The 56288-nt window shown below is 63.8% G+C and carries 56 protein-coding genes and 4 pseudogenes (1 of these 60 running past the window's edge); 24 read left to right on the top strand and 36 right to left on the bottom strand.

Annotated elements, in window-relative coordinates; genetic code table 11:
- Window positions 1-1228, top strand: a pseudogene (locus tag AWC27_RS31380) (hypothetical protein); the annotation flags it as partial.
- Window positions 1229-1333: 105 nt separating this feature from the next.
- The gene (locus tag AWC27_RS26900; RefSeq protein ID WP_085673741.1) at window positions 1334-1945 is read left to right on the top strand and encodes a TetR/AcrR family transcriptional regulator; all 612 of its coding nucleotides are present in this window, start codon (window positions 1334-1336) and stop codon (window positions 1943-1945) included.
- A gap of 6 nt (window positions 1946-1951) precedes the next feature.
- On the opposite strand, the gene AWC27_RS26905 is transcribed toward AWC27_RS26900, so the two are convergent.
- On the bottom strand, window positions 1952-2218 hold the full coding sequence (locus AWC27_RS26905) for a hypothetical protein (protein WP_085673580.1): 267 nt from the start codon (window positions 2216-2218) through the stop codon (window positions 1952-1954).
- Between the two features lie 406 nt (window positions 2219-2624).
- On the opposite strand from AWC27_RS26905, the gene larE reads away from it, so the two are divergent.
- The 3 genes and pseudogenes from larE to larC2 form a co-directional block, all read left to right on the top strand.
- The gene (larE, locus tag AWC27_RS26910) at window positions 2625-3422 is read left to right on the top strand and encodes an ATP-dependent sacrificial sulfur transferase LarE (protein ID WP_085673582.1); all 798 of its coding nucleotides are present in this window, start codon (window positions 2625-2627) and stop codon (window positions 3420-3422) included.
- Window positions 3419-4075: a nickel pincer cofactor biosynthesis protein LarB gene (gene larB, locus AWC27_RS26915; protein ID WP_139837243.1), complete on the top strand. Its 657-nt coding sequence runs from the start codon at window positions 3419-3421 to the stop codon at window positions 4073-4075. The genes larE and larB overlap by 4 nt, the downstream gene beginning before the upstream one ends.
- Before the next feature lie 65 nt (window positions 4076-4140).
- Window positions 4141-5214, top strand: a pseudogene (gene larC2, locus AWC27_RS26920) (nickel pincer cofactor biosynthesis protein LarC2); the annotation flags it as partial.
- Window positions 5215-5223: 9 nt separating this feature from the next.
- Here the strand turns inward: larC2 and AWC27_RS26925 are convergent.
- Window positions 5224-6444, bottom strand: coding sequence for an MFS transporter (locus AWC27_RS26925; protein ID WP_085673585.1), 1221 nt, complete (start codon window positions 6442-6444; stop codon window positions 5224-5226).
- A gap of 180 nt (window positions 6445-6624) precedes the next feature.
- Between AWC27_RS26925 and AWC27_RS26930 the strand changes: the two genes are divergently transcribed.
- From AWC27_RS26930 to AWC27_RS26940, 3 genes are all read left to right on the top strand, one after another.
- On the top strand, window positions 6625-7254 hold the full coding sequence (locus AWC27_RS26930; protein WP_085673587.1) for a TetR family transcriptional regulator: 630 nt from the start codon (window positions 6625-6627) through the stop codon (window positions 7252-7254).
- A 223-nt stretch (window positions 7255-7477) separates the two neighbouring features.
- A complete protein-coding gene (locus AWC27_RS26935; protein WP_169726877.1) occupies window positions 7478-7906 on the top strand; it encodes an MmpS family transport accessory protein in 429 nt (142 codons plus the stop codon).
- On the top strand, window positions 7903-10818 hold the full coding sequence (locus AWC27_RS26940) for an MMPL/RND family transporter (RefSeq protein WP_085673589.1): 2916 nt from the start codon (window positions 7903-7905) through the stop codon (window positions 10816-10818). The genes AWC27_RS26935 and AWC27_RS26940 overlap by 4 nt, the downstream gene beginning before the upstream one ends.
- 36 nt (window positions 10819-10854) lie before the next feature.
- Here AWC27_RS26940 and AWC27_RS26945 read toward each other — a convergent pair whose 3' ends face one another.
- From AWC27_RS26945 to AWC27_RS26960, 4 genes and pseudogenes are all read right to left on the bottom strand, one after another.
- Window positions 10855-12507 (bottom strand): PPE family protein, encoded by a 1653-nt coding sequence (locus AWC27_RS26945; protein WP_085673591.1) that lies wholly within the window; start codon window positions 12505-12507, stop codon window positions 10855-10857.
- Between the two features lie 155 nt (window positions 12508-12662).
- A complete protein-coding gene (locus AWC27_RS26950; RefSeq protein WP_085673592.1) occupies window positions 12663-13529 on the bottom strand; it encodes a hypothetical protein in 867 nt (288 codons plus the stop codon).
- A 454-nt stretch (window positions 13530-13983) separates the two neighbouring features.
- Window positions 13984-14276 (bottom strand): annotated as a pseudogene (locus AWC27_RS26955) (leucine zipper domain-containing protein); the annotation flags it as partial.
- 108 nt (window positions 14277-14384) lie between these two features.
- Window positions 14385-15221: a GNAT family N-acetyltransferase gene (locus tag AWC27_RS26960; RefSeq protein WP_085673594.1), complete on the bottom strand. Its 837-nt coding sequence runs from the start codon at window positions 15219-15221 to the stop codon at window positions 14385-14387.
- A 321-nt stretch (window positions 15222-15542) separates the two neighbouring features.
- On the opposite strand from AWC27_RS26960, the gene AWC27_RS26965 reads away from it, so the two are divergent.
- Window positions 15543-17807 (top strand): molybdopterin-containing oxidoreductase family protein, encoded by a 2265-nt coding sequence (locus AWC27_RS26965; protein WP_085673596.1) that lies wholly within the window; start codon window positions 15543-15545, stop codon window positions 17805-17807.
- A 15-nt stretch (window positions 17808-17822) separates the two neighbouring features.
- On the opposite strand, the gene AWC27_RS26970 is transcribed toward AWC27_RS26965, so the two are convergent.
- From AWC27_RS26970 to AWC27_RS26990, 5 genes are all read right to left on the bottom strand, one after another.
- Window positions 17823-18503: a DUF6629 family protein gene (locus tag AWC27_RS26970; protein WP_085673746.1), complete on the bottom strand. Its 681-nt coding sequence runs from the start codon at window positions 18501-18503 to the stop codon at window positions 17823-17825.
- Window positions 18504-18586: 83 nt separating this feature from the next.
- A complete protein-coding gene (locus AWC27_RS26975; protein WP_085673598.1) occupies window positions 18587-20245 on the bottom strand; it encodes a tetratricopeptide repeat protein in 1659 nt (552 codons plus the stop codon).
- On the bottom strand, window positions 20242-21135 hold the full coding sequence (locus AWC27_RS26980; protein WP_085673600.1) for an alpha/beta hydrolase: 894 nt from the start codon (window positions 21133-21135) through the stop codon (window positions 20242-20244). The genes AWC27_RS26975 and AWC27_RS26980 overlap by 4 nt, the downstream gene beginning before the upstream one ends.
- Before the next feature lie 12 nt (window positions 21136-21147).
- On the bottom strand, window positions 21148-22014 hold the full coding sequence (locus AWC27_RS26985) for an SMP-30/gluconolactonase/LRE family protein (RefSeq protein WP_169726872.1): 867 nt from the start codon (window positions 22012-22014) through the stop codon (window positions 21148-21150).
- Window positions 22015-22033: 19 nt separating this feature from the next.
- The gene (locus AWC27_RS26990; RefSeq protein ID WP_085673748.1) at window positions 22034-22855 is read right to left on the bottom strand and encodes an enoyl-CoA hydratase-related protein; all 822 of its coding nucleotides are present in this window, start codon (window positions 22853-22855) and stop codon (window positions 22034-22036) included.
- Window positions 22856-22963: 108 nt separating this feature from the next.
- Between AWC27_RS26990 and AWC27_RS26995 the strand changes: the two genes are divergently transcribed.
- From AWC27_RS26995 to AWC27_RS31675, 3 genes are all read left to right on the top strand, one after another.
- Entirely contained in the window at window positions 22964-24364 is a 1401-nt protein-coding gene (locus AWC27_RS26995; RefSeq protein ID WP_085673604.1) for an NAD(P)-binding protein, read from the top strand.
- Window positions 24365-24366: 2 nt separating this feature from the next.
- Window positions 24367-25116 (top strand): acyl-[acyl-carrier-protein] thioesterase, encoded by a 750-nt coding sequence (locus tag AWC27_RS27000; protein ID WP_245847537.1) that lies wholly within the window; start codon window positions 24367-24369, stop codon window positions 25114-25116.
- Between the two features lie 176 nt (window positions 25117-25292).
- Window positions 25293-26723 (top strand): GH12 family glycosyl hydrolase domain-containing protein, encoded by a 1431-nt coding sequence (locus AWC27_RS31675; RefSeq protein WP_211281719.1) that lies wholly within the window; start codon window positions 25293-25295, stop codon window positions 26721-26723.
- Here AWC27_RS31675 and AWC27_RS27010 read toward each other — a convergent pair.
- Window positions 26720-27689, bottom strand: a pseudogene (locus AWC27_RS27010) (aldo/keto reductase). The gene AWC27_RS31675 and the pseudogene AWC27_RS27010 sit on opposite strands and share 4 nt — an antisense overlap.
- A 53-nt stretch (window positions 27690-27742) precedes the next feature.
- Between AWC27_RS27010 and AWC27_RS27015 the strand changes: the two are divergent.
- Window positions 27743-29101, top strand: coding sequence for an acyltransferase family protein (locus AWC27_RS27015; RefSeq protein ID WP_085673608.1), 1359 nt, complete (start codon window positions 27743-27745; stop codon window positions 29099-29101).
- An 83-nt stretch (window positions 29102-29184) separates the two neighbouring features.
- The gene (locus tag AWC27_RS27020; RefSeq protein ID WP_085673610.1) at window positions 29185-30063 is read left to right on the top strand and encodes a universal stress protein; all 879 of its coding nucleotides are present in this window, start codon (window positions 29185-29187) and stop codon (window positions 30061-30063) included.
- 9 nt (window positions 30064-30072) lie between these two features.
- On the opposite strand, the gene AWC27_RS27025 is transcribed toward AWC27_RS27020, so the two are convergent.
- Together AWC27_RS27025 and AWC27_RS27030 are read right to left on the bottom strand one after the other, a co-directional pair.
- On the bottom strand, window positions 30073-30897 hold the full coding sequence (locus AWC27_RS27025) for an alpha/beta fold hydrolase (RefSeq protein WP_085673612.1): 825 nt from the start codon (window positions 30895-30897) through the stop codon (window positions 30073-30075).
- A gap of 39 nt (window positions 30898-30936) precedes the next feature.
- On the bottom strand, window positions 30937-31587 hold the full coding sequence (locus AWC27_RS27030) for a TetR/AcrR family transcriptional regulator (RefSeq protein WP_085673614.1): 651 nt from the start codon (window positions 31585-31587) through the stop codon (window positions 30937-30939).
- Window positions 31588-31779: 192 nt separating this feature from the next.
- Here AWC27_RS27030 and AWC27_RS27035 point away from each other — a divergent pair, with 192 nt between their 5' ends.
- The 3 genes from AWC27_RS27035 (at window position 31780) to mbp1 (ending at window position 35104) form a co-directional block, all read left to right on the top strand.
- A complete protein-coding gene (locus tag AWC27_RS27035; protein ID WP_085673616.1) occupies window positions 31780-32718 on the top strand; it encodes a fumarylacetoacetate hydrolase family protein in 939 nt (312 codons plus the stop codon).
- A gap of 172 nt (window positions 32719-32890) precedes the next feature.
- On the top strand, window positions 32891-34693 hold the full coding sequence (locus AWC27_RS27040) for a thiamine pyrophosphate-requiring protein (RefSeq protein ID WP_085673618.1): 1803 nt from the start codon (window positions 32891-32893) through the stop codon (window positions 34691-34693).
- A 177-nt stretch (window positions 34694-34870) separates the two neighbouring features.
- The gene (gene mbp1, locus AWC27_RS27045) at window positions 34871-35104 is read left to right on the top strand and encodes a microaggregate-binding protein 1 (protein ID WP_085673620.1); all 234 of its coding nucleotides are present in this window, start codon (window positions 34871-34873) and stop codon (window positions 35102-35104) included.
- 56 nt (window positions 35105-35160) lie between these two features.
- Here the strand turns inward: mbp1 and AWC27_RS27050 are convergent, their stop codons facing one another.
- Together AWC27_RS27050 and AWC27_RS27055 are read right to left on the bottom strand one after the other, a co-directional pair.
- Window positions 35161-35871 (bottom strand): HAD family hydrolase, encoded by a 711-nt coding sequence (locus tag AWC27_RS27050; RefSeq protein WP_085673622.1) that lies wholly within the window; start codon window positions 35869-35871, stop codon window positions 35161-35163.
- Window positions 35872-35942: 71 nt separating this feature from the next.
- Window positions 35943-36326, bottom strand: coding sequence for a hypothetical protein (locus AWC27_RS27055; protein ID WP_085673624.1), 384 nt, complete (start codon window positions 36324-36326; stop codon window positions 35943-35945).
- Between the two features lie 190 nt (window positions 36327-36516).
- Here AWC27_RS27055 and AWC27_RS27060 point away from each other — a divergent pair, with 190 nt between their 5' ends.
- Window positions 36517-37656: an SDR family oxidoreductase gene (locus AWC27_RS27060; protein WP_085673625.1), complete on the top strand. Its 1140-nt coding sequence runs from the start codon at window positions 36517-36519 to the stop codon at window positions 37654-37656.
- Window positions 37657-37659: 3 nt separating this feature from the next.
- Here AWC27_RS27060 and AWC27_RS27065 read toward each other — a convergent pair whose 3' ends face one another.
- From AWC27_RS27065 to AWC27_RS27075, 3 genes are read right to left on the bottom strand one after another with little or no spacing between them, the layout of a single operon-like run.
- Window positions 37660-38322 carry a UdgX family uracil-DNA binding protein gene (locus AWC27_RS27065; RefSeq protein ID WP_085673627.1) on the bottom strand — a complete coding sequence of 221 codons (663 nt, stop codon included), beginning with the start codon at window positions 38320-38322 and terminating at the stop codon, window positions 37660-37662.
- Window positions 38306-38719, bottom strand: coding sequence for a ChaB family protein (locus AWC27_RS27070; protein WP_085673629.1), 414 nt, complete (start codon window positions 38717-38719; stop codon window positions 38306-38308). Before AWC27_RS27070 ends, AWC27_RS27065 begins: the two co-directional genes overlap by 17 nt.
- A 15-nt stretch (window positions 38720-38734) precedes the next feature.
- Complete coding sequence (locus AWC27_RS27075; RefSeq protein WP_085673631.1) at window positions 38735-39274, bottom strand: DUF1360 domain-containing protein; 540 nt, start codon at window positions 39272-39274, stop codon at window positions 38735-38737.
- Window positions 39275-39487: 213 nt separating this feature from the next.
- On the opposite strand from AWC27_RS27075, the gene AWC27_RS27080 reads away from it, so the two are divergent.
- Window positions 39488-40492, top strand: coding sequence for a YncE family protein (locus tag AWC27_RS27080; RefSeq protein WP_139837253.1), 1005 nt, complete (start codon window positions 39488-39490; stop codon window positions 40490-40492).
- Between the two features lie 41 nt (window positions 40493-40533).
- Complete coding sequence (locus AWC27_RS27085; RefSeq protein WP_085673635.1) at window positions 40534-40881, top strand: hypothetical protein; 348 nt, start codon at window positions 40534-40536, stop codon at window positions 40879-40881.
- Here AWC27_RS27085 and AWC27_RS27090 read toward each other — a convergent pair.
- The 4 genes from AWC27_RS27090 to AWC27_RS27105 form a co-directional block, all read right to left on the bottom strand.
- Window positions 40847-41140 (bottom strand): hypothetical protein, encoded by a 294-nt coding sequence (locus tag AWC27_RS27090; protein WP_085673636.1) that lies wholly within the window; start codon window positions 41138-41140, stop codon window positions 40847-40849. The genes AWC27_RS27085 and AWC27_RS27090 overlap by 35 nt on opposite strands.
- 1 nt (window position 41141) lies before the next feature.
- Window positions 41142-42632, bottom strand: coding sequence for a molybdopterin-dependent oxidoreductase (locus AWC27_RS27095; protein ID WP_085673638.1), 1491 nt, complete (start codon window positions 42630-42632; stop codon window positions 41142-41144).
- A gap of 21 nt (window positions 42633-42653) precedes the next feature.
- The gene (locus AWC27_RS27100) at window positions 42654-43094 is read right to left on the bottom strand and encodes an oxidoreductase (protein WP_085673640.1); all 441 of its coding nucleotides are present in this window, start codon (window positions 43092-43094) and stop codon (window positions 42654-42656) included.
- 123 nt (window positions 43095-43217) lie between these two features.
- Window positions 43218-43847, bottom strand: coding sequence for a flavodoxin family protein (locus AWC27_RS27105; protein WP_245847541.1), 630 nt, complete (start codon window positions 43845-43847; stop codon window positions 43218-43220).
- 75 nt (window positions 43848-43922) lie between these two features.
- Between AWC27_RS27105 and AWC27_RS27110 the strand changes: the two genes are divergently transcribed.
- Entirely contained in the window at window positions 43923-45383 is a 1461-nt protein-coding gene (locus AWC27_RS27110; protein WP_085673644.1) for an aminotransferase class I/II-fold pyridoxal phosphate-dependent enzyme, read from the top strand.
- 26 nt (window positions 45384-45409) lie between these two features.
- On the opposite strand, the gene AWC27_RS27115 is transcribed toward AWC27_RS27110, so the two are convergent.
- Entirely contained in the window at window positions 45410-45760 is a 351-nt protein-coding gene (locus tag AWC27_RS27115) for a MerR family transcriptional regulator (protein WP_085673646.1), read from the bottom strand.
- 142 nt (window positions 45761-45902) lie between these two features.
- Here AWC27_RS27115 and AWC27_RS27120 point away from each other — a divergent pair, with 142 nt between their 5' ends.
- Window positions 45903-46361, top strand: coding sequence for an Hsp20/alpha crystallin family protein (locus AWC27_RS27120; protein WP_085673750.1), 459 nt, complete (start codon window positions 45903-45905; stop codon window positions 46359-46361).
- 107 nt (window positions 46362-46468) lie between these two features.
- The gene (locus tag AWC27_RS27125; RefSeq protein WP_085673648.1) at window positions 46469-47161 is read left to right on the top strand and encodes a PAS and ANTAR domain-containing protein; all 693 of its coding nucleotides are present in this window, start codon (window positions 46469-46471) and stop codon (window positions 47159-47161) included.
- A gap of 6 nt (window positions 47162-47167) precedes the next feature.
- Here the strand turns inward: AWC27_RS27125 and AWC27_RS27130 are convergent, their stop codons facing one another.
- Window positions 47168-47356 carry a hypothetical protein gene (locus tag AWC27_RS27130; protein WP_085673650.1) on the bottom strand — a complete coding sequence of 63 codons (189 nt, stop codon included), beginning with the start codon at window positions 47354-47356 and terminating at the stop codon, window positions 47168-47170.
- A gap of 289 nt (window positions 47357-47645) precedes the next feature.
- Between AWC27_RS27130 and folE the strand changes: the two genes are divergently transcribed.
- Entirely contained in the window at window positions 47646-48323 is a 678-nt protein-coding gene (gene folE / locus AWC27_RS27135; protein WP_245847544.1) for a GTP cyclohydrolase I, read from the top strand.
- Between the two features lie 5 nt (window positions 48324-48328).
- Here the strand turns inward: folE and AWC27_RS27140 are convergent, their stop codons facing one another.
- From AWC27_RS27140 to AWC27_RS27190, 11 genes are all read right to left on the bottom strand, one after another.
- Window positions 48329-49228, bottom strand: coding sequence for a universal stress protein (locus tag AWC27_RS27140; protein WP_085673654.1), 900 nt, complete (start codon window positions 49226-49228; stop codon window positions 48329-48331).
- 4 nt (window positions 49229-49232) lie between these two features.
- On the bottom strand, window positions 49233-49589 hold the full coding sequence (gene fdxA, locus AWC27_RS27145; protein ID WP_085673656.1) for a ferredoxin: 357 nt from the start codon (window positions 49587-49589) through the stop codon (window positions 49233-49235).
- Window positions 49590-49663: 74 nt separating this feature from the next.
- Complete coding sequence (locus AWC27_RS27150; protein ID WP_139837245.1) at window positions 49664-50560, bottom strand: universal stress protein; 897 nt, start codon at window positions 50558-50560, stop codon at window positions 49664-49666.
- A 178-nt stretch (window positions 50561-50738) separates the two neighbouring features.
- The gene (locus AWC27_RS27155) at window positions 50739-51599 is read right to left on the bottom strand and encodes a formate/nitrite transporter family protein (RefSeq protein WP_085673658.1); all 861 of its coding nucleotides are present in this window, start codon (window positions 51597-51599) and stop codon (window positions 50739-50741) included.
- Entirely contained in the window at window positions 51599-52156 is a 558-nt protein-coding gene (locus tag AWC27_RS27160; RefSeq protein ID WP_083113252.1) for a flavin reductase family protein, read from the bottom strand. The genes AWC27_RS27155 and AWC27_RS27160 overlap by 1 nt, the downstream gene beginning before the upstream one ends.
- The gene (locus AWC27_RS27165; protein WP_083113253.1) at window positions 52149-52418 is read right to left on the bottom strand and encodes a hypothetical protein; all 270 of its coding nucleotides are present in this window, start codon (window positions 52416-52418) and stop codon (window positions 52149-52151) included. Before AWC27_RS27165 ends, AWC27_RS27160 begins: the two co-directional genes overlap by 8 nt.
- Window positions 52415-53038: an RNA polymerase sigma factor gene (locus AWC27_RS27170; RefSeq protein ID WP_085673660.1), complete on the bottom strand. Its 624-nt coding sequence runs from the start codon at window positions 53036-53038 to the stop codon at window positions 52415-52417. The genes AWC27_RS27165 and AWC27_RS27170 overlap by 4 nt, the downstream gene beginning before the upstream one ends.
- Window positions 53039-53057: 19 nt before the next feature.
- A complete protein-coding gene (locus AWC27_RS27175; protein ID WP_085673662.1) occupies window positions 53058-54131 on the bottom strand; it encodes an acyl-CoA dehydrogenase family protein in 1074 nt (357 codons plus the stop codon).
- Window positions 54128-54583: a cyanase gene (gene cynS, locus AWC27_RS27180; RefSeq protein ID WP_085673664.1), complete on the bottom strand. Its 456-nt coding sequence runs from the start codon at window positions 54581-54583 to the stop codon at window positions 54128-54130. The genes AWC27_RS27175 and cynS overlap by 4 nt, the downstream gene beginning before the upstream one ends.
- Window positions 54584-54597: 14 nt before the next feature.
- Entirely contained in the window at window positions 54598-55122 is a 525-nt protein-coding gene (locus AWC27_RS27185; protein WP_085673666.1) for an OsmC family protein, read from the bottom strand.
- 579 nt (window positions 55123-55701) lie between these two features.
- On the bottom strand, window positions 55702-56288 hold the 3' portion of the coding sequence (locus AWC27_RS27190; protein WP_085673668.1) for a DUF3097 domain-containing protein. The gene runs 250 nt beyond the window's last position; only the last 587 of its 837 coding nucleotides appear in the window; the start codon falls outside the window, past its right edge; it ends in the stop codon at window positions 55702-55704.

Raw genomic sequence — 56288 nt, forward strand, 5'->3', positions numbered from 1 at the left:
CGGCAGCGTCAACATCGGCTTCGGCAACACCAGCCCGCACTTCACCCCCACCAACCCCATCACCCAATTCGGCAGCCTGGGCTATTTCAACAACGGCATCAACAACGTCGGCATCGCCAACATCGGCGCCAACAACAGCGGCCTACCCCTAGGCCCCTTGGCACTGCTGGGCGCGGGCAACCACGGCACCTTCAACCAGGGTTTCTTCAACACCGGCAACCACAACCTGGGCGCCTTCCTCAACGGCGACAACCTCGTCGGCATCGGCCCACTGCACTTCGACCGCGGTGCACTGTCCGCAATACTCCCCGCCGCCGGCGACTTGCCCAACTACGGCTACGGCAACGTCGGCCAAGGCAACGTCGGGTTCTTCAACGACGGCACCTTGAACTTCGGCATCTCCAATACCAGCCCCAACTTCACCCCCACCAACCCGATCACCTTGTTCGGCGGGGTTGGCATCGCCAACAACGGTCTCGAAAACGTCGGCGGCTGGAACACCGGCAGCGTCAACATCGGCTTCGGCAACACCAGCCCGCACTTCACCCCCACCAACCCCATCACCCAATTCGGCAGCCTGGGCTATTTCAATAACGGCATCAACAACGTCGGCATCGCCAACATCGGCGCCAACAACAGCGGCCTACCCCTAGGCCCCTTGGCACTGCTGGGCGCGGGCAACCACGGCACCTTCAACCAGGGTTTCTTCAACACCGGCAACCACAACCTGGGCGCCTTCCTCAACGGCGACAACCTCGTCGGCATCGGCCCACTGCACTTCGACCGCGGTGCACTGTCCGCAATACTCCCCGCCGCCGGCGACTTGCCCAACTACGGCTACGGCAACGTCGGCCAAGGCAACATCGGGTTCTTCAACAACGGCACCCTCAACGTGGGCGTCAACAACATCAGCCCCAACTTCACCCCCACTAACCCGATCACCCAATTCGGCGGCTTCGGCTTCGCCAACAACGGCATCGAAAACGTCGGCGGCTGGAACACCGGCAACATGAACGTCGGCTGGGGCAACAGCGGCACCCTCAACCTCGGCATTGCCAATGTCGGCACCGCCAACAGCGGGCTACCGCTAAGCCTGCTGCAAACCCTGGGCGTGGGTAACCACGGCACATACAACCAGGGGTTGTTCAACGTCGGCAACCACAACATCGGCATCGCGCTCAACGGCGACAACCTGATCGGCATCGGGCCCTTCCACATCACCAGGTAAGCGCCTCAACCCGGGGGGCGCCGACCCTCACGAAGCCGAAGTGGCTCCGACGTATCCGATGTGGCAATGTATCCGTTACGTCGCGAATTCGGAGGTGAAGTACAGATGCCGGCAACGACCACCACCGACAAGCCCGTGCGGGTCACAAAGCGCCGAGCCGAAACCCGCGCCCGACTCATCGACGCCGCGTTTCGAGTGTTCGCTGACAAGGGATACGGACATGTGACCATCGAGGATGTGTGCGAGGCGGCCGGCTATACCCGCGGCGCGTTCTATTCCCAATTCGACAGCCTCGAGGAACTGTTCTTTCTGCTCTACGACCAGTGGGCCCAGCGCACCGCCGATCAGGTGCGCGCCGCGATGCAAGGCAGTGAACCTGTCGCCGACGTGCCCGAAGCGGTCGAGCGCATCGTGGACACCTTGCTGTTCGAACGCGATTGGCTGCTAATCAAGATCGACTTTCTGCTTCATGCCGCCCGCAACCCCGACCTCGCCCACCGCTGGGAAGTGCACCGCGCTCAATTGCGCAAGGTCATCGAAGAACGGTTGATTGCCAGCGGCCTGGAATTTCACCCGTCCCTCAAGACCGTCACCCTTACCGCCCGCGCCATCGTTGCGGCATACGACGGGGTAAGCATCCAGCTACTGCTCGACAGCGACCAGGCCGCCGCCCGGGCATGGCTTACTCAGCTACTCAATGTGATACTCAGCCGCTGAGCGCGCTCAGTTGCTCAATACCAAGCGCCAGGTACCCGCCGATGTGCGGTCCGGAACGCACCAGTAGTTATTCCAGCCACCAGCTGTCGTGGCCTGAACGCCCGGCCCCGCGGCCATGCACGCGGCGTGACTGGGGTAACTGCCCTCGGTCTGAATCGTGGCGGCATTGGCATTACCCACTCCGGCAGTCATCAGGCCCGCGAAAGCGATGAGACCTGCCGCCGCGACCATTCCTCCCCGAGGCCGGCTTGCCCCAATTTTCTTTGTTCTCATTCCGGTTCTCCTTGTTCTACATTGCGGCTCGCGCAAAACCGAACGAGCAGCTAAAAGCCTGATGTAGTCAGACGACTACATCTGATTGCATCACTGTAGTCAGTTGACTACAGTGATGCAAGAGATTTGCCGCATAAGGGCGACCCTTGGCGACGGGAATGCAGATAGGACTTATAAGAAATGGTTGCGTAATGCAATAGTTTTTATGCATACTTGTTGCGCACCGAGTAGCTCACTCGAACCCGCAGAAATCAAAGGCGCATATCGATACGGCTGCCGCCGACCCTAACGCTAGGGTCAGCCGCCGCCTAGATCCGCTGCGCCACGCCTGGCCACCGAGGGCCGCCGATATGAACGCACCGCGCGATACCTTAAGGGAGACAATGGATTTCGGAGACCCCGGTCAATGACATTAAGTCGGCTGCAGCAAGCCCTGGCAGCCACGCCCACCCGCATCGTGGCGTGCAGCGGCGGCGTAGACAGTCTGCTTTTGGCTACCGTCGCCCACCGGGCGGCGCCGCACACCACAGTAGTGGCCCATGCCGTCACACCGGCCGTTCCCGCGGCGGCCACAGCGCGGGTCATCGCGCAGGCCGAGGCCGAGAACTGGACACTTGAGCTGGTTCGTTCCACGGAGTTCGACGACGAGCGCTATCTTGCCAATCCGCGTAACCGCTGCTACTTCTGCAAGAGCCACCTCTACGCCGCGATCGGCGAATTGCCGAGCCGTGCCGGCGCAACAATGTTGAGCGGCGCCAACGTTGACGATCTCGGCGAGTACCGGCCCGGTCTGATCGCCGCCGAGGAGAACGAAGTCCGCCACCCCTACATCGAAGCGGGTCTGGACAAGGAAGACATCCGGTCCATCGCCCGCGAGCTGGGGCTGGATTTCGCGGAGCTGCCCGCATCGCCATGCCTGGCCAGCCGCCTGTACACGGATACCGCCGTAACCCCGTCGCGGCTTCGGTCGATAGAAATCGGAGAAGACCTGTTAAAGATGCTGACGGGGATCAACGTCGTCCGGTGCCGGCTGCGCGAGGAGGTCGTGTTGATCGAAGTCACAGCCGAAGACCACGCACGAGTCACCGATGAGATCATCGACCGGGTGGCCGCGGCGATGCGAAAGGTGGAACCATCGCTGAATCGAGTCATTTTGGACGACAAACCATATCGTCCCGGTCGCGCACTTAAGTTGCTAGCGTGACCCTTCGCTACGACTATGCCCGGCTCGCGCGCGTCGGGATGCCGGAGGCTACGTTCTGTCTGAACAAGACGACGCGGCAGCTGCGCGCCATCGTGACCGAGTTGGTCGAACGGCCCGACAACCCGGTTCTGTTCACCCGAATGAGCGACGCCCAGTACCAAGACGTTCGTAACCTCGCCGGGCCCTCGATGGAATACGACGCGGAGTCGGCAACCGCGATCATGCATGGTTGCCTGCCGGCGCGGGAGGGCACGGTGGCTGTTGTCACCGCTGGTACGTCGGATCTCACCGTCGCAGCCGAGGCCCATCGGACACTTGGGTTCCTCGGCTTCACGACTAATCTCATCGCCGACGTCGGTGTTGCCGGGCTCTGGCGCCTGCTGGAAAGAGTCGATGAGATCACCGCCTACGACGTCGTGATCGTCGTGGCCGGGATGGACGCCGCGCTCGCCTCGGTGATGGGCGGGCTCACCGGCCAGCCCATTATCGCCGTACCTACATCGACCGGTTACGGCGTGGCAGCCGACGGGGAATCCGCGCTTCGCTCGATGCTGACCAGCTGCGCGCAGGGTATCGCGGTCACCAACATCGACAACGGGTTCGGTGCGGCGTGTGCGGCCAACCGAATTCTGTTGGCGCTGAACCGGAAATGATCGGCTGGATCGACGCCCGAGCCGGGGTGACCGCGGCGATGCTGCTCGGCGCTCTCGTCGACGCGGGGGTGCCGTTGGGCCTGTTGCAGACGGAGATCGACCAACTTGGCCTTGGCGTGACGCTGACGTCGACGACATGCGAACGCGGCTGTGTCGTCGCCACCAAGGTCGAGGTTGGTGGCGACGAGGACGCAACCCTCCTTGAGATTCAACAAGTGCTCGACCGAGTCGAGGAACCCGTTCGCACGACGGCCGGCACCATCCTTCGCCGGCTGGCCGAAGCCGAGTCACACGCAAAGCGAGTTTCTCTGCGAGACTTCAAGTTTCACGACGTGTGCTGCACGCTCGCTTACGCGGTTGGCGCAACGGCCGGGTTTCGCCAATTGGGCCTTGAGGCGCTGCACTGTTCGCCAGTCAGCCTGGGCAGCACAACAGCGATGCCAGACCCGGCGGTCCTGGAACTGCTCAAGGGCGTGCCCGTTGCCGCCGGCCCAGCCGCCGTGGAATGCCCCACAGCTGTGGGCGCGGCGGTGCTGGTGACGCTGGTGACCGAATGGGGCGAGATGCCCCCACTCGTTATACATCACGTGGGATACGGTGCGGGCCAAGACAATCCACCCGAACTCGCCAACGTGCTTCACATAGTCGTCGGCGAGCCGGTGGACCAACCGGCCGGCAGCGTCCAGCTGGAAACCAACGTGGACGACCTCGACCCGCGGGTGTGGCCCTACGTCATTGAGCGCCTGCTCGCCGCCGGCGCCTACGACGCCTGGCTCACCCCGATCATCATGAAGAAGGGACGCCCCGCACACACCCTTTCGGTGCTGGCCCCCAGCCACCGGGCCGCGGATCTGCGCGCCATCATATTTCGGGAGACCAGCTCGATCGGATTGCGCGAAATGCCGGTACCCAAGCACCACAAACTGGCCAGAACGGAGAGCCTGGTTCATGTTGGCGGGCAACCGATCCGGATCAAGATCGCCCGGCTCGACGGTGAAACCGTCAATGTCAACCCAGAGTGGCGAGACGTGGTGGCCGCCGCACAAGCGCTCGGGCAACCGGCAAAGCAGGTGTTAGCCGAAGCCCGACGGCTTGCATCCGATGACAGCATGCAAACCGCTGTCGCGCAATGGGATTGAATGCTGACGTTATGACGCTCTGGCCTCGGCTGCGCCAACCGTTTGTGCGGTGGTGCGCGACGATGCCAGGAATGCGGCGACCGCGAAAACCAGCGCTAGCGCGAGGAACACCCACGGCAGGAGGGCCACGGTGAACAACGAGGAGAACATTCCAGGGCCCACAGCGATGGCTATGCCCCACGACCACGAGTAGACCGCAGAATGGCGACCCGTCCTACCCGGCGGCGCGAAACTCAACATGACTTTCAGCCCGGTGGCGCCGAAAGTGGCGGAGGCCAGGCTGAAGAGCATCACGGACGCGCCCAGCAGCGCCGTCCGACCGGCATCGACCGTCACCATTACGGTGAGCGCCGCGAATGTGATTCCAAGCAGTCCGGCCGCCAGCGCCAACAGCCGCAGCCCGGACCGGCGGCGGCCCCACTTGGTCGCCAGCGGCGCGAAGGCCGCAACCAACATGCTGACCACTAGGTAGGTGATCGGCGGAGCCCAAATCGGGAAGCCCAGCGAGAGCAGATACACCGGCAATATCGAGTCGAACCCGATGTTCGCCAGGGCGACCACGAAGATCGCGGCCACGAACACCAAGAACCGGCGTTGGGTCAGCACGTCGCGGTAGCGGCCCACGCCCGTGTCGTCACGCTGCTTGGCCTGTTGATCGAAGGCGCGCAGCCGCCAGAACAGCAAGCCGCAAACCGCGAAGCTGACCGCGTTCGCCAGCACGATGAAAGTCCAGAACAGCCCACTGCCACGCTCGGCCCAGACTCCGAGCGACCCGATCAGCCCACCCAGCCCAAGGCCGACGCTGCGCGAGGCGTTGATCATCGAAAACAGGCCGACGCGAGCATCTTCCGACGGCGCCAGCGCACTTACCATGCCCGGGTGCGCCACCCAGAACAGCCGGCCGGCAAAGCTCAGCGCCACCACGATCATCGATAGCGAGGCAAGCGTGTTGTCGGCCAGGTAGAACGGGAAGGCAATCATCCGGATCACGGAGCTGAGCGTCGCCGCGCGAAACGGCCCGATGCGGTCGACGATGGCTCCGGTCAGCAAGCCGCCGCCCAGCAGCGCGACGAGGCTGCCCAGGGTCAGCGCGGCACCAGCGTCGGCCAGCCTCATGCCGCGTGCGTAGGTGAAGAAGAGCAGCGAGAACGGAATCCACACACCGCTGCCTGTGGTGTCGATGACCATGGCAGTGAGGTAGCCGCGATGGTAGGCCTGCCGCGTTACCATGCCGCGCCGACTCGCCGGTCCACACTCATGCGTACTATTGCACTACACAACTGTTACCTACACTACTATTTGCTTGCGATCAACGTGGCGACCGAATGAATAGCGTATCCGCTGCAACCTCGTGAACACCGCTTTTAGCCGATTGGCCGCAAAACGTGCATCCCGTGCAACGATGGGGTCATGGCGAATGAGATGGGTCTGCGCGAGCGGCGCCGGCGTCAGACCAGCGCTGACATCCGCGGCGCCGCCATCCGCCTCATCCAGAAACGCGGGTTCGACAAGGTGACCATCGAGGAGATCTGCTCGGAAGCCGGCGTTTCGACCCGGACATTCTTCAACTACTTTCCGAACAAAGAGTCCGCTATCGCATACGGCCCTTCAGACATCCCCGGTGAACTTGCCGAGGAGTTCGTCGCCGCCGGGCCCGCTCCCTACCCCGTCGTGCTCGCGGAGCTGATCACCCTTGCCGCGCATCATCTGCGGGACGTACCGCCGGAACGCGACCAGGCCGCATGCATGCTCGAACTGGCCAAAACGACGCCCGCGGTGTTGGCGGCATTCCTGGCAGACCTGGAGCGGTTCCAAACACAATTGGCCGAGATCGTGGCCCGTCGCCAAGGGATGCGGTCCGACGACGAGATTCCTGCCCTGATCTCTGCGCTGGCGCTGACCGCAGTGCGCTCTGGCATCGAGCGCTGGACCAGCTGCGAGCCAGAGGACGCCGACGACACGCCCATGCCCTACGTCGAACGAGCTGCGGCCCTGGTCAACAGCATCTTCACCAAAGACGCGGTGACCGGAAACACATAAAGTTGCATAATCTGCAAAGTATGCAGATCATGTATCCATGGTCCGGCGGCGGCACTCGGCTACGCCTCGGTTACGCGAGACGTTCGCACCCCTTGAGCCGGGCCGTGTTCCGCATCGGGAACTGTCTGCGCACCTGGCGTTCGAACGCGTTGTGGCGCAACGCAACGCGAACCAGCAGACCATAACGGGATTGCCCAGCCGGGAAGGGATCGCGTAGGTGCAGATGGCAAAGATGGTGCGTAATGCCTGGTTGCCGCTGTTGATCGTGGCGGTGCTGGCGATCGGGGGATTTACCGTGCACCGGGTCAAGTCGTTCTTCACCGCCGAGAACGCCGACACGTTGACGAGCCCGAAGGTGGACGACTCCAAACCGTTCAAGCCCAAAGTCGTCAAGTACGAGATCTTCGGCTCGGCGAGCCACGCCAACGTGAACTATCTGGATCTGAGCGCAGAACCGCGGCGCCTCGACAACGCGCCGTTGCCGTGGACGCTGGTCCTCAGCACGACCGCACCGTCGGTGTTCCCGAACATCTCGGCGCAAAGCGACGGTGACTACCTCGGCTGCCGAATCACCGTCGACGACGAAATCAAGGACGAGAAAATTGCCAACGGCGTGCACGCCCTGACCTCCTGCCTGGTGAAATCAGCATGAGCACGACCATCGAAGACACCCGCCCAGACAACTCGGCCACCGCTCCCATCCCCAAACACGCGGCGCGTCCGGCGATTCCACACTTCCTTCGCAAGTTCGCCGTTCCCGTCATCATCGGCTGGATCGCGCTGATCGCGGTGCTCAACGTCGTCGTCCCACAGCTGGACGAAGTCGGCAAGATGCGCTCGGTGTCGATGAGTCCCGACGACGCGCAATCGGTGATCGCGACCAAGCGCGTCGGAGAGGTGTTCAAGGAGTACAAGTCCAACAGCTCGGTGATGATCGTGCTGGAGGGTCAAAACCCGCTCGGGGCCGACGCACACGCTTTCTACGACCAGATCGTCAAGAAGCTCGACGCCGACACCGCACACGTCGAGCACGTTCAGGACTTCTGGAGTGACCCCCTTACCGGGGCCGGCGCACAGAGCAACGACGGCAAGGCCGCCTACGTCCAGGTGTACCTCGTCGGAAACATGGGCGAGGCAAAGGCCAACGACTCGGTCGAGGCCGTGCAGCACATCGTCAAGAGCGTCACGCCGCCGAATGGAGTCAAGGCCTACGTCACCGGTCCCTCGGCGCTGGAAGCCGACCAGCATCTGGCCGGTGACCGCAGCCTGCAGCTCATCGAAGGCGCCACCTTCATCGTGATCATCGCGATGCTGCTGCTTGTCTACCGGTCGATCGTCACGGTCCTGCTCACGCTGGCGATGGTGGTATTCGAACTGGCCGCCGCGCGCGGCGTAGTCGCCTTCCTCGGCTATCACCAAATCATCGGACTTTCCACCTTCGCCACAAACCTGTTGGTCACCTTGGCCATCGCGGCCGCAACCGACTACGCGATCTTCCTCATAGGCCGCTATCAGGAAGCCAGGGCCGTCGGTGAATCGCGAGAAGACGCCTACTACACCATGTTCCACGGCACGGCACACGTCGTGCTCGGATCGGGCATGACCATCGCCGGCGCCACGTTCTGCCTGCACTTCACCAACCTGCCGTACTTCCAGACGCTGGGCATCCCCCTTGCCATCGGCATGGTCGTGGTGGTGCTCGCGGCACTCACACTTGGTCCAGCGGTCATTTCGGTGGCCTCCCGCTTCCGCCAGACACTGGAGCCCAAGCGTGCGCAGCGAATTCGCGGCTGGCGCAAGATCGGGGCCGCCGTGGTGCGCTGGCCTGGTCCGATCCTGGTGATGACGATCGGGATCGCACTCGTCGGCCTGCTCACTTTGCCTGGGTACCGGACCAACTACAACGATCGCAACTACCTGCCCGCGGACCTACCGGCGAACGCCGGTTACGCCGCCGCGGACCGGCATTTCTCCAAGGCCCGGATGAATCCCGAGCTGCTGATGATCGAAAGTGACCATGATTTGCGGAATTCCGCAGACTTCCTGGTCATCGACAAGATCGCCAAGTCGATCTTCCGGGTGCCCGGGATCAGTCGGGTCCAGGCCATCACCCGGCCGGAGGGCAAGCCGATCGAGCACACCTCCATACCGTTCCAGATCAGCATGCAGGGCGTCTCCCAGCAGATGACGCAGAAGTATCAAGAAGACCAGATCGCCGACATGCTGAAACAGTCCGACGAGATGCAGACGACCATCGACAGCATGGTTCAGATGCAGAGCATCACCCAGCAGATGGCCGACGACATGCACGTGATGGTGGGCAAGATGCACGCCATGACCATCGACGTCGCCGAATTGCGCGACCACATGGCCGATTTCGAGGACTTCTTCCGGCCCATCCGGTCCTACTTCTACTGGGAGAAGCACTGCTTCGACATCCCGGTGTGCTGGTCGCTGCGGTCGGTATTCGACGCCCTCGATGGCATCGACACGATGACCGACGACATCCAGAGCCTGCTCCCTGTCATGGATCACATCGACACGCTCATGCCGAAGATGGTCGCGCTGATGCCCGAGATGATCCAGAACATGAAGAACATGAAAACCATGATGCTGACCATGTATTCGACCCAGAAGGGTCTGCTGGAACAGCAGCAACGCGCGCAGCGCGACTCGTCTGCCATGGGCAAGGCTTTCGATGCGTCACGCAACGACGACTCGTTCTACCTGCCGCCGGAGACGTTCGACAACCCCGAGTTCAAGAAGGGTATGAAGAACTTCATCTCCCCCGACGGCCACGCGATGCGCTTCATCATCAGCCACGACGGTGATCCCCTTTCCGCAGATGGCATTTCACATATCGACGCAATCAAGAAGGCCACCTACGAGGCGCTCAAGGGCACGCCCATGGAGGGCTCCAAGATCCTCCTCGGCGGTACCGCGGCCACCTTCAAAGACATGCAGGACGGCAGCAACTACGACCTGCTGATCGCCGGAATCGCCTCCATGTGCCTGATTTTCATCATCATGCTGATCATCACCCGAAGCGTGGTGGCATCAGCGGTGATCGTGGGGACCGTATTGCTTTCTCTGGGTGCGTCTTTCGGGCTTTCGGTGCTCGTCTGGCAGCACCTGATCGGCATCGAACTGCACTGGATGGTTCTGGCGATGTCGGTCATCATCCTGCTGGCCGTCGGTGCCGACTACAACCTGCTGCTGGTGTCCCGTTTCAAAGAGGAAATCCACGCCGGCCTGAACACCGGCATCATCCGGGCCATGGGCGGTACCGGGTCGGTGGTCACCTCGGCGGGGCTCGTGTTCGCCTTCACGATGATGACGATGGCGGTCAGCCAGCTCATCGTGATCGGACAGGTGGGTACCACCATCGGCCTGGGCCTCTTGTTCGACACCTTGATCGTCCGGTCCTTAATGACGCCGTCGATCGCCGCGCTGCTGGGCAAGTGGTTCTGGTGGCCACAACACGTCCGGCAACGCCCGGTCCCCTCGCCCTGGCCCACTCCAACCGAGGAACCCGCCAAGAAGCAATCGCTGACCTCGGTCTAGCCGGGTAGGGGGCTCAATCGGAGGCCCAATTGGGCCTCAATTGCGGCGTCCGAAGCCGGACAGGAAGGTGCCCGAGTTGTACACGCCCGAGTTGCCGAAGCCGGTGGTTAGAAATCCCGAATTGAACAGGAACCCCGAGTTCAATACGCCCGAGCTCGCCCCGCTTGCGTTGAAGTAACCCGAGGACGGTGCCGAGTTACGCACTCCGGAAGCATCGGCACCCGCATTCTGGAAACCCGAGCTGTCGTTTCCCGCGTTGAAGAAGCCGGAACTGCCGGTTCCGGTGTTGAAGAACCCGGAGCTGACACCGGGCCCCGTGATGGTGCTGCCGACGCTGGTGTTGAGATCTCCGGAGTTCCAGAACCCCGTGTTGGTGTCGCCGGAGTTGCCGGAGCCGCTGTTGAGGTTGCCTGCGTTGTTACTGCCCCAGTTGTGACTACCGGCGTTGAAGCTGCCGGTATTGGCGGTACCCGAATTGAGAAAGCCGGTATTGCTCTCAGCCGAGTTACCGAAGCCGGTGTCGGCGGTGGCAGAGTTGAAAAATCCGGTGCTCGATGAGCCTGAATTGCCGAAACCGGTGTTGACGCCGCCCGAGTTGAATAGTCCCCAATTCTTGGAACCCGCGTTCAACACGCCGGTGTTACTGTCACCGGAGTTGAAGAAACCCGCGTTGCCGGTGCCCGAACAAAAGAGGCCGGTATTCCCAGAGCCTGAATTCAAGCCCCCGAAGCCGATCTTGTTGTCTCCGGTGAGTCCGATGCCTATGTTGCCGTTACCCGTGTTCCACAAACCGAAGTTGTTGTCGCCGCTGTTCGCGATGCCCCGGTTGGCGCTACCACTGTTTGCCAACCCGATATTGTCTTTGCCGATATTCGTAGCGCCAATGTTTCCGCTGCCGAGGTTGGCTAAACCGAAATTGGCGCTGCCGAGGTTTGCAGGGCCGAAGTTTCCGTTGCCCTGGTTCGCTATGCCGACGTTTTGGCTGCCGTTGTTTCCGCTGCCGAGGTTCTGGCTGCCGTTATTTCCACTACCGAGGTTGGAGCTGCCGTTGTTTCCGCTGCCGAGGTTTGTGTTCCCGAGGTTTCCGTTGCCGAAGTTAGCCAGTCCGTTGTTGCCGTTGCCCAGGTTGAGATTTCCTTTGTTGCCGATGCCGAATTCGATCGCAGGGAGCTTTGCCAACGACTGCCATGGCGACAATTGCACCGCCGCCGCCGAGGCTCGGCTGTAGTAGCTCACCATCGCGGTGACATCCTGTGCCCACATCTGCTCATATACAGCCTCGGCAGCCGCAATCGCAGGGGCATTCAGGCCCAACAGATTTGACCGTATCAACGACACCAGCTGGGAGCGGTTGACCGTCACCGAAGCCGGATGCACCGTGGCCGCCCGTGCGGCTTCGAATGCCGTCGCCGTCGCTCGGGCATACCCCGCAGCGGTCTCGGCCCGGGCTGTTGCTGCGGCCAGCCAGCCCGCGTAGGGCGACGCCGCGGCCACCATGGCCGCCGCGGCCCGCCCCTGCCAAGCGGAGTCCACCAGTCCGGCGGTCACCGAGCGGAATGCGTCGGCAGCAGTGCTTAACTCGGCGGCCAGCCCCTCCCAGGCCGCTGCCGCCGCCAACATCGGCTCTGACCCCGCTCCGAGAAACATGCGCGCCGAGTTCATTTCGGGCGGCAAGAGCGGAAATTCCATCAGTCAACTCTTCTGCAACGACAGCTCGCCGTGACCCGCATGGTCACTGGTTGCCAATCGAGCCGCGCGGCATCACAGACCCTAGAACATTTGGACATACCCCAATGCGATTCCGCGAAGATGGTTCTCGCGACGCCATCGGGGCGACTGTCGTTTCAATTCACCACGTCGAACACCGCCGCGGCCGAGGTGATGGCCTTGTCCGCGTGTCCTTCGTCGTGCAAGAGCATGCGTACGCCGATGCGCCCGGGGCCGCCCGCGCACGCCTGCCCCTCCACCCGGAACGGGCCGACCTTGCCGCGCGACATGAACATCACATGCCAGCTGATGACCTGAACTTTGGTGCTCCCCGCGAGCTCGACGGCAAGCTCGGTCGCCGCGGTCTCGAGGACGACATGTTGAGGTCCGATGTGCAGTGCGGCGTCCGGCGAGGCGAATTCGGCGCTCAGTGCCGGCAACACCCAATGGCCGCCGTCGCGCCGGGTCGCGCCGAACGCCTGCCACAGCGGCGGCAGGTCGGTTGAGTCTTCAATAACCAGTTCCGTGCCCGAAACATCCATCCGGTCCAGGCCTTCCGGCGGCGTACCGATGATCGCGCCCTGTCCCTCATTGAAGGCGATCACCCGGTTGGGGTTGTCGGCGTCGACGATCTTGCACCGCCCGTAGCCCATGGTGCGACCCTGGTGCACAACACCGGAACCGACGATCTGGATTCTGCTGACGTCGTGGCCGGGGTCGATGATCTGGACCGATGCGACGACCGGGTTGGGTACCGCCACAAGGTCGGTCTGGCATCCCTCCGGTGATGAAATAGCCAGCGGCGCAACCATGATGCCGCCGGCGGCGTTGCGCATGTCGCGGCGGATGGTGACGGTGTCATCGCTCTCACCGAGGTCCATCGACGAGTGCTTGCGACCGATGTAGCGGTAGCTCAGCAGACCGGTCCAGCGCCGGAACAGTTCGTCCCGGTAGGCATCGGCGTCGTTGGTCAGCTCGCGAATGTCTCGCAGTCGGTCGCTCATTGTGGACCACCCTTCTCGCGTTTACTCCGCGCCACGTGATTGACGGCACGCCGCGGTCGGGGCGTACTCACGCCGGAAGTGCAACACGTGTTTCGCCAATGACGTTGCGCGCCATCACGGTGGTACCGCCACCTATGCTCGCGATCTGGCGGCCCGGCGCCGGTTTCGACATCGTGATATGTGGCCACGACTCCTCTGCGTCGAGGTCGAGAAGCGCCTGCACGGGCTCGATTTGCGGCATATTGCCGGACAACCAGGTCGGCGTCCGACTCCGAAATTGCTCAATGGACTCAGCCATGGCCTCCCGCCGCGACAGTGCTCTGGCTGGAGGACTCTAGCAGCGGTGCTGAGCGAGTGTACAGCGCCTCGCGCGGCGACGCGTTCGGCAGAGCCGTAGACCTAGGTGTACTGACCTGACAGGTCAGTTACGCGGGTGACGGGTGGTTGGCCGCCGAGGGTGCATACCTAGTAGGTAGGCGATTCGTGCTGGGCCCCAACGCCGGATGACTCGGACCTTGATGATTCGACGCTCGCGACGGGTCGGAGTGCGGCAGGGACTGCAATGCGGCCGCGAGCTCCGGTCGGCCATGCCCGCTGCTTGGCGATACCGGTCTGCCCACGCGCCGCTGTGGTGACCGAGACTTGAAGTCGCTCAGCGGCCCGCCGCAGCGGCCAGTGATCGTCAACGATGCATCGAGCCAGCCGCAATCGGCCGGTTTCTGACAGCGGGGCATTACGGTGGACCACGAAGACCTCCTGGTGAGAAATGCGTTCCTAGACAGCTCGCACTTCACTCGGAGGTCTTCTTCATGTCACCACGCCACGCCGCGTCACCAACGTCCGTGGTCAGTACACCTAGGCCAGCAAAATCGAGACGACGCTGCCGACCTGGGTGAAACCGACGCGGTCGTAAGCGGCGCGGGCCGGCGCGTTGGAGTGTGCTACGTAGCCGCACGCGATGCGTCCGGCGCCGACAATCGAGCTGACCACCGCAGCGGTGCCCGGTGCGCATAGGCCACGGCCACGCCACTGCGGATGTACCCAAACCCCCTGAATCAGAGCAGCTCTCGCGGATTGGACGCCTACTTCGGCTTTGAAGACCACCGCACCGTCCTCGAACCGGGCCCAAGCCCTGCCGGCCGCGATGATATGGGCCAGCCGGCGGCGATAGTTGCGGCCGGCTGCATCGACGTCGGGATCGACCCCGAATTCGTCGCGTATCTCTGTCGCGGTCGCCGCTCGGTAAGCCTCCAGCTCACAGGGTTCGACTTGCCGCACGGCGGGGTCGACCGCGCAATCGGGCATACGGTCGATGGCCAGCACTGGCTGATCCGCCCGCACATATCGCGCTGGGCCCCAGACGGGCGCCAATCGCTGCCACATGGGGATTGCCAGCTCGGGACGCCCCATCAGCCACGTGTATCGCCGTGAGCCCCGCAACGCCTTGTCGGCAAAGGACTCCAGCTCGACGGGCAGGCCACGCAGGGGGATGAGGGCGGCGCCGGAGTAGCACAGCGATTCGTCAACCCTGCCACAGGTCCAGAGTTCGCCGCCGGCGCCACGTGGGTTCTCCGCGAGTTCGGCACACATGCAGGTCACAACCGGATCATCGTCGAGTACTCGGCTCACCGCCGCCAGATCGCACACCACCGACACAGTCGGGTTGGCGGGAGGAAATCTGCCGTGCGACATAGATACTTCTTTCTGCCAATCTTTCGCCCCCGCCGCCCCCTTTTTGATCAATCGACGATGGCGCTGGGCTGGAACGCCGGCTGCGTGTATACGACCTCTATCTCGGCAAACAACACTTCATAAGACATGGACTCACCTCCTCTCCCAATGTTGCTGATCCGTTATACGGATCTTTTTAATCCGCTAAACGGATCTCATTGCCGCACGGTAGCACCGCTGCCGAGGCGGGCCATACCCCGAGAGTGCTGTCAACACGCTGTGAAATGCCTGGTAGACACGACCGACCTATACAAATTGGGGCGTGAATGTCACGCTCTGACGATGGGACAACACCCTCAAGTGGTGGCACCCAACAACCAAGCCCCGCCGGACCGAGAAGGCGCCCAGACGGTGTTCACCTTCTGCCGCTATTGCCTGGCCTCATGCGGTATCGAGGTCAGCGTCGAAGCGAATCGGGTGCGCAAAATATCGGCCGACAAGCAGAATCCGCACAGTTGGCAGGATTTCTGTGCCAAAGGCCGCACCGCAGCCCAGCTCGTCGAGCATCCACGCCGGATCCTCGCCCCGATGCGGCGGGTTGGCGATCACTACGTCGAGGCGACGTGGGATGAGGCGATCTCGGATATCGCCGCCCGCATGACGGCGCTGATCGACGCCGACGGGCCTGACGCCATTGCGGCCTATTACGGGAATCCGGCCGCATACTCGTTGTCCAACCTGATCTTCCTCAACGGCTGGCTCGACGCGATCGGCAGCTATAACCGGTATGCGGTGGGCTCGGTCGACCAGAACGCGCTGCACGTGGTGGCCGAGGCTATGTACGGTTCGGCGATAATGGTGCCCGTCTCCGACATCGACCACTGCGACTACTTCTTGCTGATCGGCGCCAATCCCGCAGTGAGCGCTTGGAATTGGGTGGAAAGCGCCCCGGGTGGCTGGCAGCGCGCGCTGGCCCGGCAGCGGCAGGGCGCCAAAATCGTCGTCGTCGACCCATTGCGCACCGAATCCGCCGACAAGGCCGACATCCATGTCGCGGTGCGTCCAGGTCACGATTGGGCGCTGTTGCTGGCGATGGTCAAAGTGATTCTCGATGAACGCCTCGAGCACTCCGGCGATTGCCGGCAACTCACCATCGGCATGCCGGCACTGCGAGAGCTGGCGACCGAGGCCTCACTTGACGACCTGGCGTACCGCTGTGATGTGCCGCGCGCCCAGATCGAATGCATCGCAAGGGGATTCGCCACCGCCAAAACCGCGATGGCGGTCACCCGCACCGGCATCTCGCTGCATGTGTCCGGCGCCGTCGGCGAATGGCTGGGTCAGGTGCTCAATGTGATCACCGGGCGAATGGATCGCCCCGGCGGTCGCCGGTTCGAGGCCGGGTATGTCGACGCACTGCGATTGGCGGCCGCGGCCAGGACACCTGACCACAAGAGCCGGCTGACGGGTCGCGCGATGGTCGCCGGCGCGCACGCGCTGAGCGAACTGCCGGCCGAGATCACCACTCCGGGCCGCGGGCAGATCCGCGCTTTGGTGATCGACGCCGGCAACCCGGTAGTCTCCGGCCCCCAGGGTGCGGCCCTGGATGGGGCACTCGCACAACTGGATCTGCTGGTGGCCATCGACTTCGTCCAGCGCGAAAGCCATCGCCATGCGCACTGGCTGCTGCCCGCGGTGCACTGGCTCGAACGTGACGACCTGCTCGCCTTCACCAGCAATCTGCACGACGAACCGTACGTGCAATACGGGATCCACGCCGTCGATCCGCCGCAGAGCGCACGCGAGGAATGGCGCATCTTCGTCGACCTGGCGCTGGCGATGGACGTTCCGCTGTTCGGGATCCGGGGCGTCAACGGCTTCATCAAAGCCACCCGGCGCCTGGCCCGGCTGACGCGCCGACCTGGGCTGGCGTTCACACCGCACTGGATCAACCGAATCCTCGTGGCAACGTCACACAAGGTGAACGGTCACAAGTTGAAATGGCGTGAGCTGCTTGCCAATCCGCATGGAATGGTGCTCGGGCCGCGAGAGTACGGTCACTTCGCGGCCGCGTTGCGCACCCCCGATAAGCGCGTGCACGTCGCGCCACCCGAACTTGTCGGTCGGGCGCGAGAACTGCTCGCCGCGTCGCCCCCCGATGCTCCTCCCGGTTACCCGTTCCAGCTCGGCAACCGCCGCAACCGCCATTCGATGAACTCATACCTCAACGAGTTGCCCGGCCTGCACCCCGGCGGGAAGGGCAATGTCGTGCTGATCCATCCCACCGACGCTGCCGCACTCGGCATCAGCGATGGCGACCTGGTAAGGGTGTATTCACCAGTCGGCGCGGTCGAGATCAGAGCCGAACTCAGCGACCGGCCCAGACCTGGCGTCATTGTCATCGATCACGGCTGGGGCTCGCGAATCTTCGACCCGCACAAGGGATCTGCGACGCAATCGTTCGGCGTGAACCGCAACCTGCTGATCGACGCGGGGCCGGTGGACCCGCTGTCGCAAACCCCAGCGATGAGTTCGACCTACGTAGCTGTCGCAGGATCAGGCTCGGCACAACTGGATCCATCCACGGAGGCGCCGGAAAAGCGGTAAGCCGGAGCTTGGCGGTCAGATGCTTCGTACCGCTGAATGCAGCGCCCCTCCCAGCGAGCGGTGCGCGTCGGGAAGTCGCCGACGGCGAATCATGTGCACCAGCACGAGCATCGATACCGCAGCGGCATAGATGCACCACAGTGATGCGAATGCATGGATATAGACAAGGGCCACCACCACGAGCCCCACCAGATTCAGCGCTCCGAACGCCACTATCGAGGGGTAGCCCGACAGGAGTGCGGGCCCGATGACGGCAATGATGTAGAGAACCGCCCAGACAATGCCGTGCTGGACTGACTGCTGATATTCCAGCGTGTGGGGATGCACGACGACTTTGACGGGCCGACAGAGAACGACGTAGCCGAGATAGGCCGATACGACCCCGCCGAGAATCACAAAGGGCGCCACCCGCAGCCGCAAGCCATGCGGTTCAAGCAGCAATACGGACAGTGGCACCAGGGTGGGCAACAGCGACATAGCGATGAAGAGATACGTGCGCACCGCCAGGTGAATGGCGAAGGCGTCGCTGGTCGCCGACGGCCATATCGCGGCCTCGACGAATTGGTGGACCGCGAACACCGCGGGCAGCAGCGCGAACGGTACCTCGCGCGAGTGTCTCACCTCTCGCAGTGCCGCCACGGCAAACGGCACCAGTGCGGCACCGACCACCAGATCGGCAGTCCTGGAAAAACACACCACGAGTGTGTTCCCGCGCCCCAGCACTACAAACCACTGCCGCCGCGAGAGGTGATCGCACGTTGAGATCACTCGTCACAGCACTACGTGACCGCGAGCCGGCACGCACATGACGCGCGAATCGGCACGTCGGCGCGCGCGGCGGCCAGCGCCAGCTGCTGGCCGATGATTGCGGCTTCGCCGGCACGGCCGAGCCGCTGCAGACATTCGTGATAGCCGTGCAGGCTCCACACATTTCCGGGGTGCTGACAGGGCCGGGCCAGCGTGCGGTCCAGGCCCAGGTCGGCGGCGTATACGGCGGTCGCCTCCTCGACGTGGCCCTGCTCGAGCAACAGAGCTCCGTAGGCGTGGCGGGTGGGCTGCATCCAGCCCCAGGGTTCGTCGTAGGGCAGCGCGTCGTCGAGTTCGACAGCGCGCCTCAAATGAGCGAAAGCTTCGTCGAAATGTCTTTCTCGGTAGGCGATTTCGCCGTCGACCATGGCAGCGGCCACCGCGAGGATATCCCTACTGGTGTTGTTGAACAGGTACCGCGACTGTGGTACGCGCCCGTAGGCTTCGGCGAACGCGCCGCGTTCGGCGTGTGCCCGCTCGAGTTGACCGGTGGCCGCCAATGCCACCGCTCGCCCGTAGTGCATGGTCGCTGCGGTGCTGCAGTACAGCTCCGGGTCGTGCGGCAAGGGCTGGGCGATCAGCTCGTCCCACCGCCCGAAGCGCACCAGCACGTGGGTGCGCAGCGGCACGAACGCCTCGAGCCAGTCAGCCATCGGCGGGGACTCGATGGACAGCAGCTCGGGAGTCAGTTGAGCGGCGAGCTCGTCTGACGCCTGCAAGGCGATCTGTGATCGACCTTCGAACATCGCCGAGTACACGATGAAGTGCAGATCGTGGGCGCGGTACAGCGAGTAGAAGTTCAACGGCCCCTCGCGCTGAACGAAGTGCCGGTCCGCTTGCACCGCAGCCTGATTGGCGACCACCGAGCTGCGATAATCGCCACACAGCACGTCGATGTGGCTGGGCATGTGCTGCAGATGGCCGGCGTCGGGCACTAGGCCGCGCAGCATGTCCGCCGCCGGTAGTGCCAGCTCCGGAGTGGCCGACATCTCCATGGTGTGCAGGTAAAGATGCAGGATCCCCGGATGTTCGCGACCGGCCGGCCCGGCGAGCGCTGCATCGAGGATCCGCTTGGCCTCGATCACCCGGGAGCCGGCGGCGGGCCGGCCGGTGGCGGTGTCCCACAGCGCCCACGCCGTCACATTGACCAGCGCGTCGGCGGCCAGCGCTTGTACGTCCATATCGTGCGGATGGGCCGCGGCCAGCGCCGTCATCGCGTCGGCATAGCCGGCAAGGCCCGCCCGCAGAGCGCTGATCTCGCCGGGATCGTCGGTGGGAAACCGTGCCTGCAGCGCGACGATGAGACCTCGCTCCACCGCGCTGGCCCGACCACCGGCGGCCAGCGCGAGTTCACTGCGGGCGCGGGCCAGCGAGGAGCCCAAGTCCACCGGGTCGAACGCCTCCCACGCCTTGTTGTAATTGGGCCCGATCGCGTAGGCGATTCCCCACCGCGCGATCGCCAGATCCGGGTCGTGCTTCAAGGCACGCTCGAAGCAGCGGATCGCCTCCTCATGGTTGAACGCGTAGGCCCAGACCAGCCCGCGGTCGAACCAGACTTGTGCTGGCGCAGAAGGAGTTTCGACCGGCCGGTGATAGGAGCCGAGGTCGAAATACCGGTCGTCGGCAGTCATGCCCGCACCCGCAGGCGCTCGACGATAACGGCTCGCGCAGCACTGCCTTCCGGGATGGGCAGCAGCGGATAGACGTGCAACAAACCCGACCGCTCGTGGTAGTCCACCGCCACACCCGCGGCGCCGGCCTTCTGCACCAGCGCTCGAGCATCGGGGTTGAGGATGTCGCGGGTGCCGCTGAAGACGGTCAACGGTCCCAGACCGGCCAGATCGCCGGCAAGTGGACTACACCGCGGATCGTCGACGGGCAAGTCGCCACGCCACTGCTCGGCCATCACCAGCAAAGCTGCACGGCCTAACCAGGGATCGTTTGGCTCGATCGAGTCGATCAGCGGGTCGCTCAGCGACAGGTCGAGTACCGGTGAGATCAGCACGGTTTGCGGTAGCACGGTCCCGTGGTCATCGCGCAGGAGCAACGCCACCGACAGGGCAAGCTGGCCACCGGCCGAGTCACCGGCCAGGCACACGCTGTCGCAGGACGCTGCGGCTTGAGCAACCAACTCGACGATCACCGGCACCACATCGACGGCGGTGGCGAATGGAATCAGTGGATAAATCGGCACGATCACCCGCGCCTGCGCCCCGGACGCTATCTGGGCAGCCAATTGCCAATGCTGCGAGGTGATTTCATTGACCCACGCGCCGCCGTGCAGATAGAAAACAGTGCGCTCAGGTGTTCCGGTTGTGGGCGCAATCGTGTAAATCGGCCAGCCGAATTGCCGCTGGACGACCACCCTCACATCGGCGGGTAAGCGAGGCGGGCCGTACGGCAGCGGGCGCAACGCACGCTGGTCGATGTGGTCACGGGCGCTCTGAGCGTCGGCATAGGGACGCGTCCTGCCGGTGAGGCGAAGCACTGCCGGCAGCACCCGGCTTCCCCAGCTTGTCAACGGCGCATCCCTTCAGAGCAGCGACGGGTCGCTCGGATCGGATGGATCGAACCGCACCCGCAGCAAAGACTGACTGCCTGCCGCAGTGACGTACAGCTCGTCAAGGCCCGCGCCGCCGATGCAGACGTTGGTGGGAAACGATCCTGCCGGCAGGTCGAGCACGGCGCTGCACTCGCCGCCGGGGTCGATGACATCGATCCGGTCGGCTCCGGTCAGCGCGACCCACGCCTGCCCCGACGGACTGATCAGCATCCCGTCCGGCCAGCCGTTGTCGAACGTGTGCACCAGCCGCGCCTGCGCCCAAGACGGCGCCCCCGGCGCGGCTACGGCATAGGCGAGCAACCCCGAGGAGAGCGTCGCCGTGACCAGTAAGGACCGCCCAACCGGCCCCTCGCCGGTGAACGCAAGCCCATTGATGAACACCGGACCGTTGTCGACGATTCGTTGCGGCGCGCCGCCGTCAAGCGGACAGGCCCACAGCCAGCCCAGCGCACTGTCGTCGGTTGCGCTGAAAACACTTTCACCGCGCGGGTCGGTCACCCACAACCGGCCGTCCGGGCCGAACGCCAGGTCGTTGGGTGCATCCATGCCCGTGGACAAGTAGTCGACGCATCCGCCGGTGACGATCTGCACCCCCGCGGGCGCCGGACCACTCGCGCCGAAGACGCCGCCGTTCTGAGCGACGTACAGCGCACCGTCAGGGCCCAGGGCAAGTCCGTTGGGGCCGCCGCCGGTGACGATCTGTTCCACGGGACCGCCCGCCGGGTCGACGATGTAGAGGCAGCCGCGGCTGATCGAGGTGAGGGCAATCCGTCCGTCAGGCAGCCACACCGGTCCCTCGGTGAAGCCGAGATCGTCGGCAACCAGGTCTATGCGCATCTTGACCCTCTCTGGTTGATTACCGGCGTACCGATCCCGGCAGCTGCTCCCACTCCCCTGACACCGACGACGTCCAGCGGGGCGCGCGGCGCTGCAGAAAGGCCTCGACGCCCTCGCGTGCATCGGCGCTACCCATCACCCGGTGATGCAGCTGCGTTTCCAGGTCGGCGACCCGACGCGGCGGGTAGCCGTTGATCATGGTGTCCCACAGCAGGCGCTTGCTCAGCGCGGCCGACATCGGCGCGACGTTGACTGCGATGTCGTGTGCCACCGCCATCGCGTGGCCGCGTACCTCGGCTGCGGACAGCGACCGGGTGGCGATCCCGATAGCGGCCGCCTCGGCACCGTCGAAGGTGCGTCCGGTCAGCAGGAGATCGGCCGCGACGGCACCGCCCACCAGGTGCGGCAGCGTCCAATGTGACATGCAATCGGGTATAACTCCCCGACGCACCTGTGCGACAGCGTATTTCGCGTCGGTGGCCATGATGCGGATGTCGGCCTGCAAAGCGATGGTCAAGCCGATACCGATGGCGTGCCCGTTTACCGCCGCGATGACCGGCGTGCGCAGCTCGAACGCCGCCGGATCGGTCGGCGCGGCGGTGAAGTCGCCGGATGCAGCGCCGAAAGGGCTTGTCTCAGTGGCGAAGTCGGCTCCGGCGCAAAAGGCTTCCCCGGCTCCGGTGAGGACGATCGCGCGGACCGCATCATCGTCGTCGCACTGTCGGTACGCCCGATTGAGCAGCGCGCCCATCTCCGCGGTGTAGGCATTGCGCCGCTCGGGGCGGTTGAGGGTCAGCACCGCGACGCCGTCGGCGATCTCCACAGTGAGATCAGCGCTCATCTCGGCAAAGATACCCACCCTGCGGTTCGGGCGATTCGACGCCCCAGGCGCTATCGTGTCGCAACGGTCTTTTAGCGCCGGCACAGCGCAGGGACCGGGAGGAGGGACATGAGAACTATCGAGGCCGACTACCTGGTAGTCGGTGCCGGAGCCATGGGCATGGCGTTCACCGACACGCTGATCACCGAATCCGACGCCCGGGTGGTCATCGTAGACCGCGCATGTCAACCTGGTGGACATTGGACCACCGCCTACCCCTTCGTACGGCTGCACCAACCGTCGGCGTACTACGGAGTGAACTCAAGAGCTTTGGGCAACAACACCATTGACAGCGTGGGCTGGAACCAGGGACTCAACGAGCTGGCGCCGGTCGGCGAGGTATGCGCATATTTCGATGCCGTGATGCAGCAACAGTTTCTGCCCACCGGACGGGTCGAGTACTTCCCGATGAGCGAGTATCTCGGAGACGCCCGCTTCCGGACCCTGGCGGGCACCGAATACGGCGTCACCGTAAGGCAGCGGATAGTGGATGCCACCTATCTGCGTGCCATCGTGCCGTCCATGCGGCCAGCGCCGTACTCCGTGGCACCTGGTATTGACTGCATCGCCCCCAATGAATTGGCGAAGTTCGCCGCGCGGGACCGCTATGTCGTCATCGGGGCGGGCAAAACCGGGATGGACGTCTGTCTCTGGTTGCTGCGCCATGACATCGCCCCCGACAAACTGACCTGGATCATGCCGCGTGATTCGTGGCTGATCGATCGGGCCACGCTGCAGCCGGGGCCGACGTTCATCAAGCAATTCCGGGACAGCTACGGCGCCACCCTGGAGGCGATCGACGCCGCGGCATCGGCCGACGACCTGTTCGACCGGCTGGAGACGGCCGGCACCCTGATCCGCCTCGACCCCTCGATTCGTCCGCTTATGTACCGGTGTGCGACGGTGTCGCAACCCGAGTTGCACCAATTGCGCCGTATCCGCGACATCGTCCGGATGGGCCACGTGCAACGCGTCGAGCCGACCAGCATCGTCCTGGACGACGGGTCGGTTCCGGCTTCCCCGTCGGCCCTCTACATCGACTGCACGGCCGACGGTGCCCCGCAACGGCCGGCCACGCCGGTGTTCGACGCCGGCTCCATCACCCTGCAGGCGGTGCGCGGATGCCAGCAGGTGTTCAGCGCCGCCTTCACCGCGCACGTAGAATTCGCCTACGACGATGACGCGGTGAAAAACGAGCTCTGCACACCGATTCCCCATCCGGATCGCGACTTGGACTGGTTGCGCCTGACGCAGTCCGACCTCCGCAATTTCCATCGCTGGCTGGACGATCCCGAGCTGACCGACTGGCTCAGCTCGGCTCGGCTGAATCTGCTGGCCGAGCTGCTTCCACCGTTGTCGCACAAGCCGCGAGTACGTGAGCGGGTGGTCTCGATGTTTCAGTCGAAGCTGAACACCGCGAGCGAACGGCTGGAGGGCCTACTCAGCGCGGCCATGGCCGGACAACGATGAGCGTGGCTGCAGAGGTTACGGCGCCTCTGGTCGCCGTGCCCGACTCCGGCTACGTCTACCAAACCGGTTGGCGGCTAGGCACATTCGACATCGATGAGCACATGCGGCTGAGGCTGGACGGGGTGGCCCGCTACATCCAGGAAGTCGGGGCCGAGCATCTCGCCGACGCCGGGGTTGCCGAGGTCCACCCGCATTGGATCGTGCTGCGCACGGTGATCGACGTGATAGAGCCGATCGAGCTGCCCAGCGACATTACCTTCCGCCGTTGGTGCGCAGCGCTTTCCACCAGATGGTGCTCGATGCGGGTGCAGCTGGAGGGTTCGTCCGGCGGGCGCATCGAGACCGAGGGCTTCTGGCTGTGCGTCAATAAAGACACGCTGACGCCGTCGCGTCTCACCGACGGTTGCATCGCACGATTCGGCACCACCACCGGCAACCACCGGCTCAAATGGCGCCCGTGGCTTACCGAGCCGATGGAATCCGGTACTGAGACGACGTTTCCCTTGCGCCGCACCGATATCGACCCTTTCGAACACGTCAACAACACCATCTACTGGCACGGCATCCAAGAGATTCTGAGCCAGTTCCCCGACCTGGACAAGCGCCCCTATCGCGCGGTGCTCGAATACCGCAGCCCCATCAAGTTCGGTGAACAGGTGACGATTTGTTCGAGCGCAAACGCCGACGGGGTGCGCATTCACTTCACCGTCGGCAAGGACGTGCGCGCGGCCGCTTTGCTGCGCAACATCTAATCCGAACGCAATTCTAGAACCTTGCGGAAGTTCTGAAATGCGAGCCAAGCGCGAAAATACCGTGATAGTTTCGTAATCGGTCATAACCGTCGCGGCTATGCTGTCACGAAATTGATCGTGATAAGTCCGTTATAACGCCGTGATAAGGATGTGATGGGTCGGCGAAGGGTTGGACATTGTCATACCTGATTTCGGCACCACCGGCATTGGCGGCCGCGGCCACGGATATCGCTGAGCTCGGTTCGGCGCTCGGCGCCGCGAACGCCACTGCAGCCGCCCAGACAACCGGGATTCTGCAGGCCGGCGCCGATGAGGTGTCCGCAGCCATCAGCGGTCTGTTCAATGCACACGCCCGGGAATACCAGGCACTCGGCGCCCAGGCATCGGCGTTTCACGCCGAGTTCGTCCGGGCCCTGACGACCAGTGCGGGCTGGTATGCGACCGCCGAGGCGGCCAATGCCTCGCCGCTACAGAGCATCGCGCAACAGGCGCTCAACATGGTGAACGCGCCCACCATGGCGATGATGGGACGCCCGTTGATCGGCGACGGGGCCAACGCGACGACCGCCGGCGGCCGTGGCGCCGACGGCGGGCTGCTCTATGGAAACGGCGGCAATGGCGCCCCGGGGGCGACCGACCAGCCCGGCGGAGCGGGTGGTAACGCCGGATGGATCGGAAACGGCGGAGCCGGCGGAGCCGGTGGTTTCGGCGCGGCCGGCGGGCCCGGTGGCAGCGGCGGTCTGCTGGTGGGCAATGGCGGCTCCGGTGGTCCCGGCGGGGCGGCTGTGGCCGGCGTCAACGGCGGCAACCCCGGTCCGGGAGGCGCCGGCGGGCGGGCCGGGCTCTTCGGCCACATCGGGAGCGACGGGCCGGGCGGCACCAGCATCAGCTCGCCCACCGACCCCGGCAACCCCGGCCCCGGCACTCCCCCGACCGGCGGGACGGTGATCTCGGCCCAGTTCGGGACGACCACCACCACCGGTGGTTACGTGGTGCAGAACAACGCATGGAACAACCCGGCCGGGCAGACCATCGACGTCAGCCCCACCGGGGGTTTCACCATCACCGCCATCAACGGCTCGGCACCGACCAATGGCGCCCCACTGAGCTACCCCTCGATCTTCACCGGCTGGCACTACGGCACCGGGTCGGTGGGCACCACGCTGCCCAAGCAATTGGGCAGTATCCAAACCGCAACCAGCAGCATCGATTTCACCTATCCCGCCACCGGTACCTGGGATGCCGCTTACGACATCTGGCTGGATCCCACGCCCAAGACAACCGGGGTCAACCAGCAGGAGATCATGATCTGGTTCAACCACCAGGGCACCATTCAGCCGGTCGGTTCACCAACCGGTAACGTCACCATCAACGGCAAATCCTTTGTGGTGTGGGACGGTACCAACGGCCAGAACAATGTGATGTCCTACGTCGCCACCTCGCCGATCGAAGCGTGGAGTTTCGATGTAATGGACTTCGTCGACAACACCAGAACCATGGAGCCGATCACCGACTCTTGGTACCTCACCAGCATCCAGGCCGGCTTCGAACCGTGGAACGGTGGCGTCGGCCTCGCGGTCGATTCGTTCTCCGCCAACGTCAACTAGCGGTCAATCCACGGCATCTGCGCCTCGGCGTGGTGACCGCCAACCGCAGCAGTGAGCCCGTCGAGCCGGGCGAGGTGCTCTGAAGTGAGTTCCACGCCGTCAGCGGCGGCGTTTTCTTCAAGGCGCGCAACGCGTTTGGTTCCCGGTATGGGAACGATGTCGGGTCCTTTGGCCAGTAACCAGGCCAGTGCGACCTGCGCCGGGGTGGCGCCGATGTCGACGCTGATCTGGCGTAACTCGTCGGCGCTGTCGAGGTTGTGCTGGAAATTCTCGGGAAAGAATCGCGGATTGGTCTTGCGGTAGTCGGTATCGGGCAGGCCCGCGGTAGAACGGATCGCGCCGGTGAGGAAGCCGCGGCCCTACGGCGAGTACGCGACGAACCCGATTCCCAACTCACGCAGCAACGGCAGTATTGCTTCTTCCTGATCGCGGGTCCACAGCGAGTATTCGGATTGCACGGCGGTGATCGGGTGCACGGCATGGGCGCGGCGAATGGTCTGCGCGCCGACCTCCGAAAGCCCGACGTGACGGATCTTTCCGGCGGCAACCAGGTCCGCCAACGTCCCCACCGTGTCTTCGATCGGGGTCCTGCGATCGAAGCGGTGCTGGTAGTAGAGATCGATGCGATCGGTCGCGAGCCTGCGCAACGAACCGTCGACGGCAATGCGAATGTTGGCGGGACTGCTGTCGAGACCATTTCGGCCGGTATGGGAAATCAGTCCGAACTTCGTTGACAAGACGGCGCGATCACGGCGCCCCTGCAATGCGCGGGCGTAGCTCCTCGTTGATGAAAGGGCCGTACACATCGGCGGTGTCGATCAGCGTGACCCCGAGGTCGATAGCGCGATGAATGGTACGGATGGATTCAGCGTCGTCAGTGCCGGCACCGGCGTAGGCCACCGACATGCCCATCGCACCCAGACCGATGCGTCCGACTTGCAGACTGGCGAGCCGAGCCTGTCGCATGCCGTGATTGTGTTACAGCGCTAGTAATACCGGCCCGAGTACCCTCTCGGTAAATGAACGAGCCAGGCACCGCTGCGCCAGTCCGCAATCTGGCGGTCGACTACTACCGCGCGTCGGGCGTAGTCCTCATCGTGCTCGGGCATTGGCTGGCCGGGTCGGTGACGTATCACGAGGGCCGGTTCGGTCGGCAGAACCCACTGGTCGACCAGCCCTGGACGCAATGGCTGACCTGGCCTTTCCAGGCTGTTCCGGTGTTTTTTCTGGTGGCCGGGTACGCCGGTGCGGTGTCATGGTCCCATCGCTACGTCCCCGGCGGAGTGTCGCGACCGGAGTGGGTTCGGCGTCGACTCGCCCGGGTGCTCGGTCCCACCACGGTCTACGTCGGACTGATTTCAGTGATTGTGGTGGCAATGCAGGGCTTCGGCGTGCCGGGCTCTGTGCTGGAGTATTCCGGTTGGGCCATCGCGATGCACCTGTGGTTCCTCGCGGTCTACTTGGTGGTGGTATCGCTGACTCCGGTCGCGGTGGCCGCACACCGCCGGTGGGGACTCGCGGTGCCGGTCGCGCTGGCCGCGGGCGTCGCGGTCGTAGACCTGGCCACGATCGCGGGCCATGTCCCCCACCTCGGCTGGCTCAACTATCTGCTGTGCTGGGGGTTTTTCTACCAGCTTGGAATCGCTTGGCACGCAGGGCTATTGACCGGTCGCAGATCACTGTTAATCGCGGCCGGCTCCGCCTGCGCTCTGGTCCTGCTAATTTGGCTGGGCCCGTATCCGATCAGCATGATCGGCGTTCCCGGCCAAGACTTGCAGAACACGACGCCGCCCTCGCTGGCAATGGTCGCGTTCGGCGGCGCGCAGGCCGGCGTCGCGGTGGCGCTCGCGCCCGCGCTCAACAAGGCGCTGCGCTGGCCGCGTATCCAACGCGTGGTAGCGGTGGCCAACAACAATGTGATGGCTCTTTACTTGTGGCATATGGTGCCGGTCGTGGTCGTGGCGGTCGTGGCCTACCCGGCCGGGCTATTGCCGCAACCGGAACAGGGCACCGCAGCGTGGTGGCTGGCCCGGCTGGAATGGGAAGCAGTGCTGAGCGTGGTCATGCTGGCCGAGATGGCGTTGTTGTGGTGGTTACGATGCCTTTTCGCTGCACCGCTACCGTCCGTTCGGGTACCTCTGACCGCTCGTTGGGCCGAACCGATCCTGATGATCGGAACCGCACTGGCCAGCTATGGGCTGGCGTTCCTCTCCGCGTGGGGCTTCGCCCCGGACGGCCGCTTCTCCTGGAGGACAGCAATTGTCTTCGCCGTCGGCTTGGTATTGATGGCGTGCCGGCCCGCCAAGGCCACTTCACAGGCCACCACCCAAGCCACCGGACAAGCCAATCGCCAGCGCCGTACTGACGCTGAGGGCTGATGGCCCAGGCGTTGGTGACCAATGGCCCCTGACCTCTGACGTTGAACCGAATAGGTTCCATCGCAGTGGGATAGGGAGAACGTATGTCGAAGCTGCGCAATCATCTGGGGATCGTCGTCGGCGTCGACGGCTCGCCGGGATCCAAGATCGCGGTCCAGTGGGCCGTTCGCGACGCCGAGTTACGCAACGTTGCACTGACGTTGGTTCATGTTCTTCCGGTGGCAGCCCGCACGGACGGCAAGCGTGCCCAAGGGCAGCAGATCCTCGACGAAGCGCAGCAGCTGGCAATCGAAAGCAGGCAGGGTGAATCTCTGCAAATTGATTGCGAAATGCATTCTGGTAAAACGCTTCCGGCTTTAATCGAGCTGTCGAAGCGGGCCACCTTGGTGGTGGCGGGCTGCCTCGGCACGGGGACGTTGCGGGGCCGGCACCTGGGCTCGGTTAGCGCGGGACTCATCCATCACGCCGCGTGCCCGGTCGCGGTGCTGCATGACGATGTCGAATTGGACTCCGAGCTTGCACAGGCCCCGGTGGTAGTGGGAGTCGACGGCTCACCCAAGTCGGAACAGGCGCTCGCGATCGCCTTCGACGAAGCCTCGCGCCGAAAGGTGGGCCTGACGGCGATCCACACCTGGCGCCCGGTGGGCGTGTTCGATGAAATCGTCAGCTTTCCCGGTCCGGGCTGGCAGACGTTGAGAGCAAGGGAAGACGAAGTCATGGCCGAGCGCCTGGCCGGCTGGGGCGAACGCTATCCCGACGTCGAGGTTAATCGCATCGTCGCGCGCAACGATCCGACGCCTCAACTCGTCGATAGTTCCAAGTGGGCCCAGCTCGTCGTGGTCGGCGGCCACGGAAGCGGCGGATTCATCGGAACGATTTTCGGCTCGGTCAGTGCCGCCGTGGTGTTGTTGACCCACGTGCCCGTCATCGTCGCGCGCGGATCACTGGCCAAGACCTGTTGAGCGAAGCGCCTACGAACGAAGGAACTCCAGCACGTCTGCGTTAACGGTTTGGGCTTGCGTGGTGATCATCCCGTGCGGGAAATCGTCGTAGGACTTCAGGATGCCGTTGGCCAACAGCTCTGCCGACCGCGGCCCGGCAGCCTGATAGGGCACGATCTGATCGTCTTTGCTGTGCAGCACCAAGACCGGCACAGTGATCTTCTTGAGGTCTTCGGTGAAGTCCGTCTGGGAGAACGCAACGATCCCTTCGTACTGCGCCTTCGCGTCACCCGTCATGCCCTGACGCCACCAGTTGGCGATACTGGCTTCCGATGCTTGAACGCCTGGCCGATTGAACCCGTAAAACGGTCCCGATGGCAGCGCCCGGTAGAACTGGGATCGGTTGGCGGCCAATTGCGCCTGCAGATCGTCGAAAACGGCTTTGGGCAGACCGAGCGGATTGGCCTCGGTCTGCACCATCAGCGGTGGCACCGCGCTGATGAGAACGGCCTTGGCAGCACGACTTTCGCCATGACGCGCCAGATAGCGGACTACCTCACCCCCGCCGGTGGAGTGGCCGATGTGCACCGCGTCGTGCAGATCCAGATGGTTTACCACCGCCGCCAGGTCGTCGGCGTAGTGATCCATGTCGTGGCCATCGGCCACCTGGGCCGAACGGCCGTGCCCGCGCCGGTCGGAGGCGACGACGCGGTAGCCGTGGTTCAAGAAGAAGAGCATCTGAGCGTCCCAGTCGTCAGACGACAGCGGCCAACCGTGGCTGAACACGATCGGCTGCCCGGATCCCCAATCCTTGAAGTAGATTTCGACTCCGTCATTGGTGGTGATCGTGGGCATCGCAAACCTTTCGGTGGTCGGTGCGGCGTAGTGCGAACCTTACGCGGCGTCGAAAGCAGGCAGCGGGCGTTGGCAGAGTGCATGCGCCTCTGCTACGTCAAGCCCGAAGAGTTGCAACAGGTTTTCGGCCATCGCGTCGGCGGCCGCGGCCCCGTCCCGGCGCGGCTCTTGGCGCAGCAGTGCGCCCAGGCCCAGCAACGCACCACCGGCCATGGCCAGCGCCAAACATGGGTCGCCGACACAAAACCGTCCGGCCGCGAAGGCAGCCTTGATGTCCCGCAGGGCGCGCGGAGCCAGTCCGCGGTCCGGAGAGAGCAGTGCCGGTCCATTGGCCAGGAAAATCTCGCTGTGCTGCGGATGCTGACGGAAGAGCCGGCCGGTGAGCCGGAAGCTGATGGCGAACACTTCGGCGGGGTCCTCGAAGTCCGCGGTCAGGTGGTCCAGCAGCGCCCCATGGGTATCGAGCACATCGGCGACGGCCGCATCGAACAACTGCTCCTTGCTGTCGAAGTGGTTGTAGAAGGAGCCCATGCCGACGTCGGCGGCCTGGGTGATCTCCAGCACCGGCACGCTGAGCCTGCCCTCGGCAATGAACCTTTGCGCGGCCCGCACCAGCGCCGCCCGGGTGCGCTGTTTGCGCCGCTCGAGCCGGTTGGCCGCCGCAGGCGACCCCTCACTCACCGAAGCCATCTAAGTAGTATGCATCACTTATGAGGATTTCATCAGAAACTATTGACCCGTTGACCGACCTGTGTAACGATTCGCCAGTGAATCGTGGGAGATGGTAATGGTCAACCGGTACCTGCCACTCGGCGTATCCGGCCCGCGACCTCGACGCGGCGGCCGGCGGCGAATAATCGGCCGGCTGAAAGTGCCCGCCTCATGACCATTTCCGTACTGCGTACCGCCGGCGCCTGGTGGGTCGAAGCCGCGGGCCGCGCGGCAAGGATTGCCACCGCGGCAGCCACCACCGGACGGCTGCTGGCCGACCGGGCCGCGATCGAGGCCGCGCTCGGTAATACCGACACCGTCACCCTCGAGAGCCTGGATCTGATCTCACCGGTGACGCGACCCTGCCGCGTGGTCGCGCAGATGACCAACTTCGAATCGCACGTCAGGGATGCCGGCATGGATCCGGCATCGATTCCGCTGACGTTCTTCCGCAAGGCGTCCGCGTCGATCAGCGGACCGTTCGACGACATCGTCAAACCCGCACATGTCCAGTTGCTCGACTACGAAGTCGAGATCGGGCTGGTGATCGCACGCGCAATTCCGGTTGGGACAGCCATTTCCGACTCCAACCTCGCCGACGTCATTGCCGGTCTGCTGGTTGCCAACGATGTGTCAGCGCGCGATATCCAGCTTCCGCAGACCCAGTTCTACGAGGCCAAGTCCTACCCGAGCTTTACCCCGGTGGGGCCGAAGCTGGTCTTGCTCAATGCCGATGAACTCCGGCGCTTCGGCGAGCTGCGGTTGCGCCTGCGCGTCAACGGCGACGAGCGCCAGAATGCCGTCGTCGACGGCGACATGATTTACCGACCACTGCAAGCGCTGCAGTCGCTCACCCAGTTTCAGGAGCTTGCGCCCGGTGACCTGATCCTTACCGGAACCCCGGTGGGCACCGCCCTGAGAGCGCCTTCCAAGCCGGTGGAGATGATCGGAAACCTGTTACCGCCGGCCGTCAGGTGGAAGGCGTTTTTCAAACGCCAGGCCGCCAACCCGCACTACCTACAGCACGGTGACGTCGTCGAAGCGTCGGTGGCCACCGACGACGGGGCGATCGATCTGGGAACCCAACGCACCACAGTGCGATTCGCTTGAACGACAGCGATACCGCGCCAGTTGACCGGCGGTCAACAGCTCTACGGTGATAGCGCGCGGTCTGTCAACCTCCTGGGAATCCCCCGCGCACGCGCATTTATCGGGTCTAATCAGCGCGCAAATGGGTAACCCGTTTGGCGGATCTGAAGCCGAAAACGGGAAGAGGTGCGTAATGGCCGCGAGCGAAGTCAGCGACTTTTTGTTGGAACGACTGCGCGACTGGGGAGTCTCGCATGTGTTCGCCTATCCCGGCGACGGCATCAACGGCCTGCTCGCGGCGTGGGGCCGCGCCGACAACAAACCGATGTTCGTCCAAGCGCGCCACGAGGAGATGGCTGCGTTCGAAGCGGTCGGGTACGCGAAATTCAGTGGGCGCCTAGGTGTTTGCGCCGCGACCTCCGGACCCGGCGCGATCCACCTGCTCAATGGCCTCTACGACGCGAAGCTCGACCGGGTGCCGGTGGTGGCCATCGTCGGACAGACCGACCGCAGCGCCATGGGCGGCTGGTACCAGCAAGAAGTGGACCTGTTGAGCCTTTACAAGGATGTGGCCAGCGACTACGTCCAGATGGTCACCGTGCCCGAACAGCTACCCAATGTTTTGGATCGCGCCATCCGCACCGCATTGACCAGGCGGGCGCCGACCGCGCTTATCATCCCTGCCGACGTACAGGAGCTCAAATACTCACCTCCGGCTCACGAATTCAAGATGGTGCCGTCGAGTCTGGGATTCGAGAAGGCCACGATCGAAGCTTCACCCGAGGGCCTGCAGCAGGCCGCCGAAGTACTCAACTCCGGCGAACGCGTCGCGATGCTCATCGGCGCCGGAGCACGTAACGCCGCCGCAGAAGTGGCCGAAATCGCCGATCTGCTGGGCGCGGGAGTGGCCAAGGCGCTACTCGGCAAAGACGCTCTGTCCGACGAGTTGCCGTTTGTTACCGGATCCATCGGCTTGCTCGGCACTCGCCCGAGCTACGAATTGATGCGGGACTGCGACACCTTGCTCACCATCGGGTCGAGTTTCCCTTATACGCAGTTCCTGCCGCCGTTCGGTTCGGCCCGCGGCGTGCAGATCGATATCGACCCCACGGTCATCGGTATGCGCTACCCGAATGAGGTGAACCTGGTCGGTGACGCCGGCGCGACGCTGCGCGCCCTATTGCCTTTGCTGCAGCGCAAGTCCGACCGCTCCTGGCGCGAGACGATCGAAAAGAACGTCGCACGCTGGTGGGAAACCATGGCGATGGAAGCCGACGTGACAGCCGAGCCCATCAACCCGATGCGGCTGTTCGCCGACTTGTCGCCGAAACTACCCGACAATGCGATCGTCACCGCCGACTCGGGCTCGTCGGCGAATTGGTATGCGCGCCAACTGAAGTTCCGCGGCAATATGCGTGGTTCGTTGTCGGGCAATCTGGCCACGATGGGCCCGGGCGTCCCCTACGGTATCGGCGCGAAGTTCGCCCACCCCGACCGGCCGGTCATTGTGTTCGCCGGTGACGGCGCCATGCAGATGAACGGGTTGGCCGAGCTGATCACGATCGCGCACTATCGAGAGCAGTGGGCCGATCAGCGGCTTATCGTCGCGGTTCTACACAACAACGACCTGAACCAGGTGACCTGGGAAATGCGGGCCATGGGTGGAGCGCCGAAATTCGCTGAGTCCCAAACTCTTCCCGATGTCGACTACGCGGGGTTCGCGGCCAGCCTGGGCCTGGCTTCGGTCAAGCTGACCGATCCCGGGCAGATTCCCTCGGCATGGGATCAGGCGTTACAGGCAGACCGGCCGACGGTGCTCGACGTGCACTGTGACCCCAACATTCCGCCAGTCCCACCGCATGCCACCTTCGACCAGATGAAGGCCGCAGCCAGCGCGGTGCTGCACGGTGACGAGGATGCCTTTGGGCTGATCAAGGAGGGCATCAAGATCAAGGCGCAGGAGTTCCTGCCGCACCGGGAAACCAGCCGCCGATAGCCGGTGATACAGGCCACAGGTTTGAGGTTTCGGAGATCCGGAAACCCTTGATCTTGTAGGGGAATTCTTTGCACTGAGGCGTGTAGGAACCGCGTCCGGTTTGTTTCCCTGCTGGCTGAGCGCAATCGACTACAGCGCGAGGTCGCCATGTAAACGAGTAAGCAACGGGAGGTATTCATGGCGGAGAAGAGTGGGCCGCAAGAGGCCGTCGAGGGCGTCGTCGAGGGTGTTAAGGGCAAGGCGAAGGAAGTCATTGGCGCCGTAGCCGGCCGTGATGACGTCAAGCGCGAGGGACAGGCCCAGCAGGACAAGGCCGATGCCCAACGTGACGCTGCCAAGAAGGAAGCCGAAGCAGAAGCCGCTCGCGGTGGCGCAGAAGCCGCCGAGGAACGGCAGAAGGCTAATCAGTAGCTTGTTAGGAGGATGGGCCCAGTCCGAATCGGACTGGGCCCATTCGCTTTTGCGCGTTAGCTTGTCCCCCGCGCTTCGGCGCTGACGGACGCCAGTCGAGCGATCGGTGTTTCGTCGAGGTGAGCTAGCAACTCACGGGGGTTTTCGAAAACTGCTACCGCACCGGCGGTTTCGAGCTCTGCGCGCGACACTCCGCCGCTGAGCAGCCCGATGCTGGCCACATCCGCGCGAGCGCATGCTTCAGCATCCCAGACCGCGTCGCCGATGAAGACGGCCTGGCCGGCCGAGATGCCGGCCCGCTCCAGCGCGACGTGGATGATGTCGGGCTTGGGCTTGGCGGTGTCGACGTCGGCAGCCGAGGTGATCTCGGCGACCAAGTCGTCACAGTCAAGCACCTTTCGCAACAAGGCCAATTCGTCTTCGGGTGCCGACGTGGCAAGTACCACCTGCAGGCTCAGGTCGGCGACGCGTTGCAGCAGTTCACGCGCCCCGGGCAGCACACGCAGTAGCGGAGCGGCCTCTTTGTAGTACTGAGAATGCAGATCCTTCAGTTGTTTTCGCGTTTCGTCGGATGCATCGCCGGACAACGACCGCACCAGCGTTGATCCGTCCATTCCGATCGATCGATGGATACGCCAAGTCTCGGCATCGATACCGACTTCTGCGAAAGCGCGCTGCCATGCATGGACATGCAGGTAGTTGGAGTCGACGAGCGTGCCGTCAACATCGAATAATACTGCCGGTATCACCGGCTTGTGCTTATCCACCGAGTTATCCACACCTTGTGAATCAATATCCCTGCCGGCGAACACGATTGATTCGGGGCAGCAGGAATTGGCTACGTTCGGAACAACAGCGCCGTGACCGCGACATCGGCAAGCAGCAGTACCAAACCGAACAACGGGACGATAAATCCCCAGCGGCGCAACGCCGTAAAGAACGAAACGATGATGGTTACGGCTGCAACCACTGGCGCACCGTAGAACAAAATCCCATAAACCAATCCACTCGGACCTAGATGGGGACATTGCGCCGCGCTGCATGCCGCGAAGCTCATAGCCGCGCCGACGGCGAATATCATCACCAATATCGCCGCCGGCACTGTAAGTAGTGCAAGCACCCAATTGATCACTGCACGACTGCGGCGGACGGATGCGCCGGCATCCGGCGACGGGGCCTTCGCGCCGGGGACCAACTGATCGGTTTCCTGGCTGAGACTCATTACGCCTCCCTTCATAAAACTCACAGCTCATAGCGAGATCACGCCACAGACCTCCGCGGCGCGCGCAACTCAATCCCGACTACCCATGTCGGTCCACCTGAAACATGGCACGTCCAGCGAGGTTTACCCCCGCGAACCGGCGGGGTAATCGGGCATTAGCAGGAATTCGAAAAACCAATCGGGAGAGCTGATGTCCGCGTTTGACGAGATCGGCGGCGCCACTGCACGGGTTGGTGGGGCCTTTCGGCGTCTCGCCAGTGGATCGCCGGAAGCAGGGGTCCACCAGTCATCACACGGGGCGAAAGCGGACTTTCCGAAAGTTGTCGTAGTCACCGGCGCCAGCGCCGGCATTGGGCGCGCTACGGTGCGCCTGCTGGCCGAACGCGGTGCGCAAATCGGCCTGCTGGCCCGCGGACGGGCGGGCTTGGAAGCCGCGGCCGCGGAAGTACGCGCCGCCGGTGGTGAAGCGCTGCCGATTCCCACCGATGTCGCGGACTTCGATTCGGTGGAGCGCGCGGCGCAACAGGTCGAGGAACGATTCGGCCCGATCGATGCGTGGATCAACGTCGCGTTCACATCGCTATTCGCCCCCTTCACCGCCATCGAGCCTGACGAGTACCGCCGGGTCACCGAAGTCACCTATCTGGGGTACGTGCATGGCACCAAGGCCGCGCTAAATCGCATGCGCCCCAGGGATACCGGAGTGATTGTGCAAGTCGGCTCGGCACTAGGCTGCCGCGCCATCCCGCTGCAGTCCGCCTATTGCGGCGCTAAGCACGCGATCAACGGGTTCACCGAATCGGTGCGCACCGAGTTGATGCATGAGCACAGCAACGTGCGGATCACCGTCGTGCAGATGCCGGCGGTCAATACCCCGCAGTTCTCCTGGGTCCGATCCCGGATGAAGAACCACCCGCAACCGGTCCCGCCCATATATCAGCCAGAAGTCGCCGCCCGCGGTGTGTTGTACGCGCTGGACCACCCGCGCCGCAAGCACTATTGGGTGGGAGCCAGCACCGTGGGAACCATTGTGGCGCAACGGCTGGCACCGGGATTGCTCGACCGCTACCTGGCCCGCACCGGTTTTGACTCGCAGCAGACGGATGAGCCGACCAGCGCTGAGCGGCCGGCCAACCTGTGGGAGCCCCTCGATGGACCCGACGGCAAGGACTTCGGCGCGCACGGCGTGTTCGACGACCGTTCACACCCCCACAGTGCCCAGTCGTGGGCGGCCAGGCACATCGGCACGCTGGTGTCTGGCGCCGCCCTGGTCGGCGCCGCCGCGGCTGCCGATCTAGGGCGCCGGCGGCTCGGCGGAAAGGGCCGGTAGCCGCTATAGGCAGGCCGCCGCCCTTCGCAGGTCGTCGACGAACATCTCATAGTGCTCGCGTCGGTGTTCGCTGCGATCACGCAACAGCGCCGAGGGATGCACGGTGGCCGTCACGAGCGGCTCCGATTCCATTGTTATGCCGAGTGTTACCGGCAGCCGTAGGTGTTCACCACGGTGGGCGGTGACGCGAAAGGTGCTGCCCAGCAAGGACTGAGCCGCCGTTGCTCCGAGACATACGATCACTTTCGGTCGCAGGGCCTCGATTTCGGCAATCAGCCAGGGCTGGCATGCGACGACTTCGATTCGGCCGGGCTTCTGATGTATCCGCCGCTTGCCCGCTCGGCTGAATTTGAAGTGCTTGACGGCATTGGTCTGATAGGTCAGACCGACATCGACATCGGCATCCCCCAGTGCCCGTTGGAGCAGCCCTCCGGCCGGACCGACAAACGGAAGTCCCTGCTGGTCCTCCTGATCCCCCGGTTGCTCGCCCACCAACATCATTGGCGCGGCACCCTTGCCGTGACCGAAGACCGTCTGCGTAGCGTCCTTGTAGAGTCCACATCCGCGGCAGGTATCCGCGGCTTCCGCCAGAGAATTCAGCTGCCGATCGTCGGGCAAATAGTGGGCTGCGCCGACGGCTGATTGTGTCTCAACGTCTTTGGGCACGGCGGTTGTACTTCTTGATCGCGTCGACGAGTTCGGACTTGGTCATCTTAGACCGGCCACGCACATCGAGCCGACGCGCGACCTCGAGTAGGTGGTTCTTGCTGGCGTTGGCGTCGACGCCTTCCGCCGACGGCAACGGGTTGTTCAGACCACCGCGTTCGGCGCGCTGGTCCGAAGGGCCCTTCTCCTCTTTGGCTTCCCAACGGTCGCCAACCTTTTCGTAACTGTGCTTGACGGCGGCATAGGCGACGCGGTGCGCGCGCTCTTCACTGCCGTACTGCTCGGCTGCGGCGTCATGGGCTTTGGCGAAAGTCCGCTGCGCCTTGTCGCTGGAACGCCTTAGCGTGCTGGGCAATTCGTCTTTTTTCGGCGCCCCGCTCTTCGTCGTCTTGGGCACGGAATCACCTCCGTCTTAAGAGTGTTGCGGACCTTGAGCCAATTGTTGCGCCCTGGCATAAGCAAGCTGGAGAAAGTCCGCGCCGGCCAGGGCCGTGAACGTGCCCGCGATCAGCCTGGTGAACCTGGGGGCAAAGATCAGACCGATGACAAACCCCGTGGCCACCCACATGTCCAGGCAGAACGGACACGTCAGCAACTCCCCCAGGCTGTGCCGCAACTGGCCGCCCTGCCGGGATTCCTCCATTAGCTCGGCCGGACCGCCGGGGCCCGCGTAGTGGGCGAAGGGGGCGCGCAGCGGACTGGTCACCGCGTCTTTACTCACGGTTCGCGACAGTTTGTGGGTGCCTACCGTTACGATGACGAGATCCTGCAGGTGCCACCGCTCCGGTAGCTTGCGTCCGGTAGCGGCGGCCACCAACGTGGTGAGTCCCACCAGCACGCCGTAGACGATCATGACGCCCAGATAGCCCGCTAGCGGCCTGGGGTTGTCGCCCCGATATTCGTCAGCTTCCCGGCGCGCCCTGTCAGCCACGTCAGCGCTGTCCTTGGTCATGTCTGCGGGTACCCGTTTGGGCTCTGGGCAATCCCGGCGCCGAATCCCCGCAGGCCGCGTGTAGCGCGATGTTTGCCCGGGTATCCCGCCGGGAGTACAGGGCGCCAGCTAAGGGGTGCCAAGGGGTGCTAAGGGGTGGTAGTGATCAACCACGCGGCCCGCCGCAGGTCTCGGGCTTCAGGCCGGGTTGCCGGCATCATTGTCGGCGCGTGTATGGCCCTGCTGACCGGCGGTGTCACCGCGTGCTCGGCACCGGGCTCGACCCTGGAAAGCGCACCGGCGGTGACCGTCACTCGGATCAACGCAGCGCTGCACGATCCCGTGTGGTCGTATGCGCTACACGCCCTCGTGGCCCCGACCGACGATCACCGGCTCGCGGCGGTGAGTCACGTGGGTGGCGGTACTGCTCAGACAAAGCTTTCGACGCCAATGGCGTTGGGCCGCAATATTCAGATCAGCGACGCCGACGAGCGACACGTGTTCGTGCCGCAACCCGAACAGGGACGGGTGGCCGTCGTCGATCTGGCCAGTCTGCAGCAAATCGATGACTTCGACGCCGGTCCCGCCCCGGCCTACCTCGCCGCGGACGCCGGGATGCGGGTGCTGCTTGCGCTGTCGCGGGACGGGTCCGCGGTGACGCCGGTAGACCTCTACGGTTACCGCAAACTTGCCACGGCACGTACTGAAGATTCCGCATCCACTATCGCCGGTGCCAATCGCGGGCGTCAGATCGAGTACCACCTGTACGGAACTGCGGGTATCCGCTATTACAAGGGATCCTCGTCGCCTCCGGAGCAGCGCGGCGACTTCGACATGGATGTGGTGGCGGAAGCAGGCGACGCAACCAAGGTCAGCCGCACCTACGTAGCCGACCGCAATCGCAACGTTCTCTACGCCGTGGACTCTCGCCGCGGCGGCGGAGGGTTGGGGATTGTGGCCTGCACCCAGATGTCGTCCCCGATTCGCTATCTGGGCACCGATGACACCCGTGTCTATGCGGCCACCGACCGGGACTTGGTGGTGTTCGAGACGGCATCGTTCACCGGCTATCCGCAGGGGTCGATTCCGGTGCTACGGACCATCAACTACCGGACGCAGCTGCCCGACGACCCGGTCAGATCAGCACCCTTGTCCGGCATGGCAATTGGGCCAGATCGGGTATACCTCACCCTGCAAGACCAGCCGTACGTGATCGGTGTTGCCAAACCGCACCTATGACGACGCATGGGCCAATTGCGTTGACCGACACAGGAGGACCGATGAACGCGATATCCGAGCACTGGACGGCAACCGGCGTCGACGACGATCTGGAGCAACTCGGTGAGCAGATAACCGCGTTGCGCGAACTCGGGCAGCGCGACGACGAGATAAGTGACGAGCAAATCTACGATTTCAGCATCCGATGGGGCACGGCACTGGCGGGGCGGCTGCGGCGGCTGGCGCACTACAGCGCGCTGGGACTGCTCGATGCGGCCGACGAAGTCGGGTTTCACACACTGCGCAAGGAACTCGACGAAGTTTCGACGCTGATCGATCGATTTAATTTGTCCCGGCCGCGGCTGGCAACAGAGGTCAGCCCGTCACGCCGTCATCTGCGGACTGCGTAAGGAATTCGTTGTCGTGCAAGATGATCGCGGTCCGCGGTCGCGCACACTCGCCATTGCGGCAAGTCAGCGCCACCATGTAGGCGTCGTTGTCCTCGTCGAGGAACAAGAAGCCGAGATACAGGGCGTCTCCGACGTCGAAATCCGTTGTGCCGCAAGATTCGCAGTGTCCGCCTTTGGCGGCGATGTGCTGCAGTACCCGGTCGCGGGCCACCGGTTCCAGCGCGATCAGCTCTGGACGCACCATCGCGTCGTCTGCCATCTCAGATCTCCACGTCCTTGTCGTAGTAGACGTTGTCCTCGCGCCAGCCGCCCTTGCCCTTGCCGATGCCGGCAAAGTCATCGATGAATTCGATCTGGTTGATCCACTTGGCCATCTTGAACCCCACCTGGGTTTCGACCCGTAGCCGCAGCGGCGCACCGTGTTTGATGGGCAACGGTTTGCCGTTCATCTCATAGGCAAGCAGCGTCTGCGGTTTGTAGGCCAGTTCAAGATCGATCACTTCGTAGAACTGCCCGCCGCCCTCCGAGCTGGGTTCGTCGGTGCTGTTGTTCTGCATGGTCAGGAAGCAGATGTAGCGGGCCTGCGGCAACGGCCGTACCAGGTCCACCAGTTGGGCAAGCGGAATTCCACTCCATTCGCCAATGCTGGTCCAGCCCTGCACGCAGTTGTGCAGCACCCGCTGGGTCTGGGGATCGGCGAGTGCGCGCAACGCTGCCAGATCCAGCGTCACCGGCCGTTCGACGAGTCCCCCCACCCGCAGCCGCCAGTCCACGAAGTTGTGTACCGCCATGACCTTGTAGGCAGTCGACGTCGGCGGCTTGCCGTTCACGCGGTGCTCGGGGGACAACTTCTCCGGCGGGTAGTGCTGCCGGGAATCCAACGGCCGCAACAGAATGTGGCGGGTCCCACTGACCACGGCCCCCAGGACCCGTTGAACCGCACGCGGCCGGCGCAGGCTCCACAGCGTCGCCGCCACGTGGACGGCGACGACGACGCCGATGATCACCAGGGAAAGCACAGTGGCCCAACCGATATTGCGGACCGACCCGAAGATCATCGTGGCGGTGAGCTGGCCCCAGCCCCAGAAGAACACCATCGAGAGATGGATCACGATGAACACCGCGAACGCGACCAGCCCGATGAAGTGCAAACTGCGCGCCGATTGACGGCCACCCCATAGCCGCACATACCAGGGGAACCGGGCTTCGATCGCCGGCGACTGTGCCGCGCCGGTAAGGATCATGAACGGCGCCAACAGGAATATCACCGCCGCATACGTCAATTTCTGAATGGCGTCCAGCGGTTCGCCGGGCAGCAGCGGCGGCAGATTGAACGTCAAGTAGGTGACGATGTCGTTCCACGCGTCGGAGAAGATCGACCACGAGTAAGGCCAGTAGCGGTGCCATTGGCCAGTGGCGAACAAGAGGATGTAGTACGACAGTCCGACCAGAATCCAGCCGAGTACTGCGAAAAAGTGCCAATGGCGGCCCATTCCGAGTTGCTTGCGGCCCGGTAGCGCGATCAGTGGGTGATAGTCCTCTTCTTCATCGAGGGTGTCGTAGAGCTTGTCGGTCGGCATCACTTTGCGGGTGAACCTCGCCCATTCGGTGCCGGGCGTGCTGTGCTCGTTCCAGTACAGCTTGGGGTGGGTGGACAGAATCTCGATGCCGCTGCGCATGATCAAGGTGAGAAGTAGCAAGTTCAGCCAGTGGTCGATTCGCAACCAGAGCGGATAGTCGAGCGTGGTCATCTTGGGGCTTCCCAACGACTGTCAGTCATGCCAGTGCCGCTGTTGTGGGTAGGCCACGTTGATGCCCAGCAGAACCGACATGTGCAATCCGATGAATCCCAGTGCACAGGCGGCCGAAAGCGACCCGGGAGCCAGGTCCCACCTTCCGGTGAGGCCCGCCAGTCCGGGCAGGCTGGCCGCCCGGCTCACCAGATACAGGCCGAGGAAGACCACACTGATTAGGCTGCCGAGCTGCCAGCCCCGTTGCGGCACAGCCGGATTGACCGCGAATGCCATGGCTGCCACCGCCCCCACACAACCGGCGATCAACGCCACACAGTAGGCCACGAAGTACCCGGGCGGAGTCGGAGCGGTCACCAGGAAGTACACGTGGACCGCCATCAGACCGGCAAGCAGCAAACTGCCCGCGGCGGTCACCGCCCGCGGTAGGTTGAACGCCACGTAACCGTTGAGGGTGAGCATCCGGTATATCCGGCTGCGTTGCCACGCCCGCCGTATCAAAGCGCGCACCGGTGCTGCATACCCGGCCGCCAACACTGCAAACCACCGGGTACCGCGACCGGCCAAGCGTACGGGCGCAACCGGTTACGACTCGTACGGAGGATATTGCCGGTGCTGCAACGCGCGCGCCAGATGTGCGGCATTGCGGGCGGCCGCCGCGGTGGTCGAGGCGACCTGGTCAGGTATCGCATCGAGGTCGCCGTAGTCGGTGCTTTCCATCGCGGCGCCGTTCCAGTATGTGCAGCCCTGCGCCGGGATGCTGAACCCGATGTCGTTGAGTCCCTGAAACACGTCGGCAACCACCTTGTGAGCACCGTCCTCGTTACCCACCACGCTGACAATCGCGACTTTGCCGACCATCGCCGGTATCCCATCGTCGTCGGTGTTGGACAACTCGGCATCGAGGCGCTCCAGCACGCGTTGGGCGATACTCGACGGGTGGCCCAGCCAGATGGGCGTGCTGAGCAGCAGAATGTCGGCGTCCAACACCTTGCTTCGGATGGCGGGCCATTCATCGCCGGGACCCATGTCGTCCTCGACACCAGGCTTGATGGCGTGATCCGCGCAGCGAATCAGCTCGCACTCGGCGCCCGCCTTACGCAGCTCCTCGAAGACGTGCTCGGCGATCAATGCGCTGCTCGAAGCCGCGGGGCTGGGTTTGAGGCTGCATACCAGCCCGATGGCACGCAGCGGTGCTTGCGCCTGGTCAACCATGGCGCTGGTCATACCCGCCCTTGCGCAGGGCAAACCAGAACGGTTCGGTCTCGCCGTCGCGGGTACCCGACGCGCATGGATCAGTCGCATGCGCCCCTGCTCGATGCGCTTCTCGACTATCACCGCAGCAACCGTTACGGCTTTACACCGCCGGGCCATCGTCAAGGAACCGGAGCCGACCCCCGGGTGCTCGCGGTCTTGGGCAAGGACCCGTTTCGCAACGACGTGCTGGCCAGTGCCGGTCTCGACGACCGGTTGTCGCGCGGCAAATATCTGCCGCGCGCAGAGGATCTGATGGCCGATGCGGTTGGCGCGGAATCGGCGTTCTTCTCCACCTGCGGCAGTTCGCTGTCGGTAAAGGCGGCGATGCTAGCTGTCGCCGGCGGCAATGAGGGCGGGCTGTTGATGGCACGCGATAGTCACAAATCGGTGGTCGCGGGCTTGATCTTTTCCGGGGTGCGGCCCAGATGGCTCACGCCGCGCTGGGATGCCGAACGCCACTTCTCTCATCCGCCCTCGCCCGAACAAGTGCTGGAGGGCTGGGAGCGGCATCCCGATGCGGCGGGGGCACTCATCGTCAGCCCGAGTCCGTACGGCACGTGTGCCGACATCGAAGCGATTGCCGACGTCTGCCACGCGCGCAACAAACCGCTGATCGTCGACGAAGCATGGGGCGCTCATCTGCCGTTCCACGAGGACCTGCCGACCTGGGCAATGGACGCCGGTGCCGATGTGTGCGTGGTGAGCGTGCACAAAATGGGAGCGGGGTTCGAGCAAGGGTCGGTATTCCACCTCCAAGGCGACTTGGTGGATCCCGTGCAACTATCGGCGTGCGCCGACCTATTGATGACAACCAGCCCGAACGTAATGGTCTATGCGGCGCTTGACGGTTGGCGGCGCCAGATGGTCGAGCAGGGACACGAGCTGCTGGCCGCCGAACTCGACCTCGCCGGCTACCTGCGCGAGCGTCTCGCGGAGATCCCGGACGTCCTGGTTCTCAAAGACGAGCTGCTGGGCACGCAGGCGTCCTGCGACCTCGACGTGACACAGGTCCTGATAGACGTGTCCAGAACTGGGACGTCGGGCTACCAGGCCGCGGATTGGCTCAGGGAGAACTGCCACTTGGACATCGGCCTCAGCGATCACCGCCGCATCCTGGCGACGATGTCATTCGCCGACGACAAGCAAACCGCTGACCGCCTCTTGGCCGCGATGGCCCAATGGCGCAAGGCGGCAAGTGAATTCGAGCCGCCGCCGCCGATACAGCTACCGGATCCGGCTGAACTGCAACTGGACAACGTGCAGCTGCCCCGCGACGCATTCTTCGGACCAATCGAAATGGTGCCTGCCGCAACAGCCGCCGGCCGCATCGCAGCAGAGCAGATAACCCCTTATCCGCCTGGCATTCCGGCGGTGGTGCCGGGTGAGCGCCTCAACGATGCCGTGATCGACTACCTGCGCTCCGGCACGGACGCGGGCATGAACCTGCCGGATGCTTCCGACCCGAGCGCACAGTATTTCCGCGTCGTCGCCTGAAAGTAGCCCGGCCTAGTGGCCCGGCGTCAGCGGGACTTCTTCGTCTTTGTCGCATCACGCAATTCGCGATTGGTCGATTGCAAGTCGGTGTTGGCCGCCGAAAGCGCGGCGTTGTCGTCTTCGAGGTTGAGGATGCGCGCGATGCCGGCCAAGTTGATGCCGGCGTCTACGAGTTCGCTGATCCGCTTCAGCCGGGCTAAGTCGTCAGCACTGTAGCGCCGCGTTCCGCCATCGCTACGTGCCGGGGTGAGCAATCCGTGCCGTTCGTAGAGCCGCAGTGATTGCACTGCGACGCCGGAAAGTTCGGCGGCCACGGAGATGCCATACACACCGTGATCGGCGGCGGGCGCACCGCTGTCGTCAGGACGATCGGTCATTCGGACTTTTCCTTGCCTGCTCGTATAGAAAACCTGTTTACCACACTTGCATTACTCTGTCGACAATGTTATAAAAAACCTATGTCGCCAGACATAGAAAATTCCATCCGGACACAGCAGATTGGAGTAAGAGGTGACCGCCATGCTGATGCGTACCGACCCGTTCCGTGAACTGGACCGCTTCGCCCAGCAGGTGCTAGGTACGGCCGCGCGACCAGCGGTGATGCCGATGGACGCGTGGCGCGAAGGCGAGGAGTTCGTGGTCGAGTTCGACCTGCCGGGTATCGACCCCAACTCACTGGACATCGACATCGAGCGCAACGTGGTGACGGTTCGTGCCGAGCGGCCGGCCGTCGACCCCAACCGGGAGATGCTGGCCACCGAGCGGCCCCGTGGAGTCTTCAGTCGCCAGCTCGTGCTGGGCGAAAATCTCGACACGGACCGGATTGAGGCTTCCTATCAGGAAGGTGTGCTCAGGTTGCATATCCCCGTCGCAGAGAAGGCCAAGCCGCGCAAGATTTCCGTCGGCCGCGGTAATGGACAACACAGTCAAAGAGCAATCAACGACAACGAGTCCAAGCGGGAGGTGATAGACGCGTAATGGGTAGTCGGCGGCGCGGTGGCTAATGGTGCCCGTCGAAAGGCGCCGGCAGCCACCGCTCCACCGCGTCTGCGAGCCACACAGAACCCGAGGAGGCATGGTCCGCGATGAGCTGGGATCTCGACGGCCAGTCGGCGGCCGTTGAACAAGCATTGGCCGGCGGTGCACCGCAACGGGTGGGCTCGTTCCGCTTCTACTTCGCCGACCAGCGGTGGGAATGGTCCGAACAGGTGCAGCGAATGCACGGCTATGAGCCGGGCAGCATGACGCCGACCACCGACGTGGTGCTCTCACACAAGCACCCGGACGACCGGGGTGAGGTCGCGGCCACCATCGCCGAGATTCTGCACAATCAAAAGGCCTTCAGCACCCGGCACCGGATTATCGACACCGAAGGCACCGTGCGTCATGTCGTCGTCGTGGGTGATCGTCTTTATGACGACCATGGTGAGGTAATCGGAACGCACGGTTTTTACGTCGATGTCTCTCCGTTGCCCGAGCAACTACATGAGGACCTCGTCACGGCAAAGCTTGCCGAAATCGCCGAGAACCGCGCCGGCATCGAGCAGGCCAAAGGCATGTTGATGCTGGTCTATGACATCGACGAGGATGCGGCGTTCAACTTGCTGAAATGGCTTTCCCAAGAAGCCAATATCAAATTGCGGATGCTGGCCGAGCAGGTCTGTGCGGACTTTCGCGCCGCCGGCACCGCCTTTGGCATGCAATCGGAGTTCGACCAATTGCTGTTGACCGCGCATCTGCGGGTACACCGCGCCGATGACAATGCGGTCGCGAAGTAGCCCGTTTCAGTTCGGGGCGCCCTCGGTGTCGTCGAAGAACGACCAGTCCCCGTCGTCGTTGACCTCCATGCGCCAACCCAACTCCGAATTGTCGGCCACAGAATCGACAAACCAGGCGTGCGCGTCTGCGGCGGTAGCTATATCTTTGGTCGCTACGACCTCGCCGCGCGGGTTGAGAACTCGGTATTCAGCCATGCCGACTGGTTATCCCCTCTTCTGAATTTCAATCACTTGCGCCGCACACTCCCTCAATCGGGGGACACGGCGTTCCTCCTATCGGTGACCAATCACCCGACAGACATCACCGGCACATGACGGCATCGTTTCTAAGTATTAGAAGTAACGCCCGTGTCGGACGTACTTAGACCACGCCGCAAGGAAGGTTCCAACGTTGAACGGTGGGAATGGGTCAGGCCACCGCACTGGGCTACACATGAATGGCTTGGCCGCCGTCCCGTCGCCACCGCAGCAACACCATAACCAGGTGGCGCCATTTGGGTTGGGCGACTGGGCCATCAGCGACGACGAAATGGGTCCCGCTTCGGACTACCCGCCGCACTACGGCGAGCCGGCCGCCACGCCGATGCCGTGGTACGACAGCAATCCCGATATGGCCGTTGAGCAAGCCGTGCGAAACCTCATTGACGCGCTAGGCGTGGATGAAGGTGAGCACACCGCCCAGACACCCGCCCGCGTCGCGCGAGCATGGCGCGAGATGCTCTGGGGCTACAACGAGGTCCCAGAAGACCATCTCGACACCGACTTTCCCGCTCCGGACGACCCTGGACTCATCGTCATGCACGGGATCTCGTTCGCCTCGACCTGTGCGCACCATCTGTTGCCATTCTCCGGGACGGCCACCATCGCATACCGCCCCCATCCCGGCCAGCGCATCGTAGGCCTTTCCAAGCTGGCCCGCTTGGTGCACGGTTACGCCGCGCGGCTGCAGGTACAGGAGCGCATCGGACATCAGGCTGCCGCGGGAATCATGCGCAAGCTCAACCCTTCTGGGGCGATGTGTGTCATCACAGCGCGACATGACTGCATGCGGCTGCGGGGAGTGCGCGAACCGATCGCCGAGGCGACCACCGAAGCGCGCAAAGGCATGTGGCTGGATCACGAAATCACGCTCATCCACCGCCTGCACGCGGGCGGCCGGTAACAAGGTCAGGCGGACCGCGCCACGATCACCGGCATCCGGACGGAATTCACGACGGCGTTGCTCACCGAACCCAGCAGCATCCCGCCGAGCGCGCCCCTGCCATGGGTGCCCACGACGACCAACTGGACCGATTCCGACCTTTCGACGAGCTGCCGCGCCGGACGGTCGCACACCACGACCCGGCACACCGTCACGTCGGGGTAACGCTCCTGCCAGCCGGCCAGCCGCTCGGCCAGATTGCGCTCGGCTTCTGCCTTCACCTTCGACCAGTCCAGCCCCGGCAACTCGACAATCTCGAGGTCGCTCCAGGCGTGCAGGGCGATCAACTCGACACCGCGGCGCGAAGCTTCGTCGAAAGCCACGGCCGTCGCGAGCTCCGATGCCGGCGAACCGTCGATTCCCAGCAGCACGGGTGCCCGCTGGGCATGCGGCATCAACGGATCTTCGTCGCGGATGATCGCGACCGGACAGCTGGCGCGCCGCACCAGTGTCGAACTGACTGAGCCGATTACCGCCCGGGCCAGCGCTCCACGCCCCGAGCCGCCCACCACCATCAGGTCGGCCTCGCCGGACAGTTCAACCATCGCGGGTGCCGGCGCGGAGAACACTATTTCGCTCTCGATGGCGAGCTTCTGGTCCGCGGCGACGGCCTCTTCGGCGATCTTGATCGCGGCGGCGACGACCTTACGCCCCTCGTCCTCCTGCCAAACGGCCCACGTTTCCGGGTAGGGCATCGGCGGCCACGTCGCCACGTCGGTGCTCACCACGTGGACCACGGTCAACTGAACGTTTCTCATCGCGGCATCACGAGCTGCCCAACAGACGGCGGCATTGGATGCCGGCGAGCCATCTACCCCGACGACCACGCCCAGGCGCTTCATGTTTGTTTTACCGCGGGTGGACATTGCGCTATTCCTTCGGTGACGCGTCGTTTATCGGCAGTGCCGCGACGAAAGGCGTGTCGACGCCGACCCGGCCCACCGTGCTGGCACCGCCCGGAGAACCAAGCGGAGCGTCACGCCCTGGCAGGACCTCGCTGAAAAAGGCGGCGTTGTCGCCCAGATGCGCAATCTGGTCATCGGGAAGATCGCCTTCCCAATAAATCGCCTCGACCCGGCAAGCTGGTTTGCACGCGCCGCAATCAACACATTCCTCAGGGTTGATGTACATCGTGCGGGCACCTTCGTAGATGCAGTCGACGGGACACTCCAGGACACAAGACTTCTCGGCGATATCCACGCACTCACTACCGATGACGTAGGTCATGGCATGAAGGTACAAACGCGGCGTCGGCCGGCGCGCCTACCGAAAGGCCTCACCGGCAGGGACCAAAGACCCTTCTAGCCTTTTTCCGGCGGTCGCACCACGATCAGCGGCACCTTCACCGAGTGAGCCACCGCGGAGCTGACCGAACCCAGTAACATACCGGGAAATCCCCCGCGCCCGTGGCTGCCGATCACCACCAGTTGGGCGCGTTCGGACGCCTCGAGCAGCCAGTGTGCCGGTCTGTCGCAAACCAGCGATCGCTGGACGCGGACATCCGGATACTGCTCCTGCCAGCCCGCCAGACGTTCGGAAAGAACTTCCTCGCCTTGACTTTCGCGGTCGCGCCAATCCATGCCGAGAATCGGAAACACCCCGACATCACTCCACGCATGCAACGCGACAACCTCTACGCCGCGGTGGGAAGCTTCGTCAAATGCCAATGCGGTCGCAGCATCTGACGCGGGAGACCCGTCGATGCCCACTAGCACAGGAGCATTCGGCTCGACATCCGCGTTCTCATCTGAATGAATAACCGCGACTGGACAATGCGCATGTTGAAGCAATGCCGTGGTCATAGAGCCCATCAACATGCGGCCGAGCGCGCCCATGCCCTGGCTACCCGCGACGATCATCGAAGCGTGCTTGGAAGCGTCGATGAGCGTCGGCACCACGTCGGCATAAATCATCTCGGTACGAACCTCGGGGGCTTCGGACTCACCGAGGCCGGCGGTCAGCGCGTTGCGGGCCCGATCGATAGCTTGCTGCGCCGCATCTTTCTGCCACTGCGGCATCTCGTCGTAAAGTCGGCCCACCGGCCAACCGACCACCACGGGCGCGACGGCATGCATCAAAGTAATCGGCAACCGGCGCATTGCCGCCTCACGAGCCGCCCAGATCACGGCTGCGTCGGATTCCGCTGAGCCGTCGACGCCTACCAGGATTCCGTGTTTCGTTGTGGTCAGTAACGCCATGCAAGTCACGCTATGGGACTTGGACGCTTTTCGACAGGGCCAAATGACCCTAGGAGCGGCTTCGCGAGGGGGTTACGTTCCCAGTGCCCATCTTTCGAAAACCCCAAGCTAGCGCAGCAGCCGCCAATTATGCCTATCACCAAGAGCCTCAACGTCGAAGCCGTGGTGGAATCCATGGCTAGCTGGCAATGCCTCGTGGCTGTAGCCGTCCGATCAGGTAGAACGGCAGCGCGACAAAGAGAGTACCGCCGACAAGATTGCCGGCACCGGTCACGCATATGTTGGTCAGCAATCCATGGCTGCCGAACCCGAACCCGATCGCGGTGTGCGGTGCGGAAGCATGAAATGCGCTGAGCAACATGGGAAGACCAAGGAAACCCACGTTGGCCACGACGTGCTGGGTGCCGCCCATGACGAATGCGGACGGGCCGTAGAACGCGAAACCCATCCGTGCGACATCGCTGCGGGCTTTGTAGTACAAGCACATAGCGGTCTGCAGGAACCACGTGCACAACACCGCCAGCAAAAAGGCGGTCACCAACGGCTGGCCGGTCTTGTCCGCGCCGACGATTGCTGCGCGTGTCGCGAATGCGCCAAGGTACGGACCGCCCGCGGCGGCGCACACCGTGCTAAAGATTAGGACGCCAACGAGATTGCCGGTGAGGCCGATCGCCAGCAGCCTGAGGTAGCCTGGCCAATTCATCCGGGCCTGCAGGACTGCCAGGAATCCGGCGGCCATGTCGGCGGTGATCAGCGACATTCCCGAGACGAGAATGAGCACGAAGGACATCCCGAACGCCAAGCCCATCAGCAGACTCGCGATGCCAGGCGTGCTCACCCCGGTGCTGACCACCAACGACAGCAGGGTCCCGAACCCGACCATTGCTCCGCCTACCACCGAACGCATCAGAAAAGCCCACGGATGGGCCGATTTCTGGACTGCCATGTCGGCTATGCGGCACACCATGGCCCGCACGCTGAGCGGTTCGAACGGATCCTCGATGGTTCGATCGACGGCCAGCGCGAGTTGATCGCGCATCAGGAAGCTAACGCGCTGACCATGTCCACCCAGTCGTGCATCCGTCCCGAGTAGTACAGCAACGGAAGCGTGTCGTCGCGCCGTACCTCGCAAGCACGAATGAGCAGGATGACGTGGTCGCCGGCATCGTAAATCCGGTCTATGCAACCACTTACCGAGGCCGCGGCGCCGGCAAGCACCGGGCAGCCGTTGCCATCGGTGTCGAATTCGATTCCCTCGAAACGGTTTTCGCTCTTGCTGGCAAACCTGCGGGCAAGGTCCGCCTGATCGCGCGCCAGGATGTTGACGGCCACCGAACTACCCATGCGGAATGCGGGCAGGCTGCCCGCGCTGCGCGCCACGCATTGCAGCAGCAGCGGCGGATGGATTGACACCGAGGCGAACGAGCTGATCGTCATGCCTACCGAGCGCTCACCCAATCGAGTGGTCAAGACGGTGACGCCGGAGGGAAAGGCCCCCATGGCGTGGCGCATCGCGACCGCATCGACGGGGCCGCCGATGACCCACTCGCGGTCCGGTTGTTGGTCAGCACTGGCATTGATCGCAGAACTAGTCATGGCGGCCCTTCCTGAGGGTGTTGATCGTGCCGATAACCCCGACAATGTGCTCGTCGCTGAGCTTTTCTCCGTCGAAGACGCGGTTGAGCAGAATCTTGAGGTCGAGCATTTGCTGTAGGTAGACCAGGCATGGCGGGCAGTCTTCGAGGTGTTTGGCCACGATCGGACCCCAGCGCGCGGGATCCGAGTCAACAAGGTCGTCGACCAGCCGGACGAATTCGACGCAGTCGATCGGGGGAATCGTGTTGTCGTAGACGGTCATCGTTGATACCGCTTTTCCAATTGGTTGCGAAGGTTTCCTCGTGCGCGATAAAGCAGCGCGCGCTGCGCGTCAGTGGAGAGTTCCAGAACCTCGGCCGCCTCTTCGGCGGACACACCGACCAGGTCTCGCAGGATGACCAGCTGTCGCTGCCGCACCGGCAGCGCGTCCAGAGCCGCCCGCACATATCCAACGAGTTCCCGCTCCACGGTTTGGTCCTCCGGCAGGAACCGCCGCGACGGCGGGACACTCCAGTGCCCGGCATCGGGATGTCCGGCCGGGTGCATCCGGCCGGACAGCGGGTCGGCGGCGTCGGTGTCCGAAGTGCCCAGCACCTCGTGCTCGCGGATCCGCGCATCGCGGCGCCGATGCCGCGATGCGGTGTGTTTGACGATCCCGAACAGCCAGGTGGCCACCGACGAGCGACCCTCGAACGTGGCCGATGACTTGAGCACTTGCACCCAGGCCTCCTGTACCACCTCTTCGGCCGCTGCCGGTGAATTGACCATTGTGCAGGCGAAATTCACCATCGGTCGGTGGAAATCGCGCACCAAGCCGGCCAGCGGAATACCGCCGACCGTCAGCTCGGCTGTGGGCTCGGGAGGATCCGCGAGCGGGGTCATCGTTGACCCGGCTTGTCGCTCAGGGGCACCCGCCCAGTTCCCAACGCAATTGGGCCTCTGATGGCGACTGCACGGGGATGAACGCCGCCTCCCGATAACGCCGGCTGGCCGGCGTTCTGCTCGCGTATCCCTTGCCACCGGCGGTACGGATCTCCAAAGCCGCACTGGCACTGGCGATCTCGGCCGCGGTAAGCCGCAATGACAGCAACTCCTTCCTGCTGGGCGGGCGCGGCCCACCGACGGCCCCGGCCAGACTGGCCAACGTCGTCTCGGCCAAAGCCAGCTTGCCCTCGATCAGGTCGACGTCGGGAGTGAACACCGAGTTGACTCCGGTCAGGCCGATCCTGGTCTGAGTCAACGTGGTTCGGGCCAGCCCGATGCACATGGCCGATTGCAGGACGAGAAAGGTGGGGCGCACGGCGTCCAGGAAGCCGGTGAAGTCGGTGGACAGCACCTGCTCGTCAGCGACGTAGACATCCTTGAGCTCCAGGTACGACGAGGCCGTGCTGTCCATCGCCAGCAGCTTGAAATGCTCACCCACGGTGACGCCCGGGGCGTTCAAGAAGAACGGCAGCGCCACAATCAGTTTGTCGCCACGCTCGGTGCGTGCCGCGGTGACCAGCAGCGAGTCGTCGTAGAGGTTGCTGGCCCACCTGATGGAGCCGCTCAGCAGGTAGCCCCCGACGACCCGTGCGGCAGTCAGCTCAAGGCTGCCGCAACCGGCGGCCTCCTTGAACGCCGCGGCCATGCCGGTGACTCCCAACGCGGTCCCGGCCAGCAGTGGCCGGGCCGTCATCTCGCTCAGTGGCGTTGCCGCCGTGAGCAAGTACTCGATTGTCATCCGGCTGGCCCATACCGAGAACCCGGTGCTCATGCATTCCCCGGAGATCAGCCGGATCACTTCGGCCATCTGCGGCAACCTGCCGTCGGCGTTACCCGGGGCCCCCACCCCGAGCAGACCGGCAGCCCCAAGGGCGGCAAAGCTGCGGCGGGTGGTGTGCTCGCCGCGGTCCAATGCGCCGGCGTGGGCACGAATGTCTGCCAGCACCTGCGAATCGAGCAGGTCGATCGCGGCATTCATGGTCGCGGTCACGGCGACACCTCCTGTTCCGTGTTGTTCCATGTGTAGTCGAGAAACTTGCCGTCGAAGGTGACAATCACCCGATCTCCTTGTGGATCCGCCCGACGCTGGACGCTCATCCGGAAGTTGATCGCGCTCATGATCCCGTCGCCGAACTCCTCATTGATCAGTTCTTTGAGGGCCGGCCCGTACACCGACAGCGCCTCATGAAATCGGTAGATGGTCGGATCCGACACCAGTGACGGATCACTGCCCCGATAGGGCACCATCTGCAACGCGGTGACGGCGTCGGCACCGAGGTCGAGCAGCGCGGCAACGGTTTGCGCGTCCTGCGCGCAGAGCGGATGCTGGCCCAGCAGCGCAGCCACCGTCCACACCCGGTCCTTACCTATTGCCTCCGCGATCTTCGTCCAGGTCAAACCCTTTTCCACCCGCGCGAGCTTGATGGTCTCGGCCAGCTGCATGTTGGACCCGATGCCTAGCCGATGGCGAGCGTGGAATCGACTGCTGCCGGGCGGCGGAAGGTGTTGACCACCGGCGACCAGGCGATCGCGTTGTCGTGAATCTCCTGCAGGGTCTTGTCGTCGGCATCGCCGGCCAAAGTGACGTTGCACCGGACCGCGGTAAAGCCCAGCACCTTGCCGTCCGGGGTGTCCCCGACTCCCCACACCGCGGAGATGTCGATGTCGCCCTCCATCTCGACCTCGATCTTGGTGAGGGTGACGCCACGGTGGGTGGCGTTGGCCAACAGGCCGACCGAGATGCACGAACCCAACGCGGCCAGGGTGGTTTCCGACGGGTTGGGCGCCGAGTCGTCACCCAGCAGCGCGGGCGGCTCGCCAACCAGCATCGGGGCGAGGTCGCGCACATAAGTCATGTTGCGGAAACCGGCCTCGCAAACCGTTTTCGCCTTCAGGGTCTTCTTGCCCGTGCTGGGGTCGGCTTTGGCGTTACACGACAATCGGTCGAGTCCCTGCGCATCGATGACAAGCACATCGGTCATCAAATTTCCTCCGTTCCATTACGGCTAGGTGTTGGTGGGTCTTACTCAGGCCTTTCATGGCCTTTCACGTCGTTAGTGTTCGGCGGGTACGCAAACGTGACGGCTCCTTCGATTGATTTACATAAACGAAACAAAGCGACGGTGGCGGGCGGGTTTTTAGCACCGTCGAGTCGCGGGAATGACTTCGGCGCCGGGCGCCGAAACATGTTGCCAACGGCCGCTATACGAAAACCCGCACACCATCGTCAAGGTAGCGATGATGTGCGGGTTTGTATTCAGTGCGGCGCTAATTTGGCTCAGCGCTCATTCAGCGTCCTCAGCACGGAAAAATGCATTTGAGCACGTGGTCTCGGTCTCGCAGAACAGAAGTTCGTGGGACAAGGGGGGTCACCTCCTTCGCGGACTGGGTTGCGATCAGCGAGATTCGATTTGCCACGAATCCGCGGTGCCCCATCCTGCGCTCATTTGAATGAATCGACTGTCCCCCGAACAGTGAACGGCGGGTTGAAATCCGGATCCCGCGGCGATATGACCCGTTGTGTCCCCATTTCAGGGGACGCACCCGTCGACGGGCGCTGGTCAGGCCGCCGGCGCGGTGACGAAGTCGATGAGTTCTTCGACCCGGCTGATCAACTCCGGTTCCAAGTCATTCCAGTCGCGCACCGTCGAGCGGATGCGCCGCCACGCCTGGGCGATGTCGGACTGGTCGGCATGCGGCCACCCAAGCGCATCGCATATCCCGTGTTTCCACTCGATGTGGCGCGGCACAGTGGGCCAGGCGGTCAGACCGAGGCGCTGTGGCTTGACGGCCTGCCAGATGTCGACGTAGGGGTGACCGACAACCAAAGTGTCCGAGCCACCCGGGCCCTGGCGGACTGCGTCGGCGATGCGCGATTCCTTGGAACCCGCGACGAGGTGATCGACCAGCACACCGAGACGACACTGGGGACCCGGACGAAATTGCGCCACGATGCCCGCCAAGTCGTCTACGCCGCCGAGATGTTCGACCACGACGCCCTCGATGCGCAGGTCTTCCCCCCAGACCTGGGCGATGAGTTCGGCGTCGTGACGGCCTTCGACGTAGATCCGGCTGGCGCGCGCAACCCGGGCGCGCACGCCCGGCACCGCAACCGACCCCGACGCCGTTCGCGTTGCGGGTGCGGGGG

Source organism: Mycobacterium szulgai, assembly GCF_002116635.1.
Taxonomy (GTDB): domain Bacteria; phylum Actinomycetota; class Actinomycetes; order Mycobacteriales; family Mycobacteriaceae; genus Mycobacterium; species Mycobacterium szulgai.

Excerpts from the sequence above, each read along its gene's own strand:
- AWC27_RS26900 (WP_085673741.1), top strand. The coding sequence starts at position 1,334 with ATGCCGGCAACGACCACCACCGACAAGCCCGTGCGGGTCACAAAGCGC.
- AWC27_RS26905 (WP_085673580.1), bottom strand. The coding sequence starts at position 2,218 with ATGAGAACAAAGAAAATTGGGGCAAGCCGGCCTCGGGGAGGAATGGTC.
- larE (WP_085673582.1), top strand. The coding sequence starts at position 2,625 with ATGACATTAAGTCGGCTGCAGCAAGCCCTGGCAGCCACGCCCACCCGC.
- AWC27_RS26925 (WP_085673585.1), bottom strand. The coding sequence starts at position 6,444 with ATGGTAACGCGGCAGGCCTACCATCGCGGCTACCTCACTGCCATGGTC.
- AWC27_RS26930 (WP_085673587.1), top strand. The coding sequence starts at position 6,625 with ATGGCGAATGAGATGGGTCTGCGCGAGCGGCGCCGGCGTCAGACCAGC.
- AWC27_RS26935 (WP_169726877.1), top strand. The coding sequence starts at position 7,478 with ATGGCAAAGATGGTGCGTAATGCCTGGTTGCCGCTGTTGATCGTGGCG.
- AWC27_RS26940 (WP_085673589.1), top strand. The coding sequence starts at position 7,903 with ATGAGCACGACCATCGAAGACACCCGCCCAGACAACTCGGCCACCGCT.
- AWC27_RS26945 (WP_085673591.1), bottom strand. The coding sequence starts at position 12,507 with ATGGAATTTCCGCTCTTGCCGCCCGAAATGAACTCGGCGCGCATGTTT.
- AWC27_RS26950 (WP_085673592.1), bottom strand. The coding sequence starts at position 13,529 with ATGAGCGACCGACTGCGAGACATTCGCGAGCTGACCAACGACGCCGAT.
- AWC27_RS26960 (WP_085673594.1), bottom strand. The coding sequence starts at position 15,221 with ATGTCGCACGGCAGATTTCCTCCCGCCAACCCGACTGTGTCGGTGGTG.
- AWC27_RS26965 (WP_085673596.1), top strand. The coding sequence starts at position 15,543 with ATGGGACAACACCCTCAAGTGGTGGCACCCAACAACCAAGCCCCGCCG.
- AWC27_RS26975 (WP_085673598.1), bottom strand. The coding sequence starts at position 20,245 with ATGACTGCCGACGACCGGTATTTCGACCTCGGCTCCTATCACCGGCCG.
- AWC27_RS26985 (WP_169726872.1), bottom strand. The coding sequence starts at position 22,014 with ATGCGCATAGACCTGGTTGCCGACGATCTCGGCTTCACCGAGGGACCG.
- AWC27_RS26990 (WP_085673748.1), bottom strand. The coding sequence starts at position 22,855 with ATGAGCGCTGATCTCACTGTGGAGATCGCCGACGGCGTCGCGGTGCTG.
- AWC27_RS26995 (WP_085673604.1), top strand. The coding sequence starts at position 22,964 with ATGAGAACTATCGAGGCCGACTACCTGGTAGTCGGTGCCGGAGCCATG.
- AWC27_RS27015 (WP_085673608.1), top strand. The coding sequence starts at position 27,743 with ATGAACGAGCCAGGCACCGCTGCGCCAGTCCGCAATCTGGCGGTCGAC.
- AWC27_RS27020 (WP_085673610.1), top strand. The coding sequence starts at position 29,185 with ATGTCGAAGCTGCGCAATCATCTGGGGATCGTCGTCGGCGTCGACGGC.
- AWC27_RS27025 (WP_085673612.1), bottom strand. The coding sequence starts at position 30,897 with ATGCCCACGATCACCACCAATGACGGAGTCGAAATCTACTTCAAGGAT.
- AWC27_RS27030 (WP_085673614.1), bottom strand. The coding sequence starts at position 31,587 with ATGGCTTCGGTGAGTGAGGGGTCGCCTGCGGCGGCCAACCGGCTCGAG.
- AWC27_RS27035 (WP_085673616.1), top strand. The coding sequence starts at position 31,780 with ATGACCATTTCCGTACTGCGTACCGCCGGCGCCTGGTGGGTCGAAGCC.
- AWC27_RS27040 (WP_085673618.1), top strand. The coding sequence starts at position 32,891 with ATGGCCGCGAGCGAAGTCAGCGACTTTTTGTTGGAACGACTGCGCGAC.
- mbp1 (WP_085673620.1), top strand. The coding sequence starts at position 34,871 with ATGGCGGAGAAGAGTGGGCCGCAAGAGGCCGTCGAGGGCGTCGTCGAG.
- AWC27_RS27055 (WP_085673624.1), bottom strand. The coding sequence starts at position 36,326 with ATGAGTCTCAGCCAGGAAACCGATCAGTTGGTCCCCGGCGCGAAGGCC.
- AWC27_RS27060 (WP_085673625.1), top strand. The coding sequence starts at position 36,517 with ATGTCCGCGTTTGACGAGATCGGCGGCGCCACTGCACGGGTTGGTGGG.
- AWC27_RS27075 (WP_085673631.1), bottom strand. The coding sequence starts at position 39,274 with ATGACCAAGGACAGCGCTGACGTGGCTGACAGGGCGCGCCGGGAAGCT.
- AWC27_RS27080 (WP_139837253.1), top strand. The coding sequence starts at position 39,488 with ATGGCCCTGCTGACCGGCGGTGTCACCGCGTGCTCGGCACCGGGCTCG.
- AWC27_RS27085 (WP_085673635.1), top strand. The coding sequence starts at position 40,534 with ATGAACGCGATATCCGAGCACTGGACGGCAACCGGCGTCGACGACGAT.
- AWC27_RS27090 (WP_085673636.1), bottom strand. The coding sequence starts at position 41,140 with ATGGCAGACGACGCGATGGTGCGTCCAGAGCTGATCGCGCTGGAACCG.
- AWC27_RS27095 (WP_085673638.1), bottom strand. The coding sequence starts at position 42,632 with ATGACCACGCTCGACTATCCGCTCTGGTTGCGAATCGACCACTGGCTG.
- AWC27_RS27100 (WP_085673640.1), bottom strand. The coding sequence starts at position 43,094 with ATGCTCACCCTCAACGGTTACGTGGCGTTCAACCTACCGCGGGCGGTG.
- AWC27_RS27105 (WP_245847541.1), bottom strand. The coding sequence starts at position 43,847 with ATGGTTGACCAGGCGCAAGCACCGCTGCGTGCCATCGGGCTGGTATGC.
- AWC27_RS27110 (WP_085673644.1), top strand. The coding sequence starts at position 43,923 with ATGGATCAGTCGCATGCGCCCCTGCTCGATGCGCTTCTCGACTATCAC.
- AWC27_RS27115 (WP_085673646.1), bottom strand. The coding sequence starts at position 45,760 with ATGACCGATCGTCCTGACGACAGCGGTGCGCCCGCCGCCGATCACGGT.
- AWC27_RS27120 (WP_085673750.1), top strand. The coding sequence starts at position 45,903 with ATGCTGATGCGTACCGACCCGTTCCGTGAACTGGACCGCTTCGCCCAG.
- AWC27_RS27125 (WP_085673648.1), top strand. The coding sequence starts at position 46,469 with ATGAGCTGGGATCTCGACGGCCAGTCGGCGGCCGTTGAACAAGCATTG.
- AWC27_RS27130 (WP_085673650.1), bottom strand. The coding sequence starts at position 47,356 with ATGGCTGAATACCGAGTTCTCAACCCGCGCGGCGAGGTCGTAGCGACC.
- AWC27_RS27140 (WP_085673654.1), bottom strand. The coding sequence starts at position 49,228 with ATGTCCACCCGCGGTAAAACAAACATGAAGCGCCTGGGCGTGGTCGTC.
- fdxA (WP_085673656.1), bottom strand. The coding sequence starts at position 49,589 with ATGACCTACGTCATCGGTAGTGAGTGCGTGGATATCGCCGAGAAGTCT.
- AWC27_RS27150 (WP_139837245.1), bottom strand. The coding sequence starts at position 50,560 with ATGGCGTTACTGACCACAACGAAACACGGAATCCTGGTAGGCGTCGAC.
- AWC27_RS27155 (WP_085673658.1), bottom strand. The coding sequence starts at position 51,599 with ATGCGCGATCAACTCGCGCTGGCCGTCGATCGAACCATCGAGGATCCG.
- AWC27_RS27160 (WP_083113252.1), bottom strand. The coding sequence starts at position 52,156 with ATGACTAGTTCTGCGATCAATGCCAGTGCTGACCAACAACCGGACCGC.
- AWC27_RS27165 (WP_083113253.1), bottom strand. The coding sequence starts at position 52,418 with ATGACCGTCTACGACAACACGATTCCCCCGATCGACTGCGTCGAATTC.
- AWC27_RS27170 (WP_085673660.1), bottom strand. The coding sequence starts at position 53,038 with ATGACCCCGCTCGCGGATCCTCCCGAGCCCACAGCCGAGCTGACGGTC.
- cynS (WP_085673664.1), bottom strand. The coding sequence starts at position 54,583 with ATGCAGCTGGCCGAGACCATCAAGCTCGCGCGGGTGGAAAAGGGTTTG.
- AWC27_RS27185 (WP_085673666.1), bottom strand. The coding sequence starts at position 55,122 with ATGACCGATGTGCTTGTCATCGATGCGCAGGGACTCGACCGATTGTCG.